Source organism: Kitasatospora sp. NPDC101801, from assembly GCF_044766665.1.
Lineage (GTDB): Bacteria > Actinomycetota > Actinomycetes > Streptomycetales > Streptomycetaceae > Kitasatospora.
Genome location: NZ_JBIWML010000044.1, coordinates 1 through 54,394, shown reverse-complemented (window position 1 = coordinate 54,394; position 54,394 = coordinate 1). Strand labels below are relative to the sequence as shown.

Sequence of the window (54,394 nt, the reverse complement as noted above, 5' to 3'; positions counted from 1 at the left end):
CACCGCCGTCCAGCCGGAGAAGCTCTCCGCCACCCTGAACGCGGTCTCCACCGCGCTGCGCGGACGCGGCACCCAGCTCGGCGCCACCCTGGTCGACCTGGACTCCTACCTGGCCGGGCTGAACCCCGAACTCCCGGCCCTGACCCGGGACATCGGGCAGCTGGTGACGTTCAGCCAGACCTACGGCGACGCCGCCCCCGACCTGCTCCAGGCACTCACCGACCTGACCACCACCACCGGCACGCTGAGCCGGCAGCAGGGCGGCCTGCGCGCGCTGTACGCGGCGGGCAGCACCAGCGCCCGGGACCTGACCGACTTCCTGCAGCGCAACCGGTCCACCCTGATCCGGCTCTCCGCCGACAGCCGGGCCACCCTGGAGCTGCTCGCCGAGTACGCTCCCGCCTTCCCCTGCACGCTGCGTCAGCTGTCCGACTTCGTACCGGTGATGGACAAGGCGCTCGGCAAGGGCACCGACCGGCCCGGCCTGCACGTCACCGTCTCCACCCTGCCGTCGCGCGGCAAGTACCAGCCCGGCAAGGACGCACCCGCGTACACCGCCACCGGCGGACCCAAGTGCTACGACACCCCCTACACCGGACGTGGCAGCACGCCGCCCGCGGCAGCCGCGGGGGAGGGCTTCCCGATGCCCGCCGCCTTCGGCCTGGGCCTGCCCAACTCACCGCAGGAGAACGCGCTGGTGAACGAACTCCTGGCCCCCGGAGGGGACCTGCCGGACTGGACCAGCGTGCTGGCCGGACCGCTGCTGCGCGGAGCCGAGGTGAAGCTCGGATGAGACGCCGCAGTCTGGCCGCGCCGATCACCAAGTCGCTGGCCTTCATCCTGGTCACCGCACTGGCCACCACCGCACTGGCCCTGGGCATCGTGGACACCGGCCTCGGGGACGCCGCCTCCGGCTACCGGGCCCGGTTCACCGACGTGACCGGCCTGAGCGTCGGCGACAGCGTACGGATCGCCGGGGTCCGGGTCGGCGAGGTGGACAGCGTCACGGTGGTGGACCGCCGGTACGCCCAGGTGAGCTTCTCGGTCCGCCGGGGCACCCAGCTGCCCGCCTCGGTCACCGCCTCGGTCAAGTACCTCAACCTGGTCGGCCAGCGCTACCTCGAACTGGAGCGCGGCGCCGGGCCGTTGGCGGACCACCTGAACCCCGGCTCGACCATCCCGCTGGAGCGCACCCGGCCCGCGCTCGACCTGACCCAGCTGTTCAGCGGATTCCAGCCGCTGTTCCAGGGCCTCTCGCCGACCGAGGTGAACAAGCTCGCCGAGGAGATCGTCCAGGTGCTCCAGGGCCAGGGCGGCACGGTGGACGGCCTGCTGCGCAGCGTCGGTTCGCTGACCGGCACGCTGGCGGCCAAGGACGAGGTGATCGGCCGGGTGATCGACAACCTGAACACGGTGGTCGCCACCGTCAACACGCACGAGCAGGGCTTCACCGAACTGGTCGGCACCGTGCAGCAGTTGGTGGCCGGCTTCGCCCGCGACCGGCAGCCGATCGGCGAGGCCGTGCAGGCCCTGGGCGCGCTGACCACCAGCACCGCCGGACTGCTCCGGGACAGCCGCCCGCCGCTCAAGGACACCATCGGCCAACTGGGCCGGCTGTCCACCGGACTGGCCGAGCACAACACCCAGCTGGAGAGCTTCCTGCAGCGCAGCCCCGAGAAGCTGCGCACGCTGGGCCGGCTGGCCGGGTACGGCTCCTGGTTCAACCTCTACCTCTGCCAGGCCGCGGTCACCGGCGTCGGCACCAGCGACGGCAGTCCGCCGCCCACCGGCATCACCGTCACCGAACCGAGGTGCCAGGGATGAACCGGACGCTGCGCCAACCCCTGTTCAAGCCGCTGCGCGAACGCAACCAGGCCGTGGTCGGCGCGGTCGGACTGCTGCTGATCCTGCTGCTGTCCGCCGTCGCCTACCAGGCCGACCGGCTGCCGCTGCTCGGCCAGGGCACCGAGTACACCGCCGAGTTCACCGAGGCGGGCGGGCTGCGCCCGGGCAACGAGGTCCGGGTCGCCGGGGCCAAGGTCGGCAAGGTGACCGGGGTCGGCCTGGCCGGTGCCAAGGTCCGGGTGGCCTTCCGGGTCAAGGACACCTGGCTCGGCGACGCCTCCACCGCCGCGATCGGCATCCGCACCCTGCTGGGGGAGAAGTACCTCGCCCTCGACCCGCTCGGCGCCGCCGAGCAGGACCCGGACCGGACCATCCCGGCCAGTCGGACCACCTCCCCGTACGACGTCACCCAGGCGCTGGACGGGCTCGGCAAGACGCTCGGCGCGATCGACGGCAGCAGGCTCGCGGAGAGCTTCCGGACCATCGCCGACACCTTCAAGGACACCCCCGACTCGGTGCGCAGCGCCGCCGACGGCCTCTCCGCGCTCTCCCGCACGGTGGCCGACCGGGACGCCCAGCTGGCCCGGCTGCTCAGCGGCAGCGCCTGGCTGAGCAAGACGGTGAGCGACCAGAACAGCCGGTTCGCCGCCCTGCTCGACGACGGCGACCAGCTGCTCGCCGAGATCCAGCGCCGCCGCACGGCCGTCCACCAACTGCTCACCGGCACCGGCGAACTGGGCAGCCAGCTGACCGGGCTGGTCCGGGACCAGGAGCGGCAGCTGGCCCCGACGCTGGCCGCACTGGACCGGGTCACCGGCGTGCTGCGGGACAACCAGCAGAGCCTGGACCAGACCCTCGCCCTGCTCGGCCCGTACTACCGGCTGATGGGCAACACGCTCGGCAACGGCCGCTGGTTCGACACCTACCTGTGCGGGGTGGTGCCCCGGTCCTACCTGCCCGACGGGACGTCACCCGCCGCCGGCTGCCTGCCGAACCGGCCGGAAGGAGGCCGGGGATGAAGCGACCCGGCGCCAGGAGCTCCGTCGTGATCGGCACCGGTGCGGCCGTGGCCGCACTGCTGGCCGTCCTGATCGCCGTCCCCGGCCCGGAGGGAAGCCGGGTGACGGTCTACTTCGACCACGCCGTGGGGGTGTACGCGGGTTCCGACCTGCGGGTGCTCGGCGTCAAGGTCGGCACCGTGGACGCCGTTCGCCCCGAGGGCGAACGGGTCCGGGTGCAGCTCACCCTCGACCACGGGGTGAAGGTCCCGGCCGACGCCTCCGCCGTGGTGGTCGCCCCGAGCGTGGTCGCCGACCGGTACGTCCAGCTCACCCCGGCCTGGACCGGCGGCCCGGTGCTGGCCGACCGGGCGGTGATCCCGGTCGACCGGACGGCCGAGCCGGTCGAGATCGACCAGCTCTACCAGAGCCTGACCGACCTCAGCACCGCACTCGGTCCGGACGGCGCCAACTCCGACGGGGCGCTGTCCCGGTTGCTGGAGGTCGGGGCCCGGAACCTGGACGGCAACGGCAAGGCGATCGGCGACAGCATCGAACAGCTCGGCCGGGCAGCCAAGACGCTCTCCGGCCGCAGCGACGACCTGTTCGGCACCCTGACCCAACTGCAGTCCTTCACCAGCATGTTGCAGGAGAACGACCGTCAGGTCCGGTCCGCCACCGACCGGCTGGCAGACGTCAACACCTTCCTGGCCCAGGACAAGGAGGAACTCGGGCTGGCCCTGCAGAACCTCGCGGTCGCGCTCGGCGAGGTGAAGACCTTCGTCGAGCAGAACCGGAGCCGACTGGCTCACAGCATCGACCAGTTGGTGCCGATCACGCAGAGCCTGGTGGACCAGCGGGCCTCGCTGGCCGAGCTGCTCGACACCGCGCCGCTGGCGGCCGGCAACCTGCTGCGCGCCTACGACCCGGCGGCCGGCACGCTGGCCGGCCGGGCCAACCTGACCGAGATCGCCGCCCTGCCGCTACCACTGCCCGGAGTGGGCCGATGAGACGTCAACTCCTGCTGTTCCCGCTGGTGTTCCTGACCGGCTGCGCCGGCTTCGGCGGCGTCCAGGACCTGCCGCTGCCGGGCGGCGCCGACCTCGGCGACCACCCGTACCAGGTCTCGGTCCGGTTCGCCGACGTGCTCAGCCTGGTCCCGCAGTCGGCGGTCAAGGTGAACGGCGTCGCGGTCGGCCGGGTGACCGGGATCGAGCTCTCGCCGGACGACTGGACCGCCGTGGTCACCCTCCGGCTGAACGGCAAGGTCCGGCTGCCCGCGAACAGTTACGCCGAACTCGCGCAGTCCGGCCTGCTCGGCGAGAAGTACGTCCGGCTGACCGCGCCGCCCGCCACCGAGACGGCCCAGGGCAGTCTGGTCGACGGCGCGGTGATCCCCGACAGCAGGACGGGGCGCTCCACCGAGGTGGAGGAGGTGTTCGGCGCGCTGTCGATGCTGCTGAACGGTGGCGGGATCGACCAGCTGCGGAGCATCAACACCGAGCTCGGCAACGCGCTGAGCGGCAATGAGACTCAGCTCCGCTCGGTGCTGGACCGGCTGAACACCTTCACCGGCGAACTCGACTCCCACCGGGCCGAGTTGACTGCCGCGCTGGACGGCGTCGACCGGCTGTCCAGCACCCTGGCCACCCGGGACCAGCAGATCGGCACCGTGCTCACCGGGCTCAGCCCCGGCCTGGCCGTGCTGGAGGAGCAGCGCGGCGACCTGGTCACCCTGCTGCGCTCGCTGGACACCCTCTCGGGGGTCGCCGTGGACACCGTCAACCGCAGCCGGGACGACATGGTGGCCGACCTCAAGGCGATCGCCCCCACCCTGCAACGGCTGGCCGACGCGGGCAAGGCGCTGCCGGACTCGCTCCAGGTGCTGCTCACCTACCCGTTCACCGACGAGGTGCTGCGCGGCGTCAAGGGCGACTACCTGAACGTCTACCTGGACCTGGCCGCCGCCCCGGGCACCCGGATCATCCCCGAGCTCGACCCGAACGACACCGCCGACCCGCCGCCCAAGCCGGACCCGGTGCCGGCACCGGAATCCCTCGCCCGGCAGCTCCCGTTGCCGCTGCCCTCCGTCACCGGACCGTCCGGAAAGGCGCGCTGATGCTCACCCTCGCGGTCCGGTTGAAGAACCTCGGCTTCCTGCTGATCGCCGTCCTGGTGCTCGGCTACATCGCGATCCGGCACGCCGACCTCGGCCGGTACGTCGGGCTGCGCGGCTACTACCAGGTGGACGTCCAACTGGAGCGCACCGGAGGCCTGTTCGAGCACGCCGACGTCACCTACCGGGGCGTCTCGGTCGGCCGGGTCGGCCCGATCCGGCTCACCCCGGACGGGGTGACGGCCGAACTGCGGATCTCCCGGGACGCGCCACCGATCCCGGACCGGCTGAAGGCGGTGGTGGCCAACCTGTCCGCCGTCGGCGAGCAGTACATCGACCTGCGCCCCAGCACCGACCAGGCGCCGTACCTGCGGGACGGCGCTGAGATCGCCCGCGCCGACACCGCCGTCCCGGCGCCGGTCACCGACATGCTCGGCCGGGTGGACGCGCTGGTCGCGTCGGTGCCGCTGAACTCGCTGCGCACCGTGGTGGACGAGTTCGGCATCGCCTTCAACGGCCAGGCGGACAACCTGCAGGCGCTGCTGGACGGCAGCCGGGGATTCCTGACCGCCGCGAGCGGGGCGCTGCCCGCCACCAACCGGTTGATCGTGGACGGCGAGGCGGTGCTGCGGACCCAGAACGAGGAGGCCACGGCGATCCGGGCGTTCGCCACCGGTGCGGCCGAGCTCTCGGCCCAACTCTCGCGCTCCGACGGCGATCTGCGGAAGCTGATCGCCTCCGGGCCCGGGGCAGCCGGTCAGGTCAGCGCCCTGCTGAAGGAGGTCGACCCCGGGCTGAGCGTGCTGCTGGCCAACCTGCTGACCACCGCCGAGCTCGGCGTCACCCGGCAGCACGGCATCGAGGAACTGCTGGTCCGGCTGCCGGCGGCCGCCGCTGCCGGGGCGACCGCGGTGACCGCCGACGGCGCCCGGCTGGGCATGGCCGTGACCTTCTTCTCGCCGCTGCCGTGCACCGACGGCTACCAGGGCACCGTCTACCGCAACGGCCTGGACACCTCGCCCGGGACCTTCAACGCCGACGCGCGCTGCAACGCACCGGCGGGCAGCGGGACTTCGGTCCGCGGCTCGGGCAACGCGCCCAAGGGCGGGGTGCCGACCCCGGTGGCGCCCGCGACGCCCGGGGCCAGGCCGTGACCGCGCCCGGCCGGAACGCCCGGACCAGGAGGGGGCTGGCCTGGGCAGTGGCCCTGGTCGTGCTGGCGCTCGGCGGGCTGAGCCACCGGCAGGCGCGCAGCGACACGGCCGACGACCGGGCCCGGGCCGGCGCGCTGGCGGCCGGGCGGACCGCGGTGACCGTACTGACCAGCGCGGACGCCGCCGACCCGGCGGCCACCCGGGCCCGCTGGCTGTCCGTCACCCACGCACCGCTGCACGACCGGCTCGGCGCCGCCCCGGCGCCGGACCAGACCGTACGCGCCAGCCTGGCCGGAGCGGCGCTGACCGCGCTCGACCCGGCGGCGGGCACGGCCCGGCTGATCGCCGTGGTCCGGCTCGAACGGGTCTCCGCCACCGGCGGGTCGAGCACCGACCGGCGCCGGGTGACGGTGTCGCTGACCCGGACCGGGGACGGCTGGAAGGCCGCCGACCTGGCGACCGTACCGGTGGCGGCGGCGTGAGGCGCCCGCTCGGTCGCTCCGTCGCGGGCGCGCTGCGGTACCTGCGGCGATGCGGTCCGGTACTGGTCCTGCTCGGTGGGCTCGCGCTGTTCGGGACCGGACAGCTGATCCGGAGCGGCGCCGACACCACCGACCGCGCGTTCACCGACCGGGCCGCCACCGGCCGGGTGGCCGAGGAGGTCGGGTCGGCGCTCGGGCGGGCCTTCTCCTACGCGGCCACCGACAGCGAGAGCACCAGGACGGCGGCCCGGGCGGTCTTCGACGGCACGGCGGGGGAGCAGTACCTGGCGCTCACCGAGCGGCTCGGCGGCTGGGTCGGCGAGCAGCAACTCGTCCTGACCAGCCGGGTGGTGAGCGCCGGGGTGGTCCGGCTCGGTGCCGACCGGGCCGAGCTGCTGGTGCTGCTCGACCAGAGCGCCCGGCGGGCGGACGGGCCGCCCACCGCCACCGCCGCCCAACTGCTGGTCAGCGCCCGGCTGGAGGCCGGCCACTGGCTGGTCACCGATCTCAAGTCCCTGTAACGGAGGAGTGGATGACAGTGCGTGCGATTCGCGACCGGCTGCCGGTGCTCGCGGCCGGGCTGCTGCTGGCGGCGACGGTGGCGGCGGGGTGGGGCGGCTGGTCCTGGTACGCGGCCGCGCACGACGGCTCCGCCGACCTGGCCCGGGCCAGGGACCAGGCGCTGGCGGCGGGGGAGCAGGCCGTACAGAACCTGAACACCCTGGACCACGCCGCCCTGGCGCCCGGGCTGGACCTCTGGGAGCAGTCCACCACCGGCGAGCTGCACAGCCAACTGGTCCAGGGGCGCAGCGAGTTCGAGAAGCAGGTGCAGCAGGCCCGGAGCGTCACCACCGCCCACGTGCTGGACGGCGCGGTCACCGAGCTGGACGAGCGGTCCGGTCAGGCCGCCGTGCTGATCGCGATCCGGATCACCGTCCGGACCGGGCAGGAGCAGCCGGTCAGCAAGGACAGCCGGATGCTCGGCCGGCTCACCAGGACGGGCGAGGGCTGGAAACTCAGCGCCCTCGGCCAGGCCCCGATGGGCACCACCGCGTCGGTCGCGCCGACCGCCCCGACCACGCCGTCCGCCGGGCAGTGAGGAGCACCGCCGCCATGTCGACCACCACCACCCGCCACCTGATCAACCGTCAACGCCGCCTGGCCGCCGGCCGCCCGCCCGTCGCCCCGGCTCCGGACCCGGCCCCCGCGAAGCGGTCGCCGCGCCGCCGCCCGCTGCCCGCCGTGCTGCTGGCGCTGGCCGTGCTGCTCGGCGGCTTCGGGATCTGGTCGACGGTGGCCGCCGCCGGCCTGCGGGCCGACGCCGGGCAGCACAACACCGCCCTCACCGACCCGGCCGGTACCAGCGAGGTGAAGGGAAAGATCACCGAGGCGGTGAACGAGCTGTTCTCCTTCACCCACGCCGACCCCGCCCGCACCGACCAGGCCGCCCGGCGACTGCTCACCGGCCGGGCGGTCGAGCAGCACGCCACCCTGCTGGCCCAGGTTCGGGCCCAGGCGGCGGCCAAGAAGCTGGTGCTCACCACCACGGTCACCGATGCGGCGGTGGCCGCCCTGGACGGCGACCGGGCCCGGCTGGTGATCTTCGCCGACCAGCGCAACACCAGCACCGCCGACGGGGCCAAGGACGCCGCCGGCTACTCCGCGGCGATGTTCGCGGTCGATGCCGTGCGCACCGACGGCAGCTGGCGGATCGAGAACATCGACACCTACGGCCGGTGACGGCGGACGGCCGGTCAGCGGCCCCGGGACGGTGTCACGACTCGGTGCACCATCCGCGCCGGATGTATTTGAACCTGTTCAGAATGCTCTAGAGTCGAGCCCGTCGAGGCGCTGAACTGCGCCCACGGCGGACTGCCCCCGGGCGGCTTCCGCATGCCTGCCGACCGTTGAGGGGGACTCATGTCCGCTACGTCCAGCCCCGCCGCCCCGCCGCCCGGCCCGCAGTGGGACCCGTACACGTACCGCCCGTCGGCGCCGGCCCCGCAGCCGTTCCAGTGGCTGCGGGCCGGCGATCCCGGCCGGAAGGCGCCCGCCACCCGCCGGGTGGTCGGCCTCGCGCTGGCCGCCGGAGTGCTGACCAGCTGGCTGCTGGCCGACGCACTGGGCGTCAATCTGCTGCTCTGCGGCCTGGTCACGGCGGTCGGGGCGGGCATCGCCGCCCGGTCGGCGGGCCGCTCGGTCCGGCCCTGGACGGTGGTCTGGAGCGTGCTCGCGCTCGTGCTGCTCACCGTGCCCGCCCTGTACGAGGCCGACTGGGCGGTGGTCCTCTCCGGTGTCTGCGCGCTGGGCCTGGCGTCGCTCGCCCTGCACGGCGGCAAGCGCTGGCTGGGCGTGCTGCTCGCGCTGCCCGGACTGGCCTGGCAGCTCGTGCCGTCCGTGCGCTGGGCCCGCACGGGCCTGCGCGGCCTCGGGCTGCCAGGCGGGCGGGGCAAGGCGGTGTCGGTCCTCAAGGCGGCGCTGGTGGCGGCCGTCCTGCTGGCCGTCTTCGGCGGACTGTTCGTCAGCGCCGACGCCGCGATGGCCGAGGTGCTGGAGGACCTGATCCCCCGGGTGGAGCTGGAGCCCGGCGACCTGCCGCAGCACGCCTTCCTGTTCTGCCTCGGCCTGCTGGTCTCGCTCGGCTTCGCGCACATCGCGGCCGGCCCGCGCCGTTGGGACCGGACGGTGGTCAAGCCCGGCCGCCCGCGCGGCCGACTGGAGTGGGCGGTGCCGCTGGCCGCGCTCAACCTGCTGTTCGGCGCCTTCGCCGTGATCCAGGCGATCGTGGTGCTCGGCGGCCGGGACGCCATCATGGCGAAGACCGGGATGAGCCGGTCCGAGTACGCCCGGCAGGGCTTCTGGCAACTGATGGTGATCACCGTGCTGACCCTGGTCGTGGTCGCCGTCGCGAACCGCTGGGCCCCGCGCGCCACCGAGTCGGACCGTCGGCTCGCCAAGCTCCTGCTGGGCGCGCTGTGCACCCTCACCCTGGTCGTCGTCGCCTCGGCGCTCGGCCGGATGTGGTACTACGTCGACGCCTCCGGGTTGACCCAACTGCGGCTCTGGGTCCTGGTGGTGGAGATCTGGCTCGGTGTGGTGCTGCTGCTGGTGATCGTGGCGGGCGCCCGCCGGGCGGCCGGCTGGCTGCCGCGCGCCGTGGTGCTCAGCGCCATGGCCACCGCCGCCGTCTACGGGCTGATGAGCCCGGACGCGATGGTCGCCGAGCAGAACGTGGCCCGCTACCGGAGCACCGACCGGATCGACCTGCGCAACATCGTCGGGCTCTCGCTGGACGCCGTCCCGGCCCTGGACCGGCTGCCGGCCGACCAGCGGGCCTGCGCCCTGTCCCTGGTCACCCGCGGCCTCACCGACGGCCCCCGGCCGTGGTACGCCACCAGCCTCTCCGAGTCCCGGGCCCGCGACCTGCTGGCCGCCCGCCCGGTGACGGACTCGTCGGAGGCGTGCGACCGGATCGGCTTCCACGGGCGCTGAGCGCGCGGGTCAGCCGCCGTCCGGCGCCCGGAAGCCCGCCAGGATGCGTTCGGCGGCCAGAGTGGCCGTCAGGGTGCCGTCCCGGACCTGCTGTTCGAGGTCCGGGACGATCCGGCGCACGCCGGGATGCTCGCGCAGCTGCGAGAGCAGCTGGTCGTGCACCATCGCCCAGGTCCAGGCCACCTGCTGGTCGCGGCGCTTGGCGGTCAGCGACCCGGTCGCCTCCAGGATCTGCCGGTGCTGGGTCAGCCGCTCCCAGAGGGCGTCCAGGCCGGCGCCGTCCCGGCCGCTGCAGGTGAGCACCGGGGTGGTCCAGGCGGCGTCCGGGGCCTGCAGCAGGCGCAGCGCACCCGCCAACTCCCGGGCGGCGGCCCGGGCGTCGAGCTCGTGCGGGCCGTCGGCCTTGTTCACCGCGACCAGGTCGGCGAGTTCCAGGACGCCCTTCTTGATGCCCTGGAGCTGGTCGCCGGTGCGGGCCAGGGTGAGCAGCAGGAAGGAGTCGACCATGTTGGCCACCGTGGTCTCCGACTGGCCGACACCCACGGTCTCGACCAGGACGACGTCGTAGCCGGCCGCCTCCATCACCACCATGCTCTCGCGGGTGGCCCGGGCCACCCCGCCGAGCGTGCCGGAGGTCGGCGAGGGCCGGACGAACGCGGCCGGGTCGACCGCGAGCTTCTCCATCCGGGTCTTATCGCCCAGGATGGAGCCGCCAGTCCGGCTGGAGGACGGGTCGACGGCGAGCACCGCGACCCGGTGGCCGAGCCCGGTGAGCATGGTGCCGAGACCCTCGATGAAGGTCGACTTGCCGACACCGGGCACACCGGTGATGCCGACCCGGACGGCCTTGCCCGAGTGCGGCAGCAGCGCCACCAGCAACTGCTGGGCCAGCGCCCGGTGGTCGGGCCGGGTGGACTCCACCAGGGTGATGGCCCGCGCGATGTACGCGCGCGAGCCGTCCAGCACGCCCTGGATGTACTGGTCGAGGTCGATCGTCCGGGCCATCGGGTCAGCGGCTCACAGCTCGTGGCCGAGCGACGCCGCCAGCGTCCTCAGCAGGTCGTGGGCCGCGTCGGGGATCACCGTGCCGGGCGGGAACACGGCGGTGGCACCGGCCTGGTACAGGGCGTCGAAGTCGCCCGGCGGGATGACGCCACCGACCACGATGGTGATGTCCTCCCGGCCGGCCTCGGCGAGTTCGGCGCGGAGCGCGGGCACCAGGGTGAGGTGTCCGGCGGCCAGCGAGGAGACGCCGACGATGTGCACGTCGGCTTCCACGGCCTGCCGGGCGACCTCGGCCGGGGTCTGGAACAGCGGGCCGACGTCCACCACGAAGCCGAGGTCGGCGAAGGCGGTGGCGATCACCTTCTGCCCCCGGTCGTGCCCGTCCTGGCCCATCTTGGCGACCAGGATGCGCGGACGGCGGCCCTCGGCCTCCTCGAACTTCTCCACCAGGTCACGGGTGCGCTGCACGGCCGTGGACGGTCCTGCCTCGTCGCGGTACACACCGGAGATGGTACGGATCTGGCCGGAGTGGCGCCCGTAGACCTTCTCCAACGCGTCGGAGATCTCGCCGACCGTCGCCATCGCCCGGGCCGCGTTCACGGCCAGCGCCAGCAGGTTGCCCTCCAGGCCGCCGTCGCGCTGGGCCCCGGCCTCGGCGGAGGCGGTCAGCGCGCGCAGGGCGTCCTGGCAGGCGGCCTCGTCGCGCTCGGCGCGCAGCCGGCGCAGCTTCTCGATCTGCTGGGTGCGGACGGAGGAGTTGTCGACCTTGAGGACGTCGATCTGCTCGTCGGTGGCGACCAGGTACTTGTTGACGCCGATCACGGGCTGGCGGCCGGAGTCGATCCGGGCCTGGGTGCGGGCGGCGGCCTCCTCGATGCGGAGCTTGGGGATGCCGGCGTCGATCGCCTTGGCCATGCCGCCGGCCGCCTCGACCTCCTGGATGTGCTGCCAGGCGCGCTCGGCCAGGTCGTGGGTGAGCTTCTCGACGTAGGCGCTGCCGCCCCAGGGGTCGATCACCCGGCAGGTGCCCGACTCCTGTTGCAGCATCAGCTGGGTGTTGCGGGCGATCCGGGCCGAGAAGTCGGTCGGCAGCGCCAGCGCCTCGTCCAGGGCGTTGGTGTGCAGCGACTGGGTGTGGCCCTGGGTGGCGGCCATCGCCTCCACGCAGGTGCGGGTGACGTTGTTGAAGACGTCCTGGGCGGTGAGCGACCAGCCGGAGGTCTGCGAATGGGTGCGCAGCGAAAGCGACTTGGCGTTCTGCGGGTCGAACTGCCCGACCAGCTTGGCCCAGAGCAGCCGGGCCGCCCGGAGCTTGGCGACCTCCATGAAGAAGTTCATCCCGATCGCCCAGAAGAACGACAGCCGGGGCGCGAAGGCGTCCACGTCCATGCCCGCATCGAGGCCGGCCCGCAGGTACTCCACGCCGTCGGCGAGGGTGTACGCCAGCTCCAGGTCGGCCGTGGCCCCGGCCTCCTGGATGTGGTAGCCGGAGATCGAGATCGAGTTGTAGCGCGGCATCTTCTGCGAGGTGTACGCGAAGATGTCGGAGATGATCCGCATCGAGGGCTGCGGCGGGTAGATGTAGGTGTTCCGGACCATGAACTCCTTGAGGATGTCGTTCTGGATGGTCCCCGCCAGCTTCTCGGGCGACACCCCCTGCTCCTCGGCCGCCACGATGTAGAGCGCCAGGATCGGCAGCACGGCGCCGTTCATGGTCATCGACACCGACATCTTGTCCAGCGGGATGCCGTCGAAGAGCTGGCGCATGTCGTAGATCGAGTCGATGGCCACGCCCGCCATGCCGACGTCGCCGGTGACCCGGGGGTGGTCGCTGTCGTAGCCGCGGTGGGTCGGCAGGTCGAAGGCGACCGAGAGGCCCTTCTGACCGGCCGCCAGGTTCCGCCGGTAGAACGCGTTGGACTCCTCCGCCGTGGAGAAGCCGGCGTATTGACGGACCGTCCAGGGCTGGTTGACGTACATGGTCGGGTAGGGCCCGCGCAGGTACGGGGCGATGCCCGGGTAGGTGCCGAGGAAGTCCAGACCGGCCAGGTCCGCGCCGGTGTACAGCGGCTTGACGCCGATGCCCTCGGGGGTGTCCCAGACCAGGTCCTCGACCTCCTTGCCGGTGGCCTGCTGCCAGGCCCCCCGCCACTGTCCTTCGGTGGCCGGGGCGCCGTCGGCGCCGTCCAGGCCGATCTCCGAGAAGTCCGGGATCATCGCGCCACTCCGATCTGGTCGAGCACCGAGGAGAGGACCGCGACCACGTCGCTGCCCACGAAGACGAACTCGTCCACCCCGGCCCGCTGGTACGCCTCGCGACGGTCGCCCGGCCGGCCGGCCAGCAGCACCTGTCGGGCGCCTGCCGCCTTCAGGGCGGCGGCGAGCTCCTCGGCGTGCTCCTGGTACAGCTGGTCGCTGGAACACAGGCAGGCCACGGTGGCCCCGTCGGCCGCGAACTCCTCAGCCAGGGCAGCCACTTCGGAGGAGACGGCGAGCCGGGTTTCCAGACCGCCGGCCTGGAACAGGTTGGCGGCGAAGCCGGACCTGGCCGTGTGCACGGCCGCCGGGCCGAGGGCCGCCAGGAAGACCCGGGGCCGCGCCCCCGCCTCGGCGAGCTGTGCGTCGGAGCGGGTCCGGAGCGCCTCGAAGGCCTCGGCGCGCCGCACCCGGGGCAGGCCGCCGCCGAGCGGGGCCGGGGCCGGCTCGCGGACCACCGGCTGCTCCTGGAGATTGGGGAACTCGCTGACGCCGGTGATGGGTTCGCGGCGCCGGGCCAGGGCGGTGGAGCGCTGCGCCCAGGTCGCGGCGATCCGGTCGCGGACCAGCCCGGAGCGCAGGGCGGCGGCCTGGCCGCCGGCCCGCTCGATCTCCTGGAACCAGGCCCAGGCGGCCCGGGCCAGCTCGTCGGTCAGCTGCTCGACGTACCAGGAGCCGCCGGCCGGGTCGATGACCCGGGCCAGGTGCGACTCCTCCAGCAGGATCGCCTGGGTGTTCCGGGCGACCCGGCGGGCGAAGGCGTCCGGGAGACCGAGCGCGGTGTCGAACGGGAGCACCGTCACCGCGTCCGCGCCGCCGACCCCGGCGGCCAGGCAGGCGACCGTGGTGCGGAGCATGTTCACCCAGGGGTCGCGCTCGGTCATCATCACGCTGGAGGTGACCGCGTGCTGCCGCTGCGCCGCCGAGGGGCCGGCTGCCGCGCCCGCGACCTGGGTCACCCGGGCCCACAGCCTGCGGGCGGCGCGGAACTTGGCGATGGTGAGGAACTGGTCGGCGTCCGCCGCGTAGCGGAACTCCAGCTGGGCGCAGGCCGCGTCGACCGACAGCCCGGCCCCGGTCAGCGCCCGCAGGTAGGCGACCCCGGTGGCGAGCGAGGCGCCCAGCTCTTCGGCGGGGGAGGCGCCGGCGTCGTGGAACGCGAGCGCGTCCACGGTCAGCGCCCGCAGGCCGGGGTGGTCGCGGTCGCAGCGGACGGCGAGGGCGACGGCCTCGGCGAGCTGCCCGTCGAGGGGCGCGTCCTGGCCGGTACGGGCCAGCAGGCCCAGCGGGTCCGCGCCCAGGTTGCCCCGCGCGGCGTCGGCCGGCACCTCACGCTCCGCCAGGACGGCGAGCAACTGCTCGGCGGCGGCGGCGAATTCGGGCCCGGCGTCGAGCACGACGGGTGCCAGGTCGAGGTAGACGCCGTTGAGCACGTCCGGCAGCGCGGTGACCGGCAGGCCGGAGCCGCCGACCGTCAGCCAGAGCGAGCCGACGCCGTTCTCCAGGTCCGCCAGCACCGCTTCGTTGCACCGCTGCGGATCGGGGTGGGCGTGCCGCTGGCGGACCTCCCAGCCGGAGAGCACGGACCCCTCCGCCCGGCCGCCCCGCAGGTACGGCGGGAAACCGGGATAGCCGGCGTCGGCCGGGGCGTCCTCGGCGGTGTACAGCGGGCGGGCGCGCAGCCCGTCCTGGAGGTCGGTGGTGAGCGCGTCCTCGGCGCGGGTGCCGTGGACGTCCTGCGCACCTGACTTGCGCAGGACACCTTCGACAAGGAGCTGCCATTGCTCACGGGTTGCGTCCGAGAACTCGGCGGCCAGGGGGAGCCCTTCGGGCGAGACCGTCATGACGGAAGGTTAATGCTCGTTAGCTGAGTCGCAGCAGGTCCTGGCGATGTGACCTTCCCCTCGCTGCACTCCACGCCCCGTGGAGTGCACCGCGCGCCGTCCGCGCGCCCTCAACCGGGCCGGGCGTGGCGCCCACTGCGGACCAGCGGCCGACCCGCACTCAGGCCCGGGTCAGCCCTGGGCGCGCTTCTCCGCCCGGGCCTCGGTCCGCGCGGTGGCCTCGGCCTCGTCCTCTGCCTCGGCGACCTCGAGGGTCGGGGCGGTGCCACCGAGGTGGGCGGGGAGCCACCAGGTGTCCTCGGGGCCGGTGGGCTTGCCCGGGTAGTCGCGCTGGGCCTGCTCGAGCATCTCGGTCATCGCGGCCCGCAGTCGGCGGGTGACCATCACCGGCTTGTCGCCCGGCGCGAGCACGATCGGCTCGCCGATCATGATGGTGACCGGGACGTGGCGCTTGGTCAGGGTCTTCGGACGGCCCTTGGTCCAGAGCTGCTGGGTGCCCCAGAGGATGACCGGGAGCAGCGGGGCGCCGGAGTCGGCGGCCATCCGGGCGGCGCCGGTCTTGAACTTCTTCAGGGTGAACGAGCGGCTGATGGTGGCCTCGGGGAAGACCCCGACCACCTCGCCGGCCCGCAGCGCGCGGACAGCGGCCTCGTACGCGGGCTGCCCGTCCGCCCGGTCCACCGGGATGTGCTTCATGCCGCGCATCAGCGGGCCGGAGACCGCGTGCTTGAAGACGTCGTCCTTGGCCATGAAGCGGGTCTTGCGCTTGCCGCCCTTGAAGGCGCCGAGGCCGGCGAAGAGGAAGTCCAGGTAGCTGATGTGGTTGCTCACCAGTACGGCGCCGCCCTCGGCGGGGATGTTCTCCGCGCCGATGATCTTGATCTGGCAGTCCAGCGCCCGGAACACGGTGAGCGCGGTGCGGATCACCGGCGGGTAGACGAACTCTGCCACGGGTCAGCCCTACTTCCCACGGGCTTGGGGCCCGGTCAGGTGGTCCGGGGGCACGGGCGAGCCGGACCGGAGGCGCGGCAGGCCGCGGTGGCCCCGGGGGATACACCCGAATGATCCCCCGAACGACGGTCGGATGTCACGCCTGTCCGACCAGTGGCAACCAAGGGGAGACGGAGCCGGGGCAGCGGCGGGCCTGGAGGCTACCGGCCGGCGATGCCCAGCCGGGCCCGCCCGCGGTGCAGCAGCAGGTACATCTCGCAGCCGAGGCAGTAGCCGAACGCCGCGTTCAGGAAGGCCGCGCCGAGCGCGCAGGCGGTGGCCGCGAGCCCGAGCCAGGTCGTGCCGGTCAGGTAGCCGACGGTGCCGACCAGGGCGAAGCCGAGGCCGACCGCCTGGGCGAACCGGGGCGGCCGGGCGTCCTCCAGCTCGGCCGGCGGCGCCAGCCGGGGCCGGACCAGGACGCGGTAGAGCCAGCCGTACGGCGAGTACGCCAGGCCGAACAGGGCGGCCACGGCGAACACGACGCCCTGGGCGGCGAGCAGCCACCCGCTGCCGGTGACCAGGACGGCGGCGAGGATCAGCGAGGTGAGCACGGCGGCGAAACGCGGCCCGCGCGGGTCGATCTGCATGAGGGGACTCCGGGGGAGGGGACGGGCGGGCTGACGACGGGTCAGCGACAGCGCGTCGTGGTCGCCCGGCACAGGTCGACCACCCGACGGCGGGTCAGCCTCGTGGAGTCCATGGCGCAGATGGTACGCCCCCCGGCCGGGGCCGTGGTGAGATGCCGCACACTGGAGCGATGACCGGGTTGCTGGTGTGTGCCGTGGTGCTCGTACTGGCGAGCGGGTTCGGCCTGCTGCGGGCCAGGCGCGACGGGAGGCTGCGGGTGCGGGCGAAGGACGGTGCGGTGGTGCTGACCGCCGGGGAGCTCGGGGCCGAGTTGGGGGAGCGGGCCACCCTGGTGCAGTTCTCCACCGCGTTCTGCCAGCCCTGCCGGGCCACCCGGCGGGTGCTGGCCGAGGTGGCGGAGCTGGTGCCGGGGGTGGCGCACGTCGAGCTGGACGCCGAGCAGCAGCTCGACCTGGTCCGCCGGCTGGACATCCTCCGTACGCCGACCGTGCTGGTGCTGGACGCCGCCGGTCGGCAGGTCCGCCGGGCCTCCGGCCAGCCACGCCGGGCCGACGTGATCGCCGCACTGGGCGAGGCGATCTGACGCAGTGTGGTCCGGGCGCCCGCCGGGCCGCGAAGTGGGCAGCGGGCCCAGGGCATCTGAGGGACCGTCCGACCCCGTCCGGCCAGGTGATTCTGTCAAGACCGTTCAATCTCACAGTCGATCTGCCGCCCGGTCAGCGGGTAGGCGGCCCGGGCTGGGGCAGGATGGGGCGCAGACGGCAGTGCGGCCGTTCCGGACCCGCCGCGGTCAGGGGCGACGCGGGGTGCGGAGCACTCGTCCGGGCTTCGGCAGAGCTAAGCTACTGGCCAGTAGTGACGGCTAAGCTACTCGCGAGTATGCTGCCAGCAAGTTCCGGACGGGCACAGGAATCCGCTGCCCGGAGCGGGTGCGTGACGATTCGCGCCCGCTTGCACAGCCGCAGCCGCCGGACGAGACCAGTACAGGAGACAGGCCGTGAGCTTGAGGATCGTTGTCTGTGTGAAGTACGTGCCGGATGCGACGGGTGACCGTCGGTTCGCGGACGACACCACCACCGACCGGGAGGCCGTGGACGGTCTGCTGTCGGAGCTCGACGAGTACGGGGTGGAGCAGGCGCTGCGGATCGCGCAGGCGCACGGCGACGCGGAGGTGACGGTGCTCACGGTGGGTCCCGACGACGCGAAGGACGCGCTGCGCAAGGCGCTGTCGATGGGCGCGGACAAGGCCGTCCACGTCAACGACGACGACCTGCACGGCACCGACGTGATCGGCACCTCCGCGGTGATCGCCGCCGCGCTGGGCAAGACCGGCTACGACCTGGTGGTGTGCGGCATGGCCTCCACCGACGGCACCATGGGTGTGCTGCCCGCCCTGCTGGCCGAGCGCCTGGGTGTGCCGCAGGCCACCTTGCTGTCGGAGGTCACCCTGTCGGGCACCACCGTCTCCGGCCGCCGCGACGGCGACGCCGCCACCGAGCTCGTCGAGGCGCAGCTGCCCGCCGTCGTCTCGGTCACCGACCAGTCCGGCGAGGCCCGCTACCCCTCCTTCAAGGGCATCATGGCCGCCAAGAAGAAGCCCGTGCAGTCCTACGACCTGGACGACCTGGGCATCGACGCCGCCACCGTGGGCCTGGCCGGCGCGTGGACCGCGGTCGAGGACATCACCGCCCGCCCCGCCCGCACCGCCGGCACCATCGTCAAGGACGAGGGCCAGGGCGGCACCGCGCTGGCCGGCTACCTCGCCGACCAGAAGTTCATCTAAGCCCCCGTCAGCGCCACCCGCCACGATCCCTCAGGAGACAAAATCATGGCTGAGATCCTGGTTCTCGTGGACCACGCCGACGGTGTGGTCCGCAAGCCGGCCCTCGAACTGCTCACCCTGGCCCGCCGCATCGGCGAGCCCTGCGCCGTCGTCCTGGGCGCCGGCGAGGCCGCCGCCGCCATCGCCGCCAAGGTTGCCGAATACGGCGCCGCCAAGGTCTACACCGCCGACGCCGCCCAGTTCACCGACCACCTGGTCGTCCCCAAGGTCGACGCCCTCACCCAGATCGCCCAGAGCGCCGACGCCGCCGCCGTCCTGGTCACCTCCTCCGGCGAGGGCAAGGAGATCGCCGCCCGCGTCGCACTGCGCCTGGGCTCGGGCATCATCACCGACGCCGTCGACCTCGAAGCCGGCACCGATGGCGGCCCGGTCGCCACCCAGTCCGTGTTCGCCGCCTCCTTCCAGGTCAGGTCCACCGTCTCGCACGGCACCCCCGTCATCACCGTCAAGCCCAACTCCACCAGCCCCGAGCCCGCCCCGGCCGCCGGCACCGTGGAGAGCGTCGAGGTGACGTTCACCGGCAACGCCGCCACCGTCACCGCCCGCACCCCCCGCGTCTCCTCCGGCCGCCCCGAACTCACCGAAGCCGCCATCGTCGTCTCCGGCGGCCGCGGCGTCGGCGCGGCCGCCGGCTTCAGCGTGGTCGAGGACCTCGCCGACGCCCTCGGCGCGGCCGTCGGCGCCTCCCGCGCCGCCGTCGACGCCGGCTGGTACCCCCACACCAACCAGGTCGGCCAGACCGGCAAGCAGGTCTCCCCCCAGCTCTACATCGCCGCCGGCATCTCCGGCGCCATCCAGCACCGCGCCGGCATGCAGACCTCCAAGACCATCGTCGCCGTCAACAAGGACCCCGAAGCCCCCATCTTCGAACTCGTCGACTACGGCGTCGTCGGAGACCTCTTCACCGTCCTCCCCCAACTCACCACCGAAGTCAAGACCCGCAAGGGCTGACCACAGCCAGGCACACCAGCGGAGCCCCGTCGGAATTCTCCGGCGGGGCTCCGTCGGGTCCGGCTATGCTGCTCTCCGTGTACCTCTCCGATCCGCACTGACGGGCCGTCAGCCCGCCCGCACCGCGCACCCTGCCGAACAGGGGTCGCCGGTGCGGTCGGCCACGCGCCCTCGTGCCCGCACGCGCCCGGCTGAGTCCTGGCGCGCCTGCCATCGGAGAACACCCCCATGTCACGCCCCTCCCGGGGCAGCGCCTCCTACCGCGCTGTCCTCACCCTCCCGCACGCCCCCAGGCTCTTCACCGCCGCGATGCTCGCCCGGCTCAGCTACGGCGTGATCGGCCTGCCACTGCTGCTCGCGCTGTACGAGGGCACCGGCTCGTACGCCGTGGCGGGCACCGTCGCCGGCCTGTTCGGTCTGGTGGTCGCCCTGCTCGGGCCGGCCAGGGCCCGGCTGGTGGAGCGTCGGCCCGCCGCCCTGACCTGGCTGTCCGTCAGCTACACCGCCCTGCTCGGCGGGCTGGCCACCGCCTGTGCCGTGCACGCCCCCGTCCCGCTGATCGCCGCCACGGCGCTGGTGACCGGGGTCTGTCCGCCGCCCGTCGGCCCGTTGATGCGTACCCTCTGGGGCAGGCTGGCCGCCGACGAGGCGCAGCGGCAGTCCGCGTTGAGCCTGGACACGGCGGCCGAGTCCACCGTCTTCGCGCTCGGCCCGTTGCTCGGCGGTCTCCTGGTCGCGGGCCTCGGTGCCCCCGTCGCGGTCGGGGCCTGCACGGTGCTGGTGCTGGTCGGTTTCGGTCTGCTGGCGGCCGCGCTGCGGGGCGTGCCGAGCAGCGTGCGCCCCACGGTCGCCCGTTCCGGAAGTCCCTTGCGGGCGAGGGGGTTCGGGTCGGTGCTGCTGCCGGTCCTGGGAGCGGCTGCGGCGTTCACCGTGTTCGAGATCGCTGTCGTGGCCGCCCGGGGCACCGTGGCGGCCGGGGTGCTGACCACCCTGTTCGCGGTCGGCGGGGTGCTGGGCGGCCTGCTGTACGGCGGCCACCGGTGGCGCGGGCCGCTGCGGCTCCGGCCGGTGCTGCTGGTCGCGGTGGCCGCCTGCTGCTACGCCGTACCCGCGCTCGGCGTGCTGCCCGCCACGGCGGTGGCGGCGCTGCTCGCGGGCGCCTGCACCGACGTCCTGCTGATCACCGCCTACCAACTGGTCGAGGAGCTCGTGCCCGAGGGCGCGCGGACCGAGGCGGGTGCCTGGGTGAACACCGCCTACAACCTGGGGGCCGCGCTCGGCGCGGCGGCCGGGGGCGTGCTGGTCGACCGGGCCGGGCCGACCACCGCGTTCGGCGGGACGGCCGGGCTGCTGGCGGGCTGCGCGGTGGCGGGTGCGGCGGCGGCCCTCGGCGCGGTCCGGCGGCGGCCGTCCCCGGTCGGCGCCTGACCCGGCGGCAGGGCGGCCGGGACCGGCGGTAGAGTCCGACCATGGGACTGCTGACGGCACTTGAGGGCGGCCACGGCGACGCCGCCGACGCGCTGCGGATCGACGGGCGGCCGCTCTCCAGGGAGCAACTGCTGGCTGCGGCAACGGCTTTGGCCGACCGGGTGGCGGGGGCGCCGGCGCTCGCGGTGCTGGCCGGGCCGACCGTCGAGACCGTGGTGGCCACCGTCGGCGGGCTGCTGGCGGGCGTCCCCGTGGTGCCGCTGCCGCCGGACTCCGGGCCGAAGGAGCGCGCGCACATCCTGCGCGACTCGGGTGCCACCCTGCTGGCGCTGCCGGCCGGGGCGACGGTGCCGGACGGGATCGGGCCGGTCGAGGCGCTCCCGGTCGAACTGACGGCCCGTTCGAGCAACACGTACGCCGAGGCGGCGGCCGAGCGGACGGCCTTCGTGCTCTACACCTCCGGCACCACCGGCGCGCCGAAGGGCGCGGTGATCCGGCGCAGCGCGGTGGCCGCCGACCTGGACGCGCTGGCCGCCGCCTGGCAGTGGACCGCCGGCGACACCCTGGTGCACGGGCTGCCGCTGTTCCACGTGCACGGTCTGGTGCTCGGCGTGCTGGGCGCGCTGCGCACCGGCAGCCGGCTGGTGCACACCGGCCGTCCGTCGCCGGAGGCGTACGCCAAGGCGGGCGGCAGCCTGTACTTCGGGGTGCCGACCGTCTGGTCCCGGATCGCCGCCGACGAACCGTCGGCGCGGGCGCTGGCCGACGCCCGGCTGCTGGTCTCCGGCAGCGCCCCGCTGCCGACGCCGGTCTTCGACCGGATCGCCGCGCTGACCGGGCAGGCGCCGATCGAGCGGTACGGCATGACCGAGTCGCTGATCACCGTCTCCACCCGGGCCGACGGCGAGCGCCGCCCCGGCAGCGTCGGGCTGCCGGTGGACGGGGTGCGCACCCGGCTGGTGGCCGAGGACGGCGCCCCGGTGCCGCCGGACGGTGAGACGGTGGGCGAACTCCAGGTGGCCGGGCCGACGTTGTTCACCGGGTACCTCAACCGGCCGGACGCCGACGCCGAGGCGTGGACGGCCGACGGCTGGTTCCGCACGGGGGACGTGGCCACCATCGGTCCGGACGGCTTCCACCGGATCGTCGGCCGGGCCTCGGTGGACCTGATCAAGAGCGGCGGCTACCGGATCGGCGCGGGCGAGGTGGAGGCCGCGCTGCGGGACCACCCGGCGGTGGCCGACGCGGCGGTGGTCGGCGCGCCGGACCAGGACCTGGGCCAGGCCGTGGTGGCGTACGTGATCGCCGACGGTCCGGTGACGGGGGATCAGCTGACCGCCTTCGTGGCCGAACGGCTCTCGGTGCACAAGCGGCCCCGCCGGGTGGTGCTGGTGGCCGAGCTGCCCAGGAACGCGATGGGCAAGGTGCTCAAGAAGCAGCTGCTCGACCTGGGGTGACCAGGCGGCGGCCCCGAGACTTGACCTGTGCAGGTCAGGGGGCCGAGAGTGCGGCTGACACATGCCGTACGGCCGGGAACCGACACCCGTCCGGTCGGACAGGCATGGTCCGGGCCGTCGCGGGGGACCACCTCGATGGCGCCGGAGTGGGCTGGGGCATCAGGGCGGCGGAAGGCAGGGGCACAGTGATCGTCTGGGTCAACGGCACGTTCGGAGCGGGCAAGACGAGTGCCTGCCGGGAGTTGGTCGAGCTGCTGCCGGGCAGCGTGCTCTACGACCCCGAGCTGGTCGGCCACGGGCTGCGGCACATCCTGCCGACGGACCGGATGGCCACCGTCTCCGACTACCAGGACCTGGCCGCCTGGCGGCGGCTGGTGCCCGAGGTGGCGGCCGCCCTGCTGGCCGAGGTGCCGGGACCGCTGGTGGTGCCGATGACGCTGCTCCGGGAGGACTACCGGGACGAGATCTTCGGCGGCCTGGCCGCCCGGGGGCTGGCGGTGCACCACTTCGTCCTGGACCCTGCGGAAACGATCCTGCACGAGCGGATCGAGAGCCGGGACGAGTGCCCCGGCGATCCGGCCGCCAGCGCCCGGGTCCGCAGCTGGTGCCGGGAGCACCTGCCGCAGTACCGGCTGGCCCGCCGCTGGCTGAGCAGGGACGCCCAGCTGGTCGACACGGCCGGGCTGACGCCGCGCCAGACCGCCGAACACCTCGCCGCGCTGGTCAAGGACGGCGTGGCGGTCTGCCCGATCGTGCAGAGCGCGGACACCACCGGGGACACCGTGGCCGCCGCCGTCCTGCTCTTCGACGACCAGGACCGGGTGCTGCTGGTGGACCCCGTCTACAAGCCCGCCTGGGAGTTCCCGGGCGGCGTGGTCGAACGCGGCGAGGCACCCACCGACGCCGCCCTGCGGGAGACCGTCGAGGAGCTCGGACTCCAGCTGGAGCCGACCGCGCTGCGGCTGCTCGCGGTGGACTGGGAGCCGCGTACCGGCCCGCGCCGGGGCGGGCTGCGCCTGGTGTACGACGGCGGACGGCTCGACGCGCAGGCCCGGAGCGCGCTCCGGCTCCCGGCCGAGGAGCTGCGCGGCTGGCGCTTCGTCACCCTGGACGAGGCCGCCGCCCTGCTCCCCCCGAACCGCCTGCGCCGGCTGGCCGCCGCCCTGGCCGCCCGGGGCAGCGGCGAACTGCGCTACCTGGAGGCGGGGCTCCCCGCCGCGGTCGGCGCCCCCACCCCGGGGTAGCGTCGGGAGGATGACGGAAGACTGGCGGGACGACCGGACCGACTGGCGGCACGACCGGATCGGCGCTGCCCTGCGCGGTGAGAACCCCACCGTGCTGCGGCGGCTCACCGCGGGCTTCGCGGTGATCGGCGACGTGCAGTTCCTGCCGGGCTACGCCGTGCTGCTCACCGACCGGCCCGAGGTGCAGCGGCTCTCCGAGCTGACCCGCCCTCAGCGCACCGCCTTCCTCGCCGACCTGGACCGGCTGGGCGAGGCGGTCGAACGCGCCTGCCGCCGGCTCGATCCGGCCTTCCGCCGGGTCAACCTGGAGATCCTCGGCAACACCGACGGCTTCCTGCACGCCCACATCTGGCCCCGCTACACGTGGGAACCGGCCGAACTGGTCGGCGGCCCGGTCTGGTTCCACCCCCGCACGCACTGGACCGCCCCCGAACACGCGCTCGGCCCGCGCCACGACCCGCTCCGGCGCGCGCTCGGCGAGGAGCTGGACCGGCTCTGACAGGATGGCCGGGTGCCCTTCACCCTCAGTCACCCGGCCGCCGTGCTGCCGCTGCTGGACGGCGCCAGGGGTCGCGGTCCGCTGGTCGCCGCCGGGCTGGTGGCCGGGTCGATGGCGCCGGACCTGCCGTTCTTCGCCGACTCGCTGCTGCGCGGCTGCTACCGCTTCGGCGACGTCACGCACCGCTGGTGGGCCGTCCCGACGGTGGACGTGCTGATCGCGGGCGGCCTGACCTGGTGGTGGTACGGGCTGGTCCGCCCGGGGCGGTACGAACGTGGCGGGTACGGCTGGTTCGCCGTCTCGGCCGCGATCGGCGCCGCCACCCACGTCGGCTGGGACTCCTTCACCCACCAGGGCCGGGCCGGGGTCCGCGCCTTCCCGGTCCTGACCACCGAACTGGCGGGCTGTCCGCTGTACACCGTGCTCCAGTACGGCAGTTCGGCGGCCGGCCTGGCCCTGCTCGCCCCTCGCCTGCCACCCGCCCCCGAACTGCGCCGGGCCACCGTCGCCGGTCTCGCCCTGGCCACGGCAGCCGGCGTGCTGCACCGGCTGGCCCGCCGGGAGCGCGGCCTGATCGCCGAGTGCTGCTTCGGCGCGGGCGCGGGCCTGGCCGCCGGGATCACCGCTTACGCCCTCGCCGGGCGGTCCCGGCGAGCCCGGTGACCAGGCCGGAGTCTCCCCGGGTCCCCGGGCCAGGGCCCGGCTCAGGCGGGTGAACCGGTCTTCAGGGCGGCGTAGTTGCGGAGGAAGAGGGCCTCGGTCAGGGCCATCCGCTCCAGTTCGGCCGGATCGACGCTCTCGTTGACGGCGTGGATCTGGGTGGTCGGGTCCTCGACGCCGATCAGGATGATCTCCGCGTCGGGGTAGAGGGTGTGCAGGGTGTTGCAGAGCGGGATCGAGCCGCCCTCGCCGGAGGCGACCATCGGGGTGCCGAACGCCTCCTGCATCGCGGCGCCCATCGCCTCGTAGGCCGGGCCGGTGGTGTCGGCGCTGAACGGGCTGCCGCCGCCGAGGCGTTCGACCTCGGCCCGGGCGCCGAGCGGGACGGTGGCCAGCAGGTGTGCCTCCAGCGCCTCCTGGGCGGTCTTCAGCTCCATGCCCGGCGGGATCCGCAGGCTGACCCGGGCCCGGGCGGTGGAGTGCACGGAGGAGGTGGCGCCGATCACCGGCGGGGCGTCGATGCCGAGCACCGTGACGGCCGGGCGGGCCCAGAGCCGGTCGGCGACCGAGCCGGTGCCGGTCAGCGCGGTGCCGTCGAGCACCTTGGCGTCGGCCCTGAACTGCTCCTCGGGGTAGGCGACCCCGGACCAGGTCTGATCGGCCCGCAGGCCCGCCACGGCGACGTCGCCGTGCTCGTCGTGCAGCGAGGCGAGCACCTTGACCAGCGCCTGCAGGGCGTCGGGTGCGGCGCCGCCGAACGCGCCGGAGTGCAGGTTGCCCGCCAGCGTGGTGACGGTGAGCGCGGCCTCGGTGATGCCGCGCAGGGTGGCGGTGACGGTGGGCAGGCCGGGGGCGAAGTTGCCGGTGTCGCCGATCACCACCACGTCGGCGGTGAGCAGCTCGGGGTGCGCGTGGGCGTACTGCTCCAGGCCGCCGGTGCCCTGCTCCTCCGAACCCTCCACGATCACCTTGAGCCCGACCGGGTAGCCGCCGTCCGCCTGCCGCAGCGCCCGCAGGGCCGTCAGGTGCATCAGGATGTTGCCCTTGCAGTCGGCCGCGCCGCGCCCGTACCAGCGGCCGTCCCGCTCGGTCAGCTCGAAGGCGGGGGAGTGCCAGCCGGACTCGTCCAGCGGCGGCTGCACGTCGTAGTGCGAGTACAGCAGCACCGTCGGCGCGCCGGCCGGGCCCGCCAGTTCGGCGTAGACCGACTGTGTGCCGTCCGGGGTGTCCAGCAGCCGAACGCCCGTCAGACCCTCGGCGGCGAGCGCGTCGGCGACCCAGCGGGCCGCCTTCTCGCACTCCTCGACCGGGAACTGCCGGGGATCGGCGACGGACTGGAAGGAGACCAGCTCGGCGAGCTCGGCCTTGGCCCGCGGCATCAGGGACCGGACGGCCGAGGCCAGGGACTGCTGAGTCATCGGTTCACTCCGGGGTGTGCGGATGAAATGGCGGTGTTCGGACGGCTCGATCCTAGGCCGGGCCACCCCGACCCTCCGGGACTGGCTACGCACCTGCCCGTCGGCACTAGGATTGCTGTCCGTGACTGACTCCGGTAGCTCCCACGGCCAGGACCGTATCGACCCGCCCGCCGCGCCCGGGCCGGACGCTGACGAAGTGTCGGACGGGCCAGACCCGTTGGCGGGCGTCTGGGACGTCGTGGTGGTCGGCGCCGGTCCGGCCGGGTCCTCCGCCGCGTACGGCGCGGCCCGGCAGGGGCGGCGGGTGCTGCTGCTCGACAAGGCCGAGCACCCCCGCTACAAGACCTGTGGCGGCGGCATCATCGGCCCGTCGCGGGACAGCCTGCCGGACGACTTCAAGCTGCCGCTACAGGACCGGGTGTACGCCGTCACCTTCGCGCTCGACGGCCGCTTCACCCGCACCCGGCGCTCCAAGCGGATGCTGTTCGGCCTGGTGAACCGGGACGAGTTCGACCTGCGCCTGGCGCAGTCGGCCGAGCAGGCTGGCGCGGTGCTGGTCACCGGCGTCACGGTGGCCGGGGTCGAGCAGCCGGCCGGAGCCGGCCGCACGGTCACCGTCACCACCTCCGACGGCCGCCGGATCGAGGCCCGCGCGGTGGTCGGCGCGGACGGCAGCGCCGGCCGGATCGGGCGGCACGTCGGGGTGACCTTCGACCAGATCGACCTCGGCCTGGAGGCCGAGATCCCGGTGCCCGACCAGGTGCTCCGGCACTGGCAGGGCCGGATCCACCTCGACTGGGGCCCGCTGCCCGGCTCGTACGGCTGGGTCTTCCCGAAGACCGAGTCCGGTTCGCTCACCGTCGGGGTGATCTCGGCGCGTGGCGACGGCGAGGCGACCAAGGGCTACCTGGCGGACTACATCCGGCAGTTGGGCCTGTCCGGCTTCACCCCGAGCATCGAGTCCGGCCACCTGACCCGGTGCCGGGCCGAGGACTCCCCGCTCTCCCGGGGCCGGGTGCTGGTCGCGGGCGACGCGGCCGGTCTGCTGGAGCCGTGGACCAGGGAGGGCATCTCGTACGCGCTGCGCTCCGGCCGGCTGGCGGGCGAGTGGGCGGTCAAGGTCGCCGAGGCGGACGGCTCGGCGGACGTCCGTCGGCAGGCGCTGAACTACGCCTTCGCGATCAAGGCCGGGCTCGGGGTCGAGATGCGCGCGGGCAAGGTCATGCTGGGCGCCTTCGAGCGCCGCCCGCACCTGTTCCACGCCGCGGTCTGCCTGGTCGGCCCGGCCTGGCGGGCGTTCGCCCGCACCACCCAGGGGCACACCACCTTCGCCCAGATCATGCGCGACTACCGGGCGGCCCGTCGGCTGGCCTCGATCGCGTCCCGCTGACGCCGGTGGCCTCCTCCCGTCCGGGAGGAGGCCACCGCGCTCCTGGCGCACGGGTCGGCTCAGACCGACCGGCACATGGTGGGCGGATGAAGGAGCGGCGTCGGGGTGCGTGACTCGGCGGTGCCGAGGAGGGAGTCCCTGCGGAGCATCGGCGACCGACGAGAAGCCGGCGAGGTGCGGGCCCCGGCGCCGCCCATCAGGTGCCGGCCGGTCTCAGTAGCCGATCGCCTCGTACAGGCCGGTCTCGCGGTCGCGGAACAGCCGGCCCGCCTTGCGCAGCTGTTCGAGGTCGCGGCGGACCGTGCGCGGGTCCGGCTGCTCGTGGTACGTCTCGCGCGCGCGGGTCCAGTCCCAGCTGCCGCCACCCTTGCGCATGGCCTGGAACAGCTGCTCCCTGCGTTCGTTCGCGGACTTCGGTGCTTCGGTGTGCTCGTCGGTCATGACGTCATTCTCTCGTGCCGGAGGGTGTGCCCGCGCCCGCCGGGGTCAGGCCAGCCGCAGATCGACGTACGGCACCGTGTCACCGGGCAGCAGATACCGCTCGATCTCGACGAAACCCCGCGCCTCGGCGAACCGCAGGCCGTCCGCGTTCGACTCCAGCACCACGGTCTCGATCACCGCCGGTCCGAGCGAGCGCGCGTACGCCAGGAGGTGCGTGTACAGCCGCGTCCCGATCCCCTGCCGCCGGTAGGCCGGAAGCACCCGGGCGATGACGGTGGCCGTCCCCTCGGTGGGCGGCCGCACCGTCGAGCAGCCGACCAGGGTGTCGCCCAGGTACGCCACCTCGAGGCGGTTGCGCCCGGCCCGTTCGCGGACCTCGGCCGCCGTCAGCGGGTCGGTCGGGATGATCAGGTTGTGCACGTGCCGCCAGTCCCGAAGACCGGCGTCACCGCTCACCGGCTCGAAGCGAAGATCGTTCATCGCAGCAGGAGACCGCGCCCCGCCCGTGGCGTCAACCGCCTTTCGGGCCCGGGGCGGCCCGGTCAGCTGCGGAGTTGGTCGCCCAGGGGGCTGCGGGCGAAGAGGACCAGGCGGCCGCTGCGGGTGCGGGTGACCAGGCGGGTGGTGTGCAGGACGGTGAGGTGCTGGCTGACGGCGCCGGGGGTGACGCCGAGTCGGGCGGCGAGTTCGGTGGTGGAGGCGGGCTCGTCGAGGAGGGCGAGCAGGCGGGCCTTCGGGGCGCCGAGCAGGAGTTCGAGGGCCTCGGGAGCGGGCGGGGGCTGCGGCGACGGGGCCATGGTGGCCTGGCCGCGGGTGGGGTAGACGATCGACGGCGGGTACTCGTCGCTGATCGAGGTGACGGCGCCGCGGATGAAGCAGCTGGGGGAGAAGACCAGACCGCGCCGGGCCACCACCACCTCGGCGTCGCCGGTGGCCCAGTCCCGACGGATGGTCAGCACGCCGTCGGCCCAGTGCAGCCGACCGTCCAGGTCGGCGAACAGGGCGGCCGCGCCGCGTTCGGCGAGCATCCGGGCCCGGTGCACGATGTCGGCCTGGAGGGCCGAGCGGGCCCGCGGCCACCAGCCGGGGGCGAGGCAGCGGTCCCAGTACGCGGCGAGGGCGTCGGCGATCTCGGTCAGCAGCGCGGCCGGATCGGCGGCGAGCCCGGCCGCGAGCAGCGGGGGCAGCCGCCGGTCGTGCGGCAGGTGGGCCCGGGAGAGCTCGGTCGCCAGCCGCTCCGGCGGCAGGGCCCGGACCAGCGCGAGCTCGCTGCGGAAGTCCGGGAAGGGGGTGGCCGGACGGGGCGTCAGGAAGTCCGGGACCCACCGGTTGGAGCCGACCAGGGAGCGGAGCAGTCCGGCCTGCGGCAGGCGTTCGAACTCCGGCCTGATCAGCTCGAACCAGGCGGTCTGGGCCGGGTGGTAGGTGCCCGGGTGGGTCCACATCCGCAGGCTGAGCACGGTCTCCTGGAGCGGGGAGCAGGCGAAGGCGGCCGAGGCCAGGTCGTCCAGTTCGAGCTGGAAGCGGTGCATTCGCCCTCCTCTGGGCCTGAGCAGGCGTCAGGCATAGCCTAAATGAATACCGGCGGCGGCCCTCCGGCGGTGTGATCAGCCCATGACCCCCACCATCGAGGCCACCGCGCCCACCCCTGCCCGGAACCGGCTGCTGCACCCCGACCCGACCGTCCGCCGGCTCGCCCGGATCACCCTGCTGAACTGCCTGGGCAACGGACTGTCGATGACCCTCGGGGTGCTGTTCTTCACCCGGGTGCTCGGCTTCGGCGCCGTCCAGGTCGGCACCGCGCTGACCGCCGCCGGACTCTGCGGGGTACTGGCGGGGGTGCCCGCCGGGCGGGCCGCCGACCGGTGGGGGAGCAGGCGGGTGCTGGTGGTGCTGGTGGCCGGCGAGGCGCTCGGGGTGGCCGCGTACACGCTGGTCCACTCCTACCTGCTGTTCGTCCCGCTGGCCTGCCTGGTGATGGCCCTCGACCGGGGCTCGGCCGCCGTCCGCAACGCGCTGTACGCCGAGGTGCTGCCCGCCGACCGGCGGGTGGCCGGGCGGGCCTACCTGCGGGTGGTCACCAACGTCGGGATCGGCGCGGGGACGGCGGTCGCCGCGCTCGTCCTGCACGCGGACAGCCGGGACGCGTACGTGGCGGCGCTGCTGGCCGACGCGGTCAGCTTCGCGGTGGTCGCCGTGATGTACGCGGCCCTCACGGTGCCGCCGCGGGTCAAGGCGCCGACGGTGCCCGGCGAGCGGACCGGGAACCCGGCGCTGCGCAACCGGCCGTTCCTGGCCGTCACCGTGCTGAGCGGGCTGCTCTGCCTGCAGTTCTCGGTGCTTGAGGTGGGTGTGCCGCTCTGGGTGGTGGAGCACACCGAGGCGCCCAGGGTGGTGGTCGCGGTCTCACTGATCGCCAACACCGTGCTGGTGGCGCTGCTCCAGGTCCGGGCCACCCGGGGCACCGAGGAACCGACCGCCGCCGCCCGGATCTTCCGCCGGGGCGGGCTGCTGATCGCCGCCGCCTGCCTGCTGATCGGCCTGGCGCACGGCCTGCCGGGCCGGCTGGCCGCCGTGCTGCTGATCGCCGGGGTGGCCTGCCAGACCTTCAGCGAGATGTACTGCCAGGCGGCCGGCTGGGCGCTCAGCTACGACCTGGCGGGCGACGGCCACCACGGCTCGTACCAGGGGGTCTTCAACGCCGGGCTGTCCAGCGCCCTGATGTTCGGACCGGTGCTGATCACCACCGTGGTGATCACCAACGGCCTGCTCGGCTGGATCCTGCTCGGCGCGCTGATGCTGGCCGCCGCCGTCGCGATGCCGCCCACCGTCCGCTGGGCCCAGCGGACCCGGCCGGACGCCCCGGTGCCGGCGGTCAGCCCGTGACGACCGGCAGCTGCCGGCAGTACGGCCGGTCAGCCGCCCGCAGCTCGCCCAGCGGACCGGCCGCCCGGAGCACCACGTCCAGCACCGCGACCGGGTCGCAGGCGTAACCCCCGCTGGCCCAGGCCGGGTTGGCCTCCACCACGGCCCAGCCGCCGTCCGCCAGCAGGCCGACGTCGACCACCACCGCGCTGGGCAGCCCGGCCGCGGTGGCCGCCAGCAGCTCGGTGGCGAACGCGGTCACCTCCTGGCGCAGCGGGTCCTGGGCCAGCGGCGCCACGTCCAGCTCGCCGTACACCGCGTACCGGCTGCCGGTCCGCACCGTGCCGTCCAGCACGAACAGCCGGTACTCCCGACGGAACGTCACCACCTGGCTGACCAGCACCGGCTGGTCGTCCGGCAGCGCGTCCGGGCCGGGCAGGCCGGAGCCGTCCGGGTAGACCCGGGCCGCGAACACCTTGTCGGACGGCGGTTTGCAGAAGGCCGGCCGGCGCAGTGCCCGGGCCTCGGCGAGCGGCAGCAGCTCGACCGAACGGCGGGTCAGCTCCCGGGGCAACTCCGCGAGCCAGCCGGGCAGTTCCTCCAGTGCGGCGACCCCGAGCCGCCGGCCGACCGCGTCGGCGTACAGCGGGCCGCCGTACAGGTGCACCAGCGGGGGCACGTCCTGCGGCGGGCGCCAGCCGGTCGCGGTGCGGGCGGGCAGGCCACGGGCGTGGGCGGCGGTGAGCAGCTGTAGACCGGTCTCGTTGATCCGGGGCGCGAGCAGCAGCAGTCGGTCGGTGAACATGAGGCCCGATGCTGCCGCAGCCGCCCCCGCCGGGCCAGCGGGTTTCGTCGGGCGACCCTGGCCGGGCCTCTGGCCGGGAGGTGGCTGGGCATGTCAGAGTCCTGTCCGGGCGGGCTCACCGGTCCGTTCCCGAGCCACCCTCAGCCGGAAAGCAGGAGTACCGCGATGACCCGCGAGGTACCTTTCGTCCGCGTCGCCACCACCGATGCCGTGACCACCCTGGAGCTGGACTCCCCGCACAACCGCAACGCCCTGTCCAGCAGGCTGATGGCCGAGCTGACCCGGGGTCTGGCCGAGGCGGCGGCCGATCCGGCGGTGCGGGCGGTGGTGCTCGGGCACACCGGCAAGGTGTTCTGCGCCGGGGCCGACCTGACTGAGGCGACCGGGGCGGACCCGACGGTCGGACCGCGCGGTCTGGTGGACCTGCAGCGGGCGATCGTGGACTGCCCGAAGCCGGTGCTCGCGCTGGTGAACGGGCACGTCCGGGCCGGTGGGCTCGGCCTGCTGGGCGCCGCCGACCTGGTGGTGGCCGGTCCGCTGTCCACCTTCGCCTTCACCGAGGTCCGGCTCGGCCTGGCGCCGGCCGTGATCTCGCTGCCGCTGCGCCCCAAGCTGGACCCGCGCGCCGCCTCCCGCTACTACCTCACCGGTGAGACCTTCGACGCCGCTGAGGCGGCCCGGATCGGTCTGGTCACCGAGGCGGCCGACGACCCGTCAGCTGCCGCCCAGGTGCTGCTGGACGCGTTCCGGCTGTGCTCCCCGCAGGGCCTGGCCGAGAGCAAGCGGCTGGCCAACGTCGAGGTGGTGGCCTCGTTCGAGCGGGACGCGGACGAGCGGGTGGACCGGTCCGCCCGGCTGTTCGGCTCGGCCGAGGCGCAGCAGGGCATGCGGGCCTTCCTGGAGCGCCGCCCCGCCCCGTGGGCGGAGTAGTACCGTACCGAGCATGATCGACAAGGGGCTGGACGACCAGGGTTTCATCGCGCGGGAGGGCTCGCTCGACCGCGTGCAGCCGGAGTTCGGCCCCTTGGTCGAGGCGGCCCGACGGGGAATCGCGGACACCTTCGGCCCGGACCGGCTGCACAGCGGCTACCTGTACGGCAGCATCCCGCGCGGCACCGCCCGCGCGGGCCGCTCCGACCTGGACCTGCTGCTCGTCCTGCACCGGCCGCCGACCGAGGCGGACCGCGCCGACGCGGCCGCCCTGGAGGCCGCGCTGGACGCCGGGCACCAGGTGGTCGACGGTGGCGGCATCCTGCTCTTCGACACCGCCACCCTGCTCAGCGAGCTCGAACGGTACGACCTCGGCTGGTTCCTGGCCTGCCTGTGCACCCCGCTGCTCGGTCCCGACCTGGCCGCCGAGCTGCCCCGTTACCGGCCGACCTCGCTGCTGGCCCGGGAGACCAACGGCGACCTCGCGCTCGCGCTGCCCCGCTGGCGCACCAGCGGGACCGACCCGCGGGCCCTGAACCGGGCGGTGGCCCGACGGCTGGTCAGGACGGCGTTCACCTTGGTGATGCCCCGGTGGGGCGGGTGGACCAGCGACCTCGCCCGCTCCGCCGAGATCGCCGGCTCCTACTACCCGGAGCGGGCCGGGCAGCTGCGCACCGCCGCCGAGGTCGCGCTGGCGCCGACCGGGGACCGGGCGGCGCTGCGGATGTTCACCGAGGAGCTCGGGCCCTGGCTGATGGCGGAGTACGCCGCCGTGCACGGGGTGAAGGCGGCGCGGCCCTGACCCGTCCGGGAGGACGGTCCTGAGCAGGTGTGACCTTGCTCCCTCCCGGTGTTACCGACCGGTCGGGACCGATAGCGTGGGACGCATGCCGAACGCCAGTTCACTCCTCGCCGCAGTCCGCACCCGAGGCCGCCGGGTGGCCGGGCGGCTCGTGCACCGGAGCTGGACCTGGGTGCAGGGGGTCGGCGCGGTCTCCAACCAGAGCCCCGGTCCCTACCGGTTCCGCGAGTTGGGGGACGGCACCAAGCTGGCCTTCCCGCTCGGGACGGTGTTCAACGAGCAGTGGATCACCATCGGCCCGTTCGCCATCATCGGCGAGCGCGTCACCATCTCGGCCGGGTTCGTGCCCGGGCTGGACCTGGGGGACGAGCCGATCGTGCGGATCGGCGGCGGGTGCGTGATCGGCCGGGGCAGCCACCTGGTCGGCCACCAGTCGATCACCCTCGGGGACGACGTCTGGACCGGCCCGTTCGTCTACATCACCGACACCGCGCACTCGTACCACGACACCGGGCTGCCGATCGGCAAGCAGTGGCCGCGCAACGAGCCGGTGGAGATCGGCTCCGGCAGCTGGATCGGCACCGGCGCGGTGATCCTGCCCGGCGCGAAGCTGGGGCGGAACGTGGTGGTGGCGGCCGGTTCGGTGGTGCGCGGCGAGGTGCCCGACTTCGCGGTGGTGGCGGGCGCCCCGGCGAAGGTGGTGCGCAGCTGGTCCGAGGTGGACGGCTGGCAGCCGCCGTTCCGGCATGAGCCGCCGAGCGCCCTGCCGGGGGACCTGACCGCCGATCAGCTCCGGGAGCTGATCGGCTGGGACCTGCGGCTGCCCGGCGAGGGCAGCTGACCCCTCGGCCGGGGCTCAGGCCGGCCGACGGGCCTCGATCAGGGACCGGGCGGAGTACGCCACGAACGGCCCCTCGCGCAGGATCCGCTCGTGCAGCTCACGCAGCCGGTCCCGGTACTGCTCGACGGTGAAGCCGGGGACCATCCAGATCACCTTGCGCAGGAAGTAGATCACCGCGCCGATGTCGAGGAACTCCGTCCGCAGCCGCTCGGAGCGCAGCTCGACGATCTCCAGCCCGGCCGCCTCCGCCTGCGCGCGCTCGTCGTCGGGGTGCCGGCTCCGGGACACCTCGGCGGGCAGCGGCCCGAGGAAGTACTCCACCAGCTCGAACACGCTCGCCGGGCCGACGTGCTGGGCCAGGTACGTCCCGCCCGGTCGGAGCACCCGGTGGATCTCCGACCAGTACGGCCGGACCGGATGACGGCTGGTCACCAGGTCGAAGGCGCCGTCCGCGAACGGCAGCGGCGGCTCGTCCGGAGCGGCCACCACCACCGCCCCGAGCGGGTGCAGCAGAGCGGTGGCCTTCGCCACGTTCGGCGGCCAGGATTCGGTGGCGGCCATCACCGGGGGGAACTTCCCGGCCCCGGCCAGGACTTCACCGCCGCCGGTCTGGACGTCCAGCGCGGCGGAGACCCCGGCCAGCCGGGCGCCGATGGTGCGCTGGTAGCCCCAGGAGGGCCGCTGCTCGGTGGCCCGGCCGTCCAGCCAGGAGAAGTCCCAGCCGTCGACGGAGACGGATTCGGCCTCGGCGACGAGGTCCTCGAAGGTGCGTGACATATCGGCATCATCGTGGCATTACGGGTGTGGGGCAAACGGTTTTGCTCCCGTCGGAACCGCTCCGGGGCATCGTGTGCCGGGCCCGGCGACGCGTCCGTCGCCGGGCCCGCTCACCGGTGCTTCCAGGTGTCCGCCCGGATCAGCGGAGCACGACGGAGAGGCGGGCCGCACCCGGGGCGACGTCACAGAAGTAGTTGACGGCCTCGCCCCGGTTCACGTAACCCTGGCCCGCTGCCTGGCAGCTGGCGGCGTCCGGGAACATGCCGATGTAGGTGTAGCTGAACGCCTGGGCCGCCGGTGCGGCGATCAGTGCGCCGGCGGCCAGTACGCCCGCCACTGCCATGCCGGAAGCCATCTTGCGAAGTGCCATGTCGGTACCTCTCCCCTCGGACGAGAGCGCCGGGGTCCACGTCCCGGTGCTTCGGGGAGGAGCCTCCTCCGTTTGCGAACGCCGTGCAATTGGTTGAGACCAATTCGGCTGGAAGATGCATAACCCGTGGTGGCGACGTGGTCGATCTTCACAACTTCGGCTGAACGATCACTTGCCGGCAGGCCGTCACAGTCGCCGCCAGAGGGCGGGCACGTTCGGCGGCTCCCAGCCGGTCATCGCGGTGTGGGCCTGGAGGCACTGGTACGAGGCGCCGCCGTAGGTGACCCGGTCGCCGGCCCGGTAAGCCGTGCCCGGGGCCCAACTGCCGCCGGTGGGCGTGGGGGTGGGGGAGGGCTTCGGGGTGGTGGTGGGGCTGCCGGTCGGGGACGGGCTGGGGCTCGGGGTCTGCGGGACGTTCAGGACGAAGTCGAAGGTGCCCTCCTTGCCGGAGCCGATCTGACGGACGTTCATCAGCAGCCGGGCGTCGAAGATGGTGTCGGTGCTGTTGCGCGGCTCGCCGGGGAAGTACAGCTGGGTGGTGAGCACCGGCCGGTTCGGGGCCTGGACCTTGACGTGGAGGTGCCGGGTGCGACCCGGGTAGAGGCCGGGCACGATGGTGCTCAGGCTGAACGCGCCCTGGGCGTTGGTGAACTGGTGGCCCCGGAAGGCGAATCCGGTGTTGTCGTAGGCGCCGTTGTCGTCCGCCTGCCAGAAGTCCAGCAGGACGTTGGCGATCGGCAGGCAGGCGGAGCCGAACACGTACCCGCTGACGGTCAGCCGGGTGCCCGGGGTGCTCGCCGTCACCAGCGAGGTGCGCAGCGGGGAGTTGGGCTTGAAGTACGGGCCCTCGGTCTGCGGGACGGTCGGGTCGTCACCGTCGTCGCAGTCGGGGGTGAGCTCGGGGGCGGTACCGGTGCCGCGCCGGTCGCGGGCGAGAGCGCTGCCGGCGCCGAGCAGCAGCGGGGCGGCGCCGGCCACGGCGACCGCCCGCAGCAGCGTCTTGCGGCTCAACAGGCTTTCGAAGGGCTGTGGTTCGTGCATCTGGGGTTCGTGCACCTGGGGTTCGTCCTGCTCGGACACGGAGGCTCCTGGGTGGGGGAGGACATGGCCGCCGTGGGGGTGCGGCCATGAGGGGCTCATGACAGCCGACTGGGCCGGGAACGGCGAGGCGGTCAGCAGTGAACCTATGGGCCCTCCGGCCGGGCGGCGATGGACTCCAGCCGGGGATCGTGGTGATTTCCTCCGGCGCTGCCCCGGAACTCCCCGGGGGTCATCCCGGTCTCCCGCCGGAAGAACCGGCAGAAGTACGCGGGGTCGCCGAACCCGCACTCCTTGGCGATCTGCCGCACCGTCAGATCAGTTCTGGCCAGCAGGAGTTTGGCCGTCATGGTCTGCTGCTGCCGGATCAGCCGCCCGGGCGTGCGGCCGGTGGCCTGCTTGACCAGCGCGTGCAGATGGCCGGTGGAGACCCCCAGCTGCCGGGCGCAGTCGGCCACCGAACGGCCCGGTTCGGCGATCAACCGGCGGAAGGACGCGACCAGCTCGTCCGTCCGCCCCGGCGCCACCGGGCCGGCCCCCGGCGCCGAGGCGCGCAGCGCCCGGACGATCAGGATGTGCAGGTAGGACCGCAGCACCCCGGCGTAGCCGTCCGCCAGCGCCCGGTACTCCCGCTCCAACTCGTACATCAGGGCCGGCAGTTCCCGGTCGCCGCCGGTCAGCCGCAGCCACGGCCGGGCGGCCAGGGTGCGGAGCGCCGCGACGTCCTCCGGGTGGGAGAGCAGGAAGTCCTCGTTGAAGAGCAGCACCTGCCCGGTGAGGCCGTCCACCTCGTCCCAGTAGTGCACCTGGCCCGGCGCGATCACGCACAGGTGCGGCGGGTCCAGCGGCCAGTGCGCCAGGTCGACCACGTGCGTGCCGCGCCCGCCGGTGACGTGCACTATCTCGTAGAAGGTGTGCCGGTGCGGAAAGCCGGCCCTGGACAGCTCCCCGATGGTGTCGAAGGAGCCGATGGCGAACGGCAGCACGTGCGGCTCGGGCACCATCAGCCCGTGGACGGGGAAGTCGATGCTCATCGCAGCAGTCTGCGGCCGGCACCCGCGACAGGTCCAGACCATGCCGCCGGGCGGTCAGGCGCCCCGGCGGATCGTCACCACGGCCGTCCGGCCGTCCACCCGGAGCTGCTGCTCGCCGGGGGCGGTGAGCAGCGCGGCGTCGTACCGGCCCAACCGGAGCTCCGGGGCGACGAGTTCGGCCGTACCGTCCAGGCAGACCAGCAGGACCACCGCGTCCGCCGGGACGGTGCAGGTGCGCGGCCCGTCCGCCACCTCCACCTCGGCGGCGGCCAGCCCCCGACGGGTCATCACGTTGAAGTCCACCACCGGGCCGCCGAGCAGCTCGCAGCCGGTCTCGGCGTCACCGGGGAAGGCGAACGGGCGGAACGGCTCGGCGAGCCGGTGCTCGGTGCCCGCCACGGTGAGGGCCATCCCGGCCCCCTCCACCACGGTGATCACCCGGTCGACCCCCTCGAAGCGGGAGAACGGGCCGCCCTGCGCGACGTCGGCCAGGCTGACCCGCCAGTGGAAGTCGGCCAGCCCGGCCCCGGCCGGGTGCCCCGCCACCTCACGGGTGATGCCGCCGCCGTTCAGCCACGGGATGGCCGGGCGCCGGTCGGCGCGGAGTACCTGAACCGTCGTCATCTGCTGGCCTCGCTGGTCGGGCCCGGTCGGCCGGGCAGCCTGGGATCGGTGGTCCCAGGGTAGGCGTCCGGCCACCCGGCGTCCGCCGCCCGGCGGCGGAGGTCGGCGCTCGCGGCCCGGTCCCGAATGACCGCGCATCGGAGCGGCCCGGTCCGGCAGCATGGCGGCCAGTTGCCCAGGACTGGAGGAACACCGTGTTCGAGACCGACCGGCTGAGCGTACGGCTGTGGGACGAGGCCGACCAGGAGCGTGCGTTCGACCTCTACTCCCGTTGGGAGGTGGCCAAGTGGCTGGGCAGCGCGCCCCGTGCGCTGGAGACGCCGGCCGAGGCGGCGGCCCTGGTCGAACGCTGCCGGGCCCGGTCGGCCGACCCCCGGTACGGGGTGTGGGCGGTGCAGCGGCGGGACACCGGGACGGTGGTCGGCTCCGTCCTGTTGATGCCGCTGCCGGGCGAGGACGGGAGCGGGGACGGCGAGGTCGAGGTCGAGGTGGGCTGGCACCTGCACCCGGACAGCTGGGGCCACGGCTTCGCCACCGAGGCGGCCCGGGGTGCGCTGGCCAAGGGCTTCGCGGACGGCCTGACCGAGATCCGCGCGCTGGTCCGGCCGGGCAACGCCCCCTCGACGGCCGTCTGCCGACGGCTGGGGATGGCCGCCACCGGCCGCACCGGACGCTGGTACGGCGTCGAGATGGAGTCGTTCCGGATCGGCCGGGACGGCTGAGGGACCGTCGGGTCGGCCCGGGTCACCCGGCGGTGGGTTTCGGCCGGACCAGCAGTGAGAGGGCGGCGGCCAGCGCGGCCGCGGCGGCGACCGTGGTGAGGGCGACCGGGAGGGTGGTGGCGTCCGCGAGGAAGCCGATCACCGGCGGGCCGACCAGCATGCCCGCGTAGCCGAGCGTGGAGGCGGTGGCGACGCCTCGCGGTCCGCCCGCCGCGCCCGCCGCCGCGATGGCGAGCGGGAAGATGTTGGCCAGCCCGAGGCCGACCAGGACGAAGCCCGCCAGCACCAGCGGGACGGCGGGGGCGAGGGCGGCGACCAGCATGCCGGTGGCGGCGGTGAGCCCGCCGAACAGCATCACCCGGGTCTGGCCGGCCCGGACGGAGAGCCAGGTGCCGCCGAGCCGCCCGGCGGTCATCGCGAAGGCGAAGGCGGCGTAGCCGGTGGCGGCCAGACCGGTGCTCGCGTGCACGTCATCGGTCAGGTGCAGGGTGGCCCAGTCGGCCAGCGCGCCCTCACCGTAGGCGTCGCAGAGCGCCACCAGGCCGAGCAGGAGCACCAACAGGCGGACGTTCCGGGCGGGTTGGCGCGGGGTGGGCACAGCGGCGGCCGGGGCCGGCTTGGCGGCGGTGACGGGGACGGTCGTGGTGCGGAGCAGGGCGGCACCGGCCACCGCGGTGACCAGCAGGCCGAGCGCGCCGCTGAGGGCGAGCGCCCAGGCGGTGCTGACCGAGCCCGCGAGCAGGCCGCCGACGGCCGCGCCGAGCAGGCCGCCGAGGCTGTAGCCCGCGTGGAAGCTGGGCATGACGGGGCGTCGGAGCTCGACCACCAGGTCCACCGCGGCGCTGTTCATGCTGACGTTGGCGGCGCCGTAACCCGCGCCGAAGAGCAGCAGGGCGGCGCCCAGGGCGGGGACCGACCCGGTGTGCGCGGGCAGCAGGACGGCGAGGCTGAGCACGGCCAGCGAGGCGACGGTGACCGGACGGCTGCCGTACCTGACGCAGAGCCGGCCGATCAGTGGCATGGTGGCCACGGCACCGGCCGAGAGGCAGAGGAGCGCCAGGCCGAGCGCGCTGTGCGAGGCGGCGACCTGGGCACGGATGTCGGGAATGCGGACCACCCAGGCTGCGAACAGGAAGCCGTCGACGGCGAAGAAGGCGGTCAGGGCGATCCTGGCGCTGGTCCAGACGGGGCTCGGCGCTGGGCCGACCGGGTGGTTGTGGGCTGCTGAACGGACGCGGATTTTGTTTAGTAGCGGCACAAAAGCAGAATAGGGGAGTGCCGCACACACCTTCAAGTCCGTATCAGTCCGGTGAGGCCGCTGACGCCGGTCAGGGCCGGGAAGCTGCCGGGTCGTCACCCGAGGTGGGCCAGGGTCCGAAAGCTGCCGGGTCGTCACCGCGCGCCGAGGATCGGGTCGGTCGCGCCCGGGGCGGCATCGGCGAGGAGCGGGCCGGGGAGCGGCCGGCGCGTTCCGCGCTCTCGGCCGCGCTGCCGCGCCTGGCCGCCGCCGAGGGCACCGGCGCGCACGCCCGGCGGGCCGCGCCCGACCGGGGGCGTACGCTGCTCGGCCCGGCGCTCGCGCTGGTGCACACCGGGCAGGCGCCGACCCGGTCCGCGCTGACCAGCGCACTGGAGGTGACCCGGGCCACCGCCGGGGCGGTCAGCGCCGAACTGGAGGCCCTCGGTCTGATCACCGTCGACTCCAGCCCGGCCGGTGGCGGGCGCGGGCGCCCCTCGCACCGGCTGGCCGTCGACCCGTCCGGACCGATGGTGATCGCGGCCCAGATCCACGCGGACGGACTGAGCCTGGCGCTGGTGGGGCTCGGCGGTCAGCTCGAACCCCCCGTGCACCTGCCGCTGCCCGCGGCCACCGGTCCGGTGCGGATGCTCCGCGCGGTCGCCGAGGCCGGGGCCGAACTGGCCCGGGCCAGCGGACGGCGCTGCCTGGGCACCGCCCTCGCCCTGCCCAACCCGGTCACCGAGCCGGACGGCACCGCCCTGGTGGCCCTGCACTTCGCCTGGCCGAGCGGGACGCCGGTGGCCGACCTGTTCGCCGAGGAGGTGCGCAAGGCCGACCAGGGGCCCCGGGCGCAGCAACCGTTCCCGAGCGCGGTCGCCAACGACGCCAACCTGGCCGCGCTGGCCGAGCACCGGCACGGTGCGGGCCGGGGCGCCCGGCAGCTGCTGCTGGTGACCTCGGGCCACCGGGGCGTCGGCGGGGCGCTGGTGATCGACGGCCGGCTGCACACCGGGAGTGCCGGACTCGCCCTTGAGGTCGGCCATCTGACGGTCGATCCGCAGGGCCGGCCGTGCCTCTGCGGCAACCTGGGCTGCCTCAACGCGGAGACCGACCCCGAGGCCCTGTTCGCCGCCGCCGGCCGGACCCCCGACCCGGTGCGGCCGTTGGCGGCCCAGGCCCGCGAACTGGCCGGGGCCGCCAACCGCGACCCGGTCGCGCGGGCCGCCGTCGACCACGTGGTGGACCGCCTCGGACTGGGCCTCGCCGGGTTGGCCAACATCCTCAACCCGGACCGGATCGTGCTCAGCGGCCTGCACCGCGACCTGCTCGCCGCCGCCCCCGACCGCCTCGCCTCGGTGGTCGCCGAGCGCTGTCTCTGGGGCCGCAGCGGGCGGGTGCCGATAGTGCCGGCCGAGGTCACCCACGCGGGGCTGGTCGGCGCGGGGGAGCTCGCCTGGGCGCCGTACCTGATCGACCCTCAGTCGGTGCTGCCGATGGGCTGACCTGCGGGCCTCCGGCGGGGGCCGGTCAGCCTTCGACGTCCTGCGAGGTGGGTCGGCCTTCGACGTCCTGCGAGGCGGGTCAGCCCTCGACGTCCTGCGGGTACCAGCGCAGCTCGATCACGTTGCCGTCCGGGTCCTCGACGTAGACCGACCGGGCGCTGCCCCGGGCGCCGTAGCGGTCGACCGGGCCCTCGATCACAGGGAGGGCACCGGAGTCGATCACCTGCTCCCAGTCCAGCGGGTCGACCACCAGACAGAAGTGGTCGACGTTGGACTCACCGCGCTCGCGGGCGACCAGGTCGATGATGGTGGTCGGGCTGATCCGGACCGAGGGGAACGGCACCCGGCCGGCCCGCCACTCCTCGACCCGGACCGGCGCCAGGCCGAGCGGTCCGCAGTAGAACTCCAGGGACCGTTCGACATCCCGGACGTTCAGCACCAGGTGGTCGAAGTCCTTGACGCGCAGCATGTGCTCTCTCCCCGCTGTTGATGATCATCGGTCAACAGGAGCCTAACGCGAGGTCAGGACAGCGGGAACAGGGGTCCCGGCCAGCGTCGGGTAGTCGTTGTAGCCCGCCTCGCCGCCCACGTACATCAGGCCGTGGTCCCGGACCGGGTTGAGCGGGGCACCGGTCCGCAGCCGCTCCACCAGATCGGGGTTGGCCAGGAAGGCCCGGCCGAGGGCGATCAGGTCGGCTCCGGCGGCCAGCAGCTGCTCGCCCTTGAGCTTCCCGCCGTCGGCGGGCAGCGGACCGCCCCACCCCAGCACCGGGTTGGCCACCAGGGTGGTCGCCCAGAGGGCGCGGATCTGCCGGAACAGCGGTTGCTCCGGGTCGGCGAACACGTAGTGCAGGTAGGCCGGGCCGAGCGCGGCCAGCGCGGCCACCAGCGCCGGGTAGATCCGGTCGGTGTCGCCGTCCTCGATCCCGTTGACGGTGACGCCGGGGGAGATCCGCACCCCCACCCGCTCGGGGCCGATCGCCGCCGCGACGGCCCGGACCACCTCGACCACGAACCGGATCCGGTGGGTCACCGGGCCGCCGTACGCGTCGGTGCGGTGGTTGGTGCCCTGCGCCAGGAACTGGTGCAGCAGGTGGCCGTTGGCGGCGTGCACCTCCACCCCGGCGAAGCCCGCGTCCACCGCGTTGCGGGCGGCGGCCGCGAAGTCGGCCACGGTGGAGGCGATCTCCTCGACCGTCAACTCGTTTGGCACCACGGCCTCCTGGTGCCCGCTGGGGGTGACGATGGTCTCCGGGAGAGGGATCGGCGAGGGGGCGACCGGCGTCAGACCGCTGGTGTCGGGGTGGCCGACCCGCCCGCCGTGCTGGAGCTGAAGGAACATCCGGCCGCCCGCCGCGTGCACCGCCTCGGTGACCCGTCGCCAGCCGGCCACCTGGGCCGGGCTGTGGATCGCGGTGATGTTGGGGTACGTCTGGCCCACCGGGCTCGGGGTGGCTGCCTCGGCGATGATCAGTCCGGCGGAGGCCCGCTGGGCGTAGTGCGTGACCATCATCGGCAGCGGGACGCCGTCGGCCGTCGCGCGGTTGCGGGTCATCGGTGCCATCACCAGCCGGTTGGGCAGGTCGAGGGGGCCTAGGCGGGCGGGTTCGAAGAGGCGGGACTGCGCCGGTGCGTTCGTCATGCCGGTACGGTAGGAGTTGACATCGGTGTCAGGTTCAAGTCCGGCGGACGGTGAGCGGGTGGGGCATGCGAATCGGTGAACTGGCACGGGACACCGGGGTGAGCGAGCGCTCGCTCCGCTACTACGAGAGCCAGGGCCTGCTCCGGTCCGAGCGCACCCCGGGCGGCCAACGCGCTTACGGCGACTGGGCGGTGGACCGGGTGATCCGGATCCAGGCCCTCTACGCGGCCGGGCTGAACAGCCGGAAGATCGCCCAACTGCTGCCCTGCATGCGGGACACGGACGGCGGTCCGAACGAACGGGCCACCCCGCAGTTGGTCGACGACCTCGGCGTGGAACGCGACCGGATCAACCGTCTGATCGCCGACCTGGTCCGCTCGCGGGACGTCCTGGACGAGGCCATCGAGAGCGCCTCGGTGGTGCTCGAAGCGGACTGACCGGGTCGCGCCGGTCCGGCTGCGGGCGCTGCGGCGGGACGGTCTGCCCGCCTGGCTGCCGGGTCAGGCGGGGCGGCGGGTGGTGAGACCACCGGCGAGGCCGGTGAGGCCGGCCGTCATGCGCGGGCCGCGGCGGGGCCGGGGCGGCCGGTGCTCGTGCCGGGGGAGGGTGACCAGGCGGTCGGCCTCGTGGCCGGAGACGCGCAGCGGGGCGCCGGAGCCGTCGTCCGTCTCGGTGTACAGACCGGCGAGGGTGGTGGCGAGGAAGGCGTAGTCGCTCATCGGGAGATCCTCTCGTTGTGGTGCCTCCAGCCTGACCGGTCGTCATGTCGGGGGATTTGCCGCCGGGTCTCCGGCGTGTGCCGACCGGTGGCGGGCGGGTTAAACCTCGGTGTCGCCGACTGCCCTGTGTTACCGGGGAATCGACCGACCCCGCGCCGCGTTGCCAACGATCATGACCGACAACGCGCCCGAGGTGCTCCGTTACGCCGCCTTCACCGCCGACCCGGCCGGTGGCAACCCCGCCGGGGTGGTGCTCGACGCCACCGGGCTCGACGCCGCCGCCCAGCTCGCCATCGCGGCCGGGCTCGGCTACTCCGAGACCGCCTTCCTCACCCGGGGCTCGTCCGACCGCAGCTTCGCGGTCCGCTACTTCAGCCCGCTGGCGGAGGTCCCGTTCTGCGGGCACGCCACCGTGGCCGCCGCCGTCGCGCTGGCCGACCGGATCGGCCCCGGCGAGCTGCTGTTCGAGACCGCGGCCGGCTCCGTCCCGGTCTCGGTCACGGCCGGGCCGGACGCCCTGGAGGCGACCCTGACCAGCGTCGAGCCGCACGTCCTGCCCGTTCCGGCGGCCGACGTGGCGGAGGCCCTCGCCCTGCTCGGCTGGTCGGCCACCGACCTGGACGCCACCCTGCCGCCCCGGATCGCGTACGCCGGCGCCCGCCACCTGGTCCTCGCCGCCGTCACCCGCGCGCGGCTGGCCGACCTGGCGTACGACTTCGACGGCCTGACCCGCTTCATGACCGACCGTGACCTGGTCACCCTCCAACTGGTCTGGCGCGAGTCCGACACCGTCTTCCACGTCCGCGACCCCTTCCCGGTCGGCGGCGTGGTCGAGGACCCGGCCACCGGCGCCGCAGCCGCCGCCTTCGGTGCCTACCTCCGCGACCTCGGCGCCACCACCCCCGACGCCGTCCTGACCCTCCACCAGGGCCACGACCTCGGCCGCCCCGGCCGCCTCCGCGTCGAGCTCCGCACCGGCGACCCGCGCATCCGCGTCAGCGGGGCGGCGGTCCCGATCCCGGCTGCGGGGTAGCGGTAGCCGCACGCTTGGAAAGCGAGTTGGGGGCAACCCCTCACGAGTTCGAATCTCGTATCCTCCGCCTCTGCCAGCCATGGCAGCACGAAGGCCCCGACCGGGAAACCGGCCGGGGCCTTCGGCGTTCCCCGGCCGCAGCTGCCGGGATCCACCGGCGAACGGCCGCCTGCACGACTTGTCGTCTTGGATGGTCCTACGACCCGCCCCCGTGCCTGCCCTCGCTCACGGGCGCGAGAGCAGGCCCCGATCAGTGGCAGCAGGGAGGCATGGAGCCACCGATGCTCGCCATCGCACAGTCACGGTCCGCCGTCAGTCACTGACAGCGGGCGCGAAGTAGTCCCGGAGCATGACGGTGGTCCACTCGGCCTGGCGCTGCTCTCCGCGAGGACCCATCTCACCGAACCACGGTTTCACGTCCAGGACCGGCGTGCCGTCGACAGCGTCGAGGTCCTCGACGTGGAGGTCCAGGCCGTCGACCTTGAGCAGCCGGCAGCGTGAGACCCCGAGCCAGTTGAGGCGTCGCATGTTGCGGTGCCCGAAGATCCCGACCTCCGGCCAGTCCGGGTTCTCCCGGGGCCGGCGGGCGCCGAGGTTCAGGTCGGTCGGGTCGGTGAGGTGGAAACGGAAGACGATCTCAAGGTGCGAGAAGTCCTCAAGCCCCTTGGTCGCATCGGCGGTGAAGAGGGATCCGTCCAGCCGGATGATCGCCCGGGTGCCGCCCCAGAAGTCGTCTGTCGGTTCGATCCGGCCGCCGACCACGTGGCCGAGGGCCTCGACCTCGAACGTCTCACGGTCTGCCATCAGTGACTCCTCATCAGGCTGTTTCGGACAGGTATGCGGCAGCGCGCGCGTCGATCTCACTGATAGCGGCAGTACCGCGCCGTCGGTAGGGGGAGAGCAGGGTGCGCATGTCGGCGGCGGCCTGGCGGGTGCGGCCGGACCGAACGCCGTCCATGGCGTCGAGCGCCTGCGACCACGTGGCACAGGCTCTGTCGATGTTGTTCATCTGCGCGTACACGGAGCCGAGGTATCCCAGCGTCACCGCATGGGTGCGGGTGAACTTCGTCGCCTTGCGGGTGCGGACGCTGTGGTGGAACTCGCGCACCGAGCCGTCGAGATCTCCTATGTCGCGCAGGGCGCACGCGGTCTCGTGGGCCAGGCTGGCCTCGCCGAAGAAGAACACCCGGTCCGGCTCGGCGATGTCGTCGCTCGCGGCGGACAGGTCGTCCTCGGCGCGCAGCAGCGCCTTGGCGGCGGCGTTCTTACGGCCGGCGGCGGCCAGGCTCCGGGCGTGGACGACTCCGAGGAGGGCCCGCTCTCTTGGGGAGGCGAGTGCGTACCGGTCGCCGTCCACGGAAGCCGCGGCGAGGCTGAGAGCCTGCTGATGGTGTCCGAGGTCGATGGCCTGGTGCGCCATCGCCCGCAGAACGTGAGCGGCCATCGGCGGATCGCCGGCCTCGGCCGCGAGTTTCACCGCCTCGGTGAAGTACCGCTGCGCTGTCGCATGCTGGCCACCGTCGAACGCCATCCAACCCGCCAGGTAGGCGAGTTCGCTGGCTGCCGAGAAGAGATCACGGCGAACATGCTCGTCCGTGAACCTCCCTCGCAGGTAGGCGGTGACGTCGGTCGCCAGGTACTGCACCACGGACGTCCAGGCGTGGCCACCGCCTCGCCGCTGGTCCACTTGGGAGAACAGGGTGGTCATGTCACGGACGGCTGCCAGGTCGCCAGGGCCGACCCGCCGGGTTGCGGCAGAACTGCGCGCACTGCCCCGCTCGGCCATGCGCTGCCACCAGTCTTCGCCGGGCAAGGAGAGTGCGGCCACGGAGTAGACCGCCACCCCCAGGGCCCGCCTGCGTTCCACGTCCACGTCGGTTCTCCCGAGTTCGGCCAGCGCGCTCAGCGTATCGGCGTCCCAGTCGGGTCTTTGGGGTGTGGGCGCGATCAGGCCGATCTCGTCCAGTGTCACGACCCGTCCGCCGAGCGCGCGGCCCAACGCCTCGGCCAGGAAGGCACCGACGTTCCCGGCCGGCTGACCACCGTTCTTCCAGTGCGTGATGCTCGACTTGTTGGTCTCCAGGAGCTCGTCATGCTCGGCCGCCACACGCCTGACCAGGCGGGCGATCGCGTCGCCGGAGAGCTTGGTCTCGTCGATGACCTTCCGCAGCCACTCGTTGGGTTCCCTCGTCGGCGCCAAAGCGCACCTCCATGACGGGCCATTAAACCGCTTAAACCACATAGCGTGCCCAACACGGTACTCCCAGTAGTGATTAGGCGGTTCACTGGCTGCATGCCGCTCCGCACGGTGGAGCCGATTCGTGTCCGGAATCCCTGCGGAGCGGCGGCCTGCGGCGGCTCCATGCATCCGGCATCGAGAACCGCCCCGCCAACTCACGACCCCGGAGACGCTGATGACGACTGCCGACCGCGCACCGCACCCGTGGAGCCTCAACATCGCCTCCACCCTCGTGGACCCCAACCGACCGATCCCGCACCGGTCCACGAGTCCGACGCAGGAGAGCGCCGCCGAGACCGGCAATCGCATGCTGCTGGACACGCACCGCAGCAAGGACGGGCTGTGCGTCCGGTGCGAGAGCCCCTGGCCCTGCGACGTGACCAGGAGCATCCGCTTCGGAAGCATCACGTGAACAGTGCCGTGTTCCATGTCCAGGCCGGCGGCCGGACCGTCATCTTCGTCCCGAACAGGGAGCGCGCCCGCCGACGCGCCCCCTGGTCCTGCGTCAGCTCGCTGCCGATCGTCACCGCCACAAGCGGCACCGGGAGTCGGCGGCGTGAGCGCTGAGAACTCCCCGGACTTCAAGCTCCCCGAGGACCGCCACCAGGGTCTGTTCATCCGCACGTTCAGGCTCGCGGCCGACGGCACCCGGTACGACCTCCGGTGTCGTCACCGTGGAGTCGGAACCCGACGCCTACGCCTACCACCCCTCGGCCACCTGGCCGGCCTGCCGCTGCCCGCAGCACCGCGACAACTGACACGACCATCGCCAGCAGGCTGCCGCGCGTCTGCGGCGCCACGCATCCCGTGTGTGAGAGGAAGAACTTCTTGTCCCTCGAACAGCTCTCAGGAAAGACCGTCCTGGTCACTGGCGCCGGCGGCCTCATCGGCAGCCGCATCACGTCCCAGCTCCGCCGGCTCGGCGCGCGCCCCATCTCGGTGTGCAAGCTCGACGCCTACCCGCACGAGGTGTATCGCGAGCGGTTCGGCATCGACACCGCCGACCCGGACTTCATCGTCGGCGACATCGCCGAGCCGGACCTGATGCGCAAGGTGATCTCCGGCTGCGACTACGTGATCCACGCCGCCGCCCTGGCCGACGTGGCCGCCTGCACCCGTCGGCCGCTGGACGCCATCGACACCAACATCACCGGCACCCAGCGCGTCCTGGACGCCGTCGCCGCCTCGGACCGGGTGCGCAGGATGGTGTTCGTCTCCTCCGCCAGCGTCTACGGCAACGGCAGCCCGCAGTTCGTGGAGAGCGCAGCGGTCCAGCCGGTGTCGGTGTACGGCAACAGCAAGGCTTGGGGCGAGTACCAGACCGCCGCCGTGCTCGGCGACGCCGGCATCTCGTACGCCGTGGTGCGGTACTTCTCGGTCTACGGCGAGCCGCAGGTCGTCAAGGAGCGCAGCCACTCCTGGGTGGTCGCCTGGTTCGCCATGCGGGCCGCGCTCGGCCTGCCGCTGCACCTCAACGGCGGCGGCCACCAGATCCGTGACATGGTCCACGTGGACGACATCGCCACCGGCACGCTGTGGTCGCTGGTCGCGCCCGGCGCGCGCAACGAGACCATCAACATCGGCACCGGGACTGGCACTTCGATCCGGCAAATCGCCGAGCTCGTCCGCAGCCACTACCCGGACGCCGCCTTGGTCGAGACGCCCATGCCGCCCGGCGACCCCGAGGGCGGTTACGCCTCCGTCGAGCGGATGGAGGACCTGCTGGGGTGGCGGCCGAGTATCGCGATGGCGGAAGGCATCGCCCGCTATGTGACCTGGCTGAAGGCCACCCCGGAGGCCATTCCCAACTGGATGCGCCAGGCGGCAGCGGCCTAGATGATCGGCGGCCGGCCCAGCCGAGTCATGGTCCACACCGTGCGCCAGCGCATCGGCTTGCGTCGGCCGCACGGTGTGCGCCAGCCCTCGGCGAAGCCCGCGAACCACGCCTTCAGCCCGGTCGCGTCCCGGGTCCGGGCAACGGTGAGCGCTACCCACACCCCGAGGTAGACCGGCACCAGCAGAAGAGGCAGGTGCCGGCGCGCCAAGTACACCCGGTTGCGGGCGTTCACCCGGTAGAAGAAGGAGTGCCGGGTCGGGCTGGTACGCGGGTGCTGAAGCAGCAGCTCGGGGACGTACAGCACCCGCCACCCGGCATCCAGCGCCCGCCAGGCCATGTCGGTCTCCTCGTGCGCGAAGAAGAAGGTGTCCGGCCAGTCCCCGACCTGCTCCAGCATCTTCGAGGACAGGGCGTGGCCGCCGCCGAGGAAGCCGGTCACCTCACCGCCACGCATCGGATCTCCGGCCCGCAGGCGGGGGACGTGGCGCCGCTGGGTGACGCCGGTCTCGTCCGCGATCCGGAAACCGACGATCCCCAGCCCGGGGTCGCCTTCGTACAGGGCGGCGATCCGCGCGAGGACGTCGTCGGCGACCAGCAGGCCGTCGTCGTCCAGATCGATCACGACGTCCACGTCCCGCAGGTGGTCCAGGGCGACGTTCCGGCCGCCGGTCACTCCGAGGTTGTCCGCGAGCTCCACGCTCTCCACCCACGACGGCAGTTCCGGCAGCGCGCACCCGTTGCCGACCACCACGACCTTCGCGGCCTTGACCGTCTGCATCTCCACCGAGGCCAGCAGCTCGGCCAGCTCCTTCGGCCGCGTGCCCATGGTCAGGATCGCCACGCCCAGCTTGACGCCCACCGAACCTCTTCCCTTCGAGGAACCAGAGATGACCTCACGAACGCCGAAGTCGGGTGCCGTGTCGCTCCGAGAACTCGCCGAGAGCCGGAGCCTTCCCGCCCATCAGGTCATGGACCAGGACACACTCACCTGGATCGCTGGAAACCGGCCCGAAGCCTCAGCTGCGCCGCCCACCCTGCCACATCCGCCGCTCATGCTGGTACCGGACGTCACCTGGTTCGCGCAGCCCCAGCTCGTCGACTCCATCCACGGCATCCGGCACAACGCCCGCGTCTCCCTGCTCGCCGGACTGCTCGCCCAGGAATACGGGCTCGACCGCGATCACACCGCAGCCCTGTGCGCAGCCGCAGCAGTCCACGACTGCCGGCGGCGCGACGACCGCGACGATCCCGGGCACGGCCGACGGGCAGCGTCCTGGTTCACCCGCAACCAGCACGCCCTAACCCTCATGCTCGGCCGAGAACTCCCTCCCGACCTCTCCCAGCAGGCATCCGCCGCGATCGGCCTCCACGACGTCCCGTACGCAGGCTTCACCCCGCAGCAGAACCTCGCCTACCGCCGGGCGCCCCATCTGATCGACGTGCTCAAGGCAGCCGACTGCCTGGACCGCTACCGGCTCCCCCTCACCCGCTGGTGGCCCGACCCCTCCCACCTGCGCATCGTCATCCCCGCCTGGCTCCACCCCGTCGCCTTCGACCTGGTCATCCGAAGCGAACAGGCCCGGCTCAACGGCGCAACCAACCGCGGGGCACTCATCCACGCCAGCCAAATCCTCAACCCCGCGCAATAGGAGGTCATCCATGCACAGCGAGTGGGACAACGCCCACACCGACCACACCAGCAGCGCCACCCGCCCCGGCCCGGCCGGCCTTGCCGAGACCGAAGCCGACTGGCGCCACCACCTCGAACACGAGACGCCCAACGGCTGGCTGCTGAGCGGCAACTCCATGACCAAGACGCTGGCCGCCGGACGCCCCATCCACCTGATGCACACGACCGTGGCCCTGGACGCGATCCGCGCCAGCGGACACCTCTACGCCTCCACCGGCTGCCTGGTCGCGGCCCTCTACTGCGCGCCCCTCACCCCCGAGCCCGCCGGCCTGCGCCCTCACAACTTGGGCGCCTACCTGCTGGAGACCAAGAAGCACACCCGCACCCTGGTCTTCGAGATCACCCCCGACGCTCCCGTGCCGCCGAAGGGAGTCGACTACCTCCGGCTGGGAGCCATCCACCTGCGCACCTACCTCACCCACCGCAGCTTCCTCACCGAGCCCGAAGACGCCCAGCTCCGCCGAGCAGTGCTGGACCGGATCCGTGCGGCGGCGCCTTTCCTCGACACCCTCCTCGCCAACGCTGCCGGGAAGCAGACGCCGGAAGCCGAGTTCATCGACCAGCTCGCCGCCGCCGTGCCGGCCTTCCCGTTCCTCGGCTACCTCTACTTCGAGGTGCTGTCCGAGTACCTGATGCTCAACTCCACGACCCCCGAGACCAAGGCGTACGCCCAGATCGGAGAGATGAACAATCGCCTCTACAAGCGGCTGGCGTTCTCCGCGGTCCAGGGAATGGACCAGCTGTTCGACCTGTCCCGCTTCAACCCGGGACACGACCGCCTCCTCCAGCCCGTCGGGCGGATCGAGGCCGGCCTGACACCCGGGGTAGCCCGCTTCACCAGGCGGCGCCTGTCACACCTGTTCGCGAGCGTGGCGCTCGCGCCCAGCCAGGACGCGGCGTCCTTCACCTTCCGCAGCTCGGACTTCGACACCCTCACCGCGACCGCGCCACACCTGCTGGGGCAGCTCATCTTCCGCGAGATGCGCATCATCGACCGCTACCCGCAGCTCTACCTCGCCTTCGAGCAGGCCAAGGCCCTTGAGGCATGGGCCTACTGGAACACCGAAGGCATCCCAACGCCGTTCAACGGCACGATCCCGAAGGGAGAGATCGGCATCAACACGGCCTACCCGCGATCCGCCTGCACGGCATGGACAGCGGAGACCTGCGAACGCGGCCTGCTGCACCCGGTCGACCAGCTCGACCTGACCTTCCTCCCCCGCCTCGCCGAGCTGTCCATGACCGCCATGCGGAGGGACCAGACAGGGAAGGCCGCAGGACACCTGCGCCAGAATGCATCGAACTGAGTCCGGCGACGGTCTCGGCACCGATGTCGTAGGCCAAAGCAGGCTGCAGGCTCTCCGGCCCGACACGGCTGGAGGAGAGGTCGCTCGACCCGCCGTTCTGCCGACAGAGCGAAGCGGGCACGGGACTGCCGGATCGGCCGCAGGCCGGTGCCTTGATTGGCCTTTCCAAGCCTCAGAGCCCTAGCTTTCGCCGAGCCTTTCGCATCTCCTTTGAGAATGCGCGCACAACAGCATCATCCGCAGTCACCTCCAAAGTGAGGCTGATCTTGATATGCGGATCCGGGAGCGCGAGAAGCTCCGGGACTCGCGAAATCTCGGCAACCACCCTCTCGATGAAGGTTCTGATGTCCGAGGCCGGCTGAGCAGCCATGAGAGCAGCTAGATCTGCTGCGCCCCTCAGGGCATCCGGATACACCTCCCCTCGAATCTCACTGGCCCAGTCGAGCATCTCTTCATAAGCGGAAGAGATACGCTCCGCCAAGTGAATGATGAGATCGGAATTTCCAGGAATTCCAGGAGGGCCGAATGCTTCCTCTTGAATGTCAGCCGGGAAAACCAGCATCATGCGACCAACGATGCCCTCCATGTCACCTAGGGCTCCAGTTAGCCTACGACTCGCCGATGCCTCATCGTGGTAAACACCACCTCTGCGACCATAGCCGGTTCGAAAGTCTCGCCATTTAGGCTCAAGGCGCCGCTTCCCTTGTTGCAAGGCACTCGCGAACAGCAGGTATTCCCACGCAGGCGGGGCTTGAGAGATGAGCGCCCGCTGCTCTGCAGCATCCCGGGGCACCCAGCTCACCAAAGGCTCCGGCTCGTCCTCAGCTGGCGATAGCAACTCGATCATCTGAGCCATCTCATCGAGCCTACCCAATATGTCATTACCCATCAGGTTCGGGAAGAGCTCTCTCACGCTTGTGAATCGCTGAAGAACCTCGGCGAAATAGCCCGGCCCGCACCAACTCACGTCAATTCCGGCCCGAAGTCCGGCGGAATAAACCTCCGCCGCAATCCCTTCAGGAATTGGATAGTTCGACATGAATGTCCACTGTAGAACTTCCCAATCGCCTTGATCTCGAAGGGCGATAGCCTTCTTCAGGTCGCCCATCATTTTGCCGCGCATTTCACTATCAAGGCCCCTGTTTTGAATCCGCTTAAAACAATGCGCGGCAAACATGCGCTTTTCGGATTTCAGATAGCCGTCATTTCCCCGATCAGCCCTATCGTCATCAATCGGCAGAAAGTCGGCGCCGTACTCTGCCTGCAAGACGGCATTGCATAGCCGCGTAAAATCTTGCGGCGCCGTTATCAGTTCTATCTGAGCCTGAAGGTTCACAGCGTCTAGGATAGGCTGACGCCGTCGTAAAATCACCACGGTTGCAGTTTTGGTGCGTTCACCCCCTATATGGCAGCACCCACAGCATGGCGAGAGGGCCGTTCCCCCGCAGGTCAGAACGCCCGCAAAGGCCCCCCGAACACCCAGAGGGACAGCCGGAAAGCGTGTGAGGGCAAACCCCACACGGGTTCGAATCTCGTATCCTCCGCCTTGCGGGGGCTCCGACCTGTTCAGATCGGATCCCTCGCTGTCTTTCGCCATCCTGGCGGTTGGAGGAGGCCAGCCTCCCAATGCTGGTGTGGCCGTCGGGCCACTCGAGAGGCACGATGGACGTATGAACGGCGACGCCGGGGTCCCGTCCTCAGCACCCGCGACCCAGAAGCGGCGAAACGCGGTGCTACATCTCTACGACAGCCCGTTGACCAGGGACTGGGCGTTCTGGATGACCATCGGCTGGGGGGCACTTGCAGCCGCCTCCATCTCCACCAGCAAGGATCACCGCGGCCTGCCCGCGTGGCTGGACACGTTACTGGCCACGATCTTCTTCATGGCTTTCTTCGGCCTGTTCCCTGCGTGGGTCCGGCTGGTAGTTAGACGGCGACGGGGGCAGAAGGTTCATCAGGAACCCGCTGCGCCTGCGTCCTCTCGGCGTGGCCTCACGCCTTGGGGGCCGCCCTCGGCAGCATCCGCCGCCGGCCCACGCCAGCCTCCCGTGCCGATGCAACCAACCCCGGAGGTCAAGGCTCCAGGGCCATTGCGTGTTCGGGATTGGTCCGGTTCGCCGGTCTCGTGTATGACGTGACGTCATGTCCCGTTATGGGGCGGGATGTTCCCAGGGAAGTAGTGCAGGCACGGCGCCGGTGATCATGTGGTTGTCGAGACCCATGAGAACCGAGCGAGACCGTGCCTGCCCGAACATCATCGCCCATGCCCGCCG

The 54,394-nt window shown here is 72.9% G+C and carries 56 protein-coding genes and 1 tRNA gene (1 of these 57 cut by a window edge); 34 read left to right on the top strand and 23 right to left on the bottom strand.

Translation table 11 applies throughout. The annotated features are described in order from the left end of the window. The 11 genes from ACIRPK_RS31890 to ACIRPK_RS31840 all read left to right on the top strand — a co-directional run. Positions 1 to 793, top strand: partial view of an MCE family protein gene (locus tag ACIRPK_RS31890; RefSeq protein ID WP_403045027.1) — the 3' portion only. Its footprint begins 452 nt before the window's first position; the window shows 793 of its 1,245 coding nt (coding positions 453–1,245); the start codon falls outside the window, past its left edge; the stop codon is at positions 791 to 793. After that, the gene (locus tag ACIRPK_RS31885) at positions 790 to 1,824 is read left to right on the top strand and encodes an MCE family protein (RefSeq protein ID WP_403045024.1); all 1,035 of its coding nucleotides are present in this window, start codon (positions 790 to 792) and stop codon (positions 1,822 to 1,824) included. The genes ACIRPK_RS31890 and ACIRPK_RS31885 overlap by 4 nt, the downstream gene beginning before the upstream one ends. Then, a complete protein-coding gene (locus tag ACIRPK_RS31880) occupies positions 1,821 to 2,864 on the top strand; it encodes an MCE family protein (protein WP_403045021.1) in 1,044 nt (347 codons plus the stop codon). Before ACIRPK_RS31885 ends, ACIRPK_RS31880 begins: the two co-directional genes overlap by 4 nt. After that, entirely contained in the window at positions 2,861 to 3,853 is a 993-nt protein-coding gene (locus tag ACIRPK_RS31875; RefSeq protein ID WP_403045018.1) for an MCE family protein, read from the top strand. Before ACIRPK_RS31880 ends, ACIRPK_RS31875 begins: the two co-directional genes overlap by 4 nt. Further along, positions 3,850 to 4,962 carry an MCE family protein gene (locus tag ACIRPK_RS31870; RefSeq protein WP_403045016.1) on the top strand — a complete coding sequence of 371 codons (1,113 nt, stop codon included), beginning with the start codon at positions 3,850 to 3,852 and terminating at the stop codon, positions 4,960 to 4,962. The genes ACIRPK_RS31875 and ACIRPK_RS31870 overlap by 4 nt, the downstream gene beginning before the upstream one ends. Next, positions 4,962 to 6,113 (top strand): MlaD family protein, encoded by a 1,152-nt coding sequence (locus ACIRPK_RS31865; protein ID WP_403045014.1) that lies wholly within the window; start codon positions 4,962 to 4,964, stop codon positions 6,111 to 6,113. The genes ACIRPK_RS31870 and ACIRPK_RS31865 overlap by 1 nt, the downstream gene beginning before the upstream one ends. Further along, positions 6,110 to 6,595 carry a hypothetical protein gene (locus tag ACIRPK_RS31860; RefSeq protein WP_403045011.1) on the top strand — a complete coding sequence of 162 codons (486 nt, stop codon included), beginning with the start codon at positions 6,110 to 6,112 and terminating at the stop codon, positions 6,593 to 6,595. Before ACIRPK_RS31865 ends, ACIRPK_RS31860 begins: the two co-directional genes overlap by 4 nt. Continuing rightward, positions 6,592 to 7,116, top strand: coding sequence for a hypothetical protein (locus ACIRPK_RS31855; protein ID WP_403045008.1), 525 nt, complete (start codon positions 6,592 to 6,594; stop codon positions 7,114 to 7,116). The genes ACIRPK_RS31860 and ACIRPK_RS31855 overlap by 4 nt, the downstream gene beginning before the upstream one ends. Before the next feature lie 11 nt (positions 7,117 to 7,127). After that, the gene (locus ACIRPK_RS31850; protein WP_403045005.1) at positions 7,128 to 7,694 is read left to right on the top strand and encodes a hypothetical protein; all 567 of its coding nucleotides are present in this window, start codon (positions 7,128 to 7,130) and stop codon (positions 7,692 to 7,694) included. A 14-nt stretch (positions 7,695 to 7,708) separates the two neighbouring features. After that, positions 7,709 to 8,335, top strand: coding sequence for a hypothetical protein (locus ACIRPK_RS31845; protein ID WP_403045003.1), 627 nt, complete (start codon positions 7,709 to 7,711; stop codon positions 8,333 to 8,335). A gap of 180 nt (positions 8,336 to 8,515) precedes the next feature. Continuing rightward, complete coding sequence (locus ACIRPK_RS31840; RefSeq protein WP_403045000.1) at positions 8,516 to 10,087, top strand: DUF4153 domain-containing protein; 1,572 nt, start codon at positions 8,516 to 8,518, stop codon at positions 10,085 to 10,087. A 9-nt stretch (positions 10,088 to 10,096) separates the two neighbouring features. On the opposite strand, the gene meaB is transcribed toward ACIRPK_RS31840, so the two are convergent. From meaB to ACIRPK_RS31815, 5 genes are all read right to left on the bottom strand, one after another. Then, on the bottom strand, positions 10,097 to 11,092 hold the full coding sequence (gene meaB / locus ACIRPK_RS31835; RefSeq protein ID WP_403044998.1) for a methylmalonyl Co-A mutase-associated GTPase MeaB: 996 nt from the start codon (positions 11,090 to 11,092) through the stop codon (positions 10,097 to 10,099). Between the two features lie 12 nt (positions 11,093 to 11,104). Beyond that, entirely contained in the window at positions 11,105 to 13,309 is a 2,205-nt protein-coding gene (scpA, locus tag ACIRPK_RS31830) for a methylmalonyl-CoA mutase (RefSeq protein WP_403044995.1), read from the bottom strand. Next, complete coding sequence (locus ACIRPK_RS31825; protein WP_403044993.1) at positions 13,306 to 15,192, bottom strand: methylmalonyl-CoA mutase family protein; 1,887 nt, start codon at positions 15,190 to 15,192, stop codon at positions 13,306 to 13,308. Before ACIRPK_RS31825 ends, scpA begins: the two co-directional genes overlap by 4 nt. Positions 15,193 to 15,363: 171 nt before the next feature. Next, on the bottom strand, positions 15,364 to 16,143 hold the full coding sequence (locus ACIRPK_RS31820; protein ID WP_403044990.1) for a lysophospholipid acyltransferase family protein: 780 nt from the start codon (positions 16,141 to 16,143) through the stop codon (positions 15,364 to 15,366). 200 nt (positions 16,144 to 16,343) lie between these two features. Beyond that, positions 16,344 to 16,772, bottom strand: a complete 429-nt coding sequence (locus tag ACIRPK_RS31815; RefSeq protein ID WP_403044988.1) for a DUF4395 domain-containing protein — start codon at positions 16,770 to 16,772, stop codon at positions 16,344 to 16,346. Between the two features lie 170 nt (positions 16,773 to 16,942). On the opposite strand from ACIRPK_RS31815, the gene ACIRPK_RS31810 reads away from it, so the two are divergent. The 8 genes from ACIRPK_RS31810 (at position 16,943) to ACIRPK_RS31775 (ending at position 24,858) form a co-directional block, all read left to right on the top strand. Then, positions 16,943 to 17,356 (top strand): thioredoxin family protein, encoded by a 414-nt coding sequence (locus ACIRPK_RS31810; RefSeq protein WP_403044985.1) that lies wholly within the window; start codon positions 16,943 to 16,945, stop codon positions 17,354 to 17,356. A gap of 414 nt (positions 17,357 to 17,770) precedes the next feature. After that, on the top strand, positions 17,771 to 18,556 hold the full coding sequence (locus ACIRPK_RS31805) for an electron transfer flavoprotein subunit beta/FixA family protein (protein WP_403043829.1): 786 nt from the start codon (positions 17,771 to 17,773) through the stop codon (positions 18,554 to 18,556). Positions 18,557 to 18,601: 45 nt separating this feature from the next. Then, complete coding sequence (locus tag ACIRPK_RS31800) at positions 18,602 to 19,567, top strand: electron transfer flavoprotein subunit alpha/FixB family protein (RefSeq protein ID WP_403044984.1); 966 nt, start codon at positions 18,602 to 18,604, stop codon at positions 19,565 to 19,567. A gap of 228 nt (positions 19,568 to 19,795) precedes the next feature. Beyond that, on the top strand, positions 19,796 to 20,995 hold the full coding sequence (locus ACIRPK_RS31795) for an MFS transporter (RefSeq protein ID WP_403044982.1): 1,200 nt from the start codon (positions 19,796 to 19,798) through the stop codon (positions 20,993 to 20,995). A gap of 41 nt (positions 20,996 to 21,036) precedes the next feature. Continuing rightward, the gene (locus ACIRPK_RS31790) at positions 21,037 to 22,452 is read left to right on the top strand and encodes an acyl-CoA synthetase (RefSeq protein ID WP_403044979.1); all 1,416 of its coding nucleotides are present in this window, start codon (positions 21,037 to 21,039) and stop codon (positions 22,450 to 22,452) included. Positions 22,453 to 22,637: 185 nt separating this feature from the next. Continuing rightward, the gene (locus ACIRPK_RS31785; protein WP_403044976.1) at positions 22,638 to 23,696 is read left to right on the top strand and encodes an NUDIX domain-containing protein; all 1,059 of its coding nucleotides are present in this window, start codon (positions 22,638 to 22,640) and stop codon (positions 23,694 to 23,696) included. Between the two features lie 10 nt (positions 23,697 to 23,706). Continuing rightward, positions 23,707 to 24,195 (top strand): diadenosine tetraphosphate hydrolase, encoded by a 489-nt coding sequence (locus ACIRPK_RS31780; protein WP_403044973.1) that lies wholly within the window; start codon positions 23,707 to 23,709, stop codon positions 24,193 to 24,195. A gap of 12 nt (positions 24,196 to 24,207) precedes the next feature. Further along, positions 24,208 to 24,858 (top strand): DUF4184 family protein, encoded by a 651-nt coding sequence (locus ACIRPK_RS31775; protein ID WP_403044970.1) that lies wholly within the window; start codon positions 24,208 to 24,210, stop codon positions 24,856 to 24,858. Positions 24,859 to 24,899: 41 nt separating this feature from the next. On the opposite strand, the gene ACIRPK_RS31770 is transcribed toward ACIRPK_RS31775, so the two are convergent. Next, on the bottom strand, positions 24,900 to 26,273 hold the full coding sequence (locus ACIRPK_RS31770; protein WP_403044967.1) for a dipeptidase: 1,374 nt from the start codon (positions 26,271 to 26,273) through the stop codon (positions 24,900 to 24,902). Between the two features lie 157 nt (positions 26,274 to 26,430). Here ACIRPK_RS31770 and ACIRPK_RS31765 point away from each other — a divergent pair, with 157 nt between their 5' ends. Beyond that, entirely contained in the window at positions 26,431 to 27,663 is a 1,233-nt protein-coding gene (locus tag ACIRPK_RS31765) for a geranylgeranyl reductase family protein (protein ID WP_403045056.1), read from the top strand. 213 nt (positions 27,664 to 27,876) lie between these two features. On the opposite strand, the gene ACIRPK_RS31760 is transcribed toward ACIRPK_RS31765, so the two are convergent. The 3 genes from ACIRPK_RS31760 to ACIRPK_RS31750 all read right to left on the bottom strand — a co-directional run bounded on the left by ACIRPK_RS31760 (position 27,877) and on the right by ACIRPK_RS31750 (position 29,636). Further along, entirely contained in the window at positions 27,877 to 28,104 is a 228-nt protein-coding gene (locus ACIRPK_RS31760) for a hypothetical protein (protein WP_403044965.1), read from the bottom strand. A 45-nt stretch (positions 28,105 to 28,149) separates the two neighbouring features. Next, entirely contained in the window at positions 28,150 to 28,584 is a 435-nt protein-coding gene (locus ACIRPK_RS31755) for a GNAT family N-acetyltransferase (RefSeq protein WP_403044963.1), read from the bottom strand. Positions 28,585 to 28,646: 62 nt separating this feature from the next. Continuing rightward, a complete protein-coding gene (locus ACIRPK_RS31750) occupies positions 28,647 to 29,636 on the bottom strand; it encodes an ArsR/SmtB family transcription factor (protein WP_403044961.1) in 990 nt (329 codons plus the stop codon). An 82-nt stretch (positions 29,637 to 29,718) separates the two neighbouring features. Between ACIRPK_RS31750 and ACIRPK_RS31745 the strand changes: the two genes are divergently transcribed. Next, positions 29,719 to 30,990: an MFS transporter gene (locus ACIRPK_RS31745; protein WP_403044959.1), complete on the top strand. Its 1,272-nt coding sequence runs from the start codon at positions 29,719 to 29,721 to the stop codon at positions 30,988 to 30,990. Here ACIRPK_RS31745 and ACIRPK_RS31740 read toward each other — a convergent pair. After that, positions 30,980 to 31,774 carry an ATP-grasp domain-containing protein gene (locus tag ACIRPK_RS31740; RefSeq protein WP_403044956.1) on the bottom strand — a complete coding sequence of 265 codons (795 nt, stop codon included), beginning with the start codon at positions 31,772 to 31,774 and terminating at the stop codon, positions 30,980 to 30,982. The genes ACIRPK_RS31745 and ACIRPK_RS31740 overlap by 11 nt on opposite strands. Before the next feature lie 165 nt (positions 31,775 to 31,939). Here ACIRPK_RS31740 and ACIRPK_RS31735 point away from each other — a divergent pair, with 165 nt between their 5' ends. From ACIRPK_RS31735 to ACIRPK_RS31725, 3 genes are all read left to right on the top strand, one after another. Continuing rightward, a complete protein-coding gene (locus ACIRPK_RS31735) occupies positions 31,940 to 32,704 on the top strand; it encodes an enoyl-CoA hydratase family protein (protein ID WP_403044953.1) in 765 nt (254 codons plus the stop codon). Between the two features lie 13 nt (positions 32,705 to 32,717). Then, complete coding sequence (locus ACIRPK_RS31730) at positions 32,718 to 33,506, top strand: nucleotidyltransferase (RefSeq protein ID WP_403044951.1); 789 nt, start codon at positions 32,718 to 32,720, stop codon at positions 33,504 to 33,506. Positions 33,507 to 33,591: 85 nt separating this feature from the next. Then, positions 33,592 to 34,347: an acyltransferase gene (locus ACIRPK_RS31725; RefSeq protein WP_403044948.1), complete on the top strand. Its 756-nt coding sequence runs from the start codon at positions 33,592 to 33,594 to the stop codon at positions 34,345 to 34,347. A 15-nt stretch (positions 34,348 to 34,362) separates the two neighbouring features. On the opposite strand, the gene ACIRPK_RS31720 is transcribed toward ACIRPK_RS31725, so the two are convergent. The 5 genes from ACIRPK_RS31720 to ACIRPK_RS31700 form a co-directional block, all read right to left on the bottom strand. Beyond that, positions 34,363 to 35,124, bottom strand: a complete 762-nt coding sequence (locus tag ACIRPK_RS31720; RefSeq protein WP_403044946.1) for a class I SAM-dependent methyltransferase — start codon at positions 35,122 to 35,124, stop codon at positions 34,363 to 34,365. Between the two features lie 139 nt (positions 35,125 to 35,263). Next, a complete protein-coding gene (locus ACIRPK_RS31715) occupies positions 35,264 to 35,494 on the bottom strand; it encodes a hypothetical protein (RefSeq protein WP_403044943.1) in 231 nt (76 codons plus the stop codon). A 186-nt stretch (positions 35,495 to 35,680) separates the two neighbouring features. Further along, the gene (locus ACIRPK_RS31710; RefSeq protein WP_403045054.1) at positions 35,681 to 36,535 is read right to left on the bottom strand and encodes a carbohydrate-binding protein; all 855 of its coding nucleotides are present in this window, start codon (positions 36,533 to 36,535) and stop codon (positions 35,681 to 35,683) included. Between the two features lie 143 nt (positions 36,536 to 36,678). Beyond that, entirely contained in the window at positions 36,679 to 37,566 is an 888-nt protein-coding gene (locus ACIRPK_RS31705; protein WP_403044941.1) for a helix-turn-helix domain-containing protein, read from the bottom strand. Positions 37,567 to 37,620: 54 nt separating this feature from the next. Then, positions 37,621 to 38,190, bottom strand: a complete 570-nt coding sequence (locus tag ACIRPK_RS31700; protein WP_403044938.1) for a HutD family protein — start codon at positions 38,188 to 38,190, stop codon at positions 37,621 to 37,623. A gap of 194 nt (positions 38,191 to 38,384) precedes the next feature. On the opposite strand from ACIRPK_RS31700, the gene ACIRPK_RS31695 reads away from it, so the two are divergent. Continuing rightward, a complete protein-coding gene (locus ACIRPK_RS31695; RefSeq protein WP_403044935.1) occupies positions 38,385 to 38,912 on the top strand; it encodes a GNAT family N-acetyltransferase in 528 nt (175 codons plus the stop codon). A 22-nt stretch (positions 38,913 to 38,934) separates the two neighbouring features. Here ACIRPK_RS31695 and ACIRPK_RS31690 read toward each other — a convergent pair whose 3' ends face one another. Then, positions 38,935 to 40,170 carry an MFS transporter gene (locus ACIRPK_RS31690; protein ID WP_403044932.1) on the bottom strand — a complete coding sequence of 412 codons (1,236 nt, stop codon included), beginning with the start codon at positions 40,168 to 40,170 and terminating at the stop codon, positions 38,935 to 38,937. Between the two features lie 239 nt (positions 40,171 to 40,409). Here ACIRPK_RS31690 and ACIRPK_RS31685 point away from each other — a divergent pair, with 239 nt between their 5' ends. Continuing rightward, positions 40,410 to 41,654: an ROK family protein gene (locus ACIRPK_RS31685; protein ID WP_403045052.1), complete on the top strand. Its 1,245-nt coding sequence runs from the start codon at positions 40,410 to 40,412 to the stop codon at positions 41,652 to 41,654. A 79-nt stretch (positions 41,655 to 41,733) separates the two neighbouring features. Here ACIRPK_RS31685 and ACIRPK_RS31680 read toward each other — a convergent pair whose 3' ends face one another. Together ACIRPK_RS31680 and ACIRPK_RS31675 are read right to left on the bottom strand one after the other, a co-directional pair. Beyond that, positions 41,734 to 42,123, bottom strand: coding sequence for a VOC family protein (locus tag ACIRPK_RS31680; protein ID WP_403044929.1), 390 nt, complete (start codon positions 42,121 to 42,123; stop codon positions 41,734 to 41,736). 42 nt (positions 42,124 to 42,165) lie between these two features. Continuing rightward, positions 42,166 to 43,296, bottom strand: coding sequence for an alkene reductase (locus ACIRPK_RS31675; protein ID WP_403044926.1), 1,131 nt, complete (start codon positions 43,294 to 43,296; stop codon positions 42,166 to 42,168). A 65-nt stretch (positions 43,297 to 43,361) separates the two neighbouring features. Between ACIRPK_RS31675 and ACIRPK_RS31670 the strand changes: the two genes are divergently transcribed. Further along, positions 43,362 to 43,733, top strand: a complete 372-nt coding sequence (locus tag ACIRPK_RS31670) for a MerR family transcriptional regulator (protein ID WP_403044923.1) — start codon at positions 43,362 to 43,364, stop codon at positions 43,731 to 43,733. 63 nt (positions 43,734 to 43,796) lie between these two features. Here the strand turns inward: ACIRPK_RS31670 and ACIRPK_RS31665 are convergent, their stop codons facing one another. Continuing rightward, a complete protein-coding gene (locus ACIRPK_RS31665; RefSeq protein WP_403044920.1) occupies positions 43,797 to 44,015 on the bottom strand; it encodes a hypothetical protein in 219 nt (72 codons plus the stop codon). A 172-nt stretch (positions 44,016 to 44,187) separates the two neighbouring features. Between ACIRPK_RS31665 and ACIRPK_RS31660 the strand changes: the two genes are divergently transcribed. Both ACIRPK_RS31660 and ACIRPK_RS31655 read left to right on the top strand, forming a co-directional pair. Further along, entirely contained in the window at positions 44,188 to 45,048 is an 861-nt protein-coding gene (locus ACIRPK_RS31660; RefSeq protein ID WP_403044917.1) for a PhzF family phenazine biosynthesis protein, read from the top strand. Then, positions 45,042 to 45,112: transfer RNA gene (locus ACIRPK_RS31655), tRNA-Ser, on the top strand. The genes ACIRPK_RS31660 and ACIRPK_RS31655 overlap by 7 nt, the downstream gene beginning before the upstream one ends. Positions 45,113 to 45,360: 248 nt before the next feature. Here the strand turns inward: ACIRPK_RS31655 and ACIRPK_RS31650 are convergent. Continuing rightward, the gene (locus ACIRPK_RS31650; RefSeq protein ID WP_403044915.1) at positions 45,361 to 45,852 is read right to left on the bottom strand and encodes a TrmO family methyltransferase; all 492 of its coding nucleotides are present in this window, start codon (positions 45,850 to 45,852) and stop codon (positions 45,361 to 45,363) included. A gap of 13 nt (positions 45,853 to 45,865) precedes the next feature. Next, complete coding sequence (locus tag ACIRPK_RS31645; RefSeq protein ID WP_403044912.1) at positions 45,866 to 47,248, bottom strand: Tat pathway signal protein; 1,383 nt, start codon at positions 47,246 to 47,248, stop codon at positions 45,866 to 45,868. A 214-nt stretch (positions 47,249 to 47,462) separates the two neighbouring features. Here ACIRPK_RS31645 and ACIRPK_RS31640 point away from each other — a divergent pair, with 214 nt between their 5' ends. The 3 genes from ACIRPK_RS31640 to ACIRPK_RS31630 all read left to right on the top strand — a co-directional run bounded on the left by ACIRPK_RS31640 (position 47,463) and on the right by ACIRPK_RS31630 (position 49,123). After that, the gene (locus tag ACIRPK_RS31640; RefSeq protein ID WP_403044909.1) at positions 47,463 to 47,699 is read left to right on the top strand and encodes a hypothetical protein; all 237 of its coding nucleotides are present in this window, start codon (positions 47,463 to 47,465) and stop codon (positions 47,697 to 47,699) included. Continuing rightward, a complete protein-coding gene (locus ACIRPK_RS31635; RefSeq protein WP_403044907.1) occupies positions 47,696 to 47,854 on the top strand; it encodes a hypothetical protein in 159 nt (52 codons plus the stop codon). Before ACIRPK_RS31640 ends, ACIRPK_RS31635 begins: the two co-directional genes overlap by 4 nt. A 261-nt stretch (positions 47,855 to 48,115) precedes the next feature. Continuing rightward, complete coding sequence (locus ACIRPK_RS31630) at positions 48,116 to 49,123, top strand: NAD-dependent epimerase/dehydratase family protein (protein ID WP_403044904.1); 1,008 nt, start codon at positions 48,116 to 48,118, stop codon at positions 49,121 to 49,123. On the opposite strand, the gene ACIRPK_RS31625 is transcribed toward ACIRPK_RS31630, so the two are convergent. Continuing rightward, the gene (locus ACIRPK_RS31625; protein ID WP_403045050.1) at positions 49,120 to 49,950 is read right to left on the bottom strand and encodes a glycosyltransferase family 2 protein; all 831 of its coding nucleotides are present in this window, start codon (positions 49,948 to 49,950) and stop codon (positions 49,120 to 49,122) included. The two genes, ACIRPK_RS31630 and ACIRPK_RS31625, sit on opposite strands and share 4 nt — an antisense overlap. 142 nt (positions 49,951 to 50,092) lie before the next feature. On the opposite strand from ACIRPK_RS31625, the gene ACIRPK_RS31620 reads away from it, so the two are divergent. Further along, positions 50,093 to 50,773, top strand: coding sequence for a hypothetical protein (locus tag ACIRPK_RS31620; protein WP_403044901.1), 681 nt, complete (start codon positions 50,093 to 50,095; stop codon positions 50,771 to 50,773). A gap of 10 nt (positions 50,774 to 50,783) precedes the next feature. Next, positions 50,784 to 52,121, top strand: a complete 1,338-nt coding sequence (locus ACIRPK_RS31615; protein ID WP_403044898.1) for a hypothetical protein — start codon at positions 50,784 to 50,786, stop codon at positions 52,119 to 52,121. Between the two features lie 172 nt (positions 52,122 to 52,293). Here the strand turns inward: ACIRPK_RS31615 and ACIRPK_RS31610 are convergent, their stop codons facing one another. Next, entirely contained in the window at positions 52,294 to 53,457 is a 1,164-nt protein-coding gene (locus ACIRPK_RS31610) for a hypothetical protein (RefSeq protein WP_403044895.1), read from the bottom strand. Positions 53,458 to 54,394: the final 937 nt, after the last annotated feature.

What these genes read in the sequence shown, in the direction of transcription:
- ACIRPK_RS31885 (WP_403045024.1), top strand. Translation starts at nt 790, where the DNA reads ATGAGACGCCGCAGTCTGGCCGCGCCGATCACCAAGTCGCTGGCCTTC.
- ACIRPK_RS31880 (WP_403045021.1), top strand. Translation starts at nt 1,821, where the DNA reads ATGAACCGGACGCTGCGCCAACCCCTGTTCAAGCCGCTGCGCGAACGC.
- ACIRPK_RS31875 (WP_403045018.1), top strand. Translation starts at nt 2,861, where the DNA reads ATGAAGCGACCCGGCGCCAGGAGCTCCGTCGTGATCGGCACCGGTGCG.
- ACIRPK_RS31870 (WP_403045016.1), top strand. Translation starts at nt 3,850, where the DNA reads ATGAGACGTCAACTCCTGCTGTTCCCGCTGGTGTTCCTGACCGGCTGC.
- ACIRPK_RS31865 (WP_403045014.1), top strand. Translation starts at nt 4,962, where the DNA reads ATGCTCACCCTCGCGGTCCGGTTGAAGAACCTCGGCTTCCTGCTGATC.
- ACIRPK_RS31850 (WP_403045005.1), top strand. Translation starts at nt 7,128, where the DNA reads ATGACAGTGCGTGCGATTCGCGACCGGCTGCCGGTGCTCGCGGCCGGG.
- ACIRPK_RS31845 (WP_403045003.1), top strand. Translation starts at nt 7,709, where the DNA reads ATGTCGACCACCACCACCCGCCACCTGATCAACCGTCAACGCCGCCTG.
- ACIRPK_RS31840 (WP_403045000.1), top strand. Translation starts at nt 8,516, where the DNA reads ATGTCCGCTACGTCCAGCCCCGCCGCCCCGCCGCCCGGCCCGCAGTGG.
- meaB (WP_403044998.1), bottom strand. Translation starts at nt 11,092, where the DNA reads ATGGCCCGGACGATCGACCTCGACCAGTACATCCAGGGCGTGCTGGAC.
- scpA (WP_403044995.1), bottom strand. Translation starts at nt 13,309, where the DNA reads ATGATCCCGGACTTCTCGGAGATCGGCCTGGACGGCGCCGACGGCGCC.
- ACIRPK_RS31825 (WP_403044993.1), bottom strand. Translation starts at nt 15,192, where the DNA reads ATGACGGTCTCGCCCGAAGGGCTCCCCCTGGCCGCCGAGTTCTCGGAC.
- ACIRPK_RS31815 (WP_403044988.1), bottom strand. Translation starts at nt 16,772, where the DNA reads ATGCAGATCGACCCGCGCGGGCCGCGTTTCGCCGCCGTGCTCACCTCG.
- ACIRPK_RS31810 (WP_403044985.1), top strand. Translation starts at nt 16,943, where the DNA reads ATGACCGGGTTGCTGGTGTGTGCCGTGGTGCTCGTACTGGCGAGCGGG.
- ACIRPK_RS31800 (WP_403044984.1), top strand. Translation starts at nt 18,602, where the DNA reads ATGGCTGAGATCCTGGTTCTCGTGGACCACGCCGACGGTGTGGTCCGC.
- ACIRPK_RS31795 (WP_403044982.1), top strand. Translation starts at nt 19,796, where the DNA reads ATGTCACGCCCCTCCCGGGGCAGCGCCTCCTACCGCGCTGTCCTCACC.
- ACIRPK_RS31790 (WP_403044979.1), top strand. Translation starts at nt 21,037, where the DNA reads ATGGGACTGCTGACGGCACTTGAGGGCGGCCACGGCGACGCCGCCGAC.
- ACIRPK_RS31780 (WP_403044973.1), top strand. Translation starts at nt 23,707, where the DNA reads ATGACGGAAGACTGGCGGGACGACCGGACCGACTGGCGGCACGACCGG.
- ACIRPK_RS31770 (WP_403044967.1), bottom strand. Translation starts at nt 26,273, where the DNA reads ATGACTCAGCAGTCCCTGGCCTCGGCCGTCCGGTCCCTGATGCCGCGG.
- ACIRPK_RS31760 (WP_403044965.1), bottom strand. Translation starts at nt 28,104, where the DNA reads ATGACCGACGAGCACACCGAAGCACCGAAGTCCGCGAACGAACGCAGG.
- ACIRPK_RS31755 (WP_403044963.1), bottom strand. Translation starts at nt 28,584, where the DNA reads ATGAACGATCTTCGCTTCGAGCCGGTGAGCGGTGACGCCGGTCTTCGG.
- ACIRPK_RS31750 (WP_403044961.1), bottom strand. Translation starts at nt 29,636, where the DNA reads ATGCACCGCTTCCAGCTCGAACTGGACGACCTGGCCTCGGCCGCCTTC.
- ACIRPK_RS31745 (WP_403044959.1), top strand. Translation starts at nt 29,719, where the DNA reads ATGACCCCCACCATCGAGGCCACCGCGCCCACCCCTGCCCGGAACCGG.
- ACIRPK_RS31740 (WP_403044956.1), bottom strand. Translation starts at nt 31,774, where the DNA reads ATGTTCACCGACCGACTGCTGCTGCTCGCGCCCCGGATCAACGAGACC.
- ACIRPK_RS31735 (WP_403044953.1), top strand. Translation starts at nt 31,940, where the DNA reads ATGACCCGCGAGGTACCTTTCGTCCGCGTCGCCACCACCGATGCCGTG.
- ACIRPK_RS31730 (WP_403044951.1), top strand. Translation starts at nt 32,718, where the DNA reads ATGATCGACAAGGGGCTGGACGACCAGGGTTTCATCGCGCGGGAGGGC.
- ACIRPK_RS31725 (WP_403044948.1), top strand. Translation starts at nt 33,592, where the DNA reads ATGCCGAACGCCAGTTCACTCCTCGCCGCAGTCCGCACCCGAGGCCGC.
- ACIRPK_RS31720 (WP_403044946.1), bottom strand. Translation starts at nt 35,124, where the DNA reads ATGTCACGCACCTTCGAGGACCTCGTCGCCGAGGCCGAATCCGTCTCC.
- ACIRPK_RS31715 (WP_403044943.1), bottom strand. Translation starts at nt 35,494, where the DNA reads ATGGCACTTCGCAAGATGGCTTCCGGCATGGCAGTGGCGGGCGTACTG.
- ACIRPK_RS31710 (WP_403045054.1), bottom strand. Translation starts at nt 36,535, where the DNA reads ATGCACGAACCACAGCCCTTCGAAAGCCTGTTGAGCCGCAAGACGCTG.
- ACIRPK_RS31705 (WP_403044941.1), bottom strand. Translation starts at nt 37,566, where the DNA reads ATGAGCATCGACTTCCCCGTCCACGGGCTGATGGTGCCCGAGCCGCAC.
- ACIRPK_RS31700 (WP_403044938.1), bottom strand. Translation starts at nt 38,190, where the DNA reads ATGACGACGGTTCAGGTACTCCGCGCCGACCGGCGCCCGGCCATCCCG.
- ACIRPK_RS31680 (WP_403044929.1), bottom strand. Translation starts at nt 42,123, where the DNA reads ATGCTGCGCGTCAAGGACTTCGACCACCTGGTGCTGAACGTCCGGGAT.
- ACIRPK_RS31675 (WP_403044926.1), bottom strand. Translation starts at nt 43,296, where the DNA reads ATGACGAACGCACCGGCGCAGTCCCGCCTCTTCGAACCCGCCCGCCTA.
- ACIRPK_RS31670 (WP_403044923.1), top strand. Translation starts at nt 43,362, where the DNA reads ATGCGAATCGGTGAACTGGCACGGGACACCGGGGTGAGCGAGCGCTCG.
- ACIRPK_RS31665 (WP_403044920.1), bottom strand. Translation starts at nt 44,015, where the DNA reads ATGAGCGACTACGCCTTCCTCGCCACCACCCTCGCCGGTCTGTACACC.
- ACIRPK_RS31660 (WP_403044917.1), top strand. Translation starts at nt 44,188, where the DNA reads ATGACCGACAACGCGCCCGAGGTGCTCCGTTACGCCGCCTTCACCGCC.
- ACIRPK_RS31650 (WP_403044915.1), bottom strand. Translation starts at nt 45,852, where the DNA reads ATGGCAGACCGTGAGACGTTCGAGGTCGAGGCCCTCGGCCACGTGGTC.
- ACIRPK_RS31640 (WP_403044909.1), top strand. Translation starts at nt 47,463, where the DNA reads ATGACGACTGCCGACCGCGCACCGCACCCGTGGAGCCTCAACATCGCC.
- ACIRPK_RS31625 (WP_403045050.1), bottom strand. Translation starts at nt 49,950, where the DNA reads ATGGGCACGCGGCCGAAGGAGCTGGCCGAGCTGCTGGCCTCGGTGGAG.
- ACIRPK_RS31620 (WP_403044901.1), top strand. Translation starts at nt 50,093, where the DNA reads ATGGACCAGGACACACTCACCTGGATCGCTGGAAACCGGCCCGAAGCC.
- ACIRPK_RS31615 (WP_403044898.1), top strand. Translation starts at nt 50,784, where the DNA reads ATGCACAGCGAGTGGGACAACGCCCACACCGACCACACCAGCAGCGCC.